The 56,287-nt window shown below is 56.9% G+C and carries 59 protein-coding genes, 1 tRNA gene, 1 riboswitch and 1 other annotated feature (1 of these 62 running past the window's edge); of the genes, 48 read left to right on the top strand and 12 right to left on the bottom strand.

Annotation, left to right across the window (positions count from 1 at the left end):
• Positions 1-235 precede the first annotated feature (235 nt).
• The 22 genes from IEY11_RS07850 (at position 236) to IEY11_RS07745 (ending at position 16,179) form a co-directional block, all read left to right on the top strand.
• A tRNA-Lys gene (locus tag IEY11_RS07850) sits at positions 236-311 on the top strand.
• 197 nt (positions 312-508) lie between these two features.
• Complete coding sequence (locus IEY11_RS07845; protein WP_188886247.1) at positions 509-754, top strand: hypothetical protein; 246 nt, start codon at positions 509-511, stop codon at positions 752-754.
• Between the two features lie 156 nt (positions 755-910).
• Complete coding sequence (locus tag IEY11_RS07840) at positions 911-1,381, top strand: VOC family protein (protein WP_118359680.1); 471 nt, start codon at positions 911-913, stop codon at positions 1,379-1,381.
• Positions 1,382-1,383: 2 nt separating this feature from the next.
• Positions 1,384-2,106, top strand: coding sequence for an alpha/beta fold hydrolase (locus IEY11_RS07835; protein ID WP_188886246.1), 723 nt, complete (start codon positions 1,384-1,386; stop codon positions 2,104-2,106).
• A gap of 5 nt (positions 2,107-2,111) precedes the next feature.
• On the top strand, positions 2,112-3,278 hold the full coding sequence (locus IEY11_RS07830; RefSeq protein WP_188886245.1) for an aminotransferase class I/II-fold pyridoxal phosphate-dependent enzyme: 1,167 nt from the start codon (positions 2,112-2,114) through the stop codon (positions 3,276-3,278).
• 9 nt (positions 3,279-3,287) lie between these two features.
• The gene (locus IEY11_RS07825; RefSeq protein WP_188886244.1) at positions 3,288-3,668 is read left to right on the top strand and encodes a VOC family protein; all 381 of its coding nucleotides are present in this window, start codon (positions 3,288-3,290) and stop codon (positions 3,666-3,668) included.
• 12 nt (positions 3,669-3,680) lie between these two features.
• Complete coding sequence (locus IEY11_RS07820; protein WP_118761512.1) at positions 3,681-4,436, top strand: exodeoxyribonuclease III; 756 nt, start codon at positions 3,681-3,683, stop codon at positions 4,434-4,436.
• The gene (locus tag IEY11_RS07815) at positions 4,429-4,797 is read left to right on the top strand and encodes a CPCC family cysteine-rich protein (RefSeq protein WP_188886243.1); all 369 of its coding nucleotides are present in this window, start codon (positions 4,429-4,431) and stop codon (positions 4,795-4,797) included. Before IEY11_RS07820 ends, IEY11_RS07815 begins: the two co-directional genes overlap by 8 nt.
• 490 nt (positions 4,798-5,287) lie before the next feature.
• A complete protein-coding gene (locus tag IEY11_RS07810) occupies positions 5,288-6,433 on the top strand; it encodes a D-alanyl-D-alanine carboxypeptidase family protein (RefSeq protein ID WP_188886242.1) in 1,146 nt (381 codons plus the stop codon).
• Positions 6,434-6,580: 147 nt separating this feature from the next.
• Positions 6,581-6,991, top strand: a complete 411-nt coding sequence (locus IEY11_RS07805; RefSeq protein ID WP_117490610.1) for a hypothetical protein — start codon at positions 6,581-6,583, stop codon at positions 6,989-6,991.
• 342 nt (positions 6,992-7,333) lie between these two features.
• The gene (locus IEY11_RS07800; RefSeq protein WP_147356543.1) at positions 7,334-7,591 is read left to right on the top strand and encodes an AtpZ/AtpI family protein; all 258 of its coding nucleotides are present in this window, start codon (positions 7,334-7,336) and stop codon (positions 7,589-7,591) included.
• Between the two features lie 4 nt (positions 7,592-7,595).
• Complete coding sequence (locus IEY11_RS07795; protein ID WP_110436662.1) at positions 7,596-7,970, top strand: ATP synthase subunit I; 375 nt, start codon at positions 7,596-7,598, stop codon at positions 7,968-7,970.
• Positions 7,971-7,974: 4 nt separating this feature from the next.
• Complete coding sequence (locus tag IEY11_RS07790; RefSeq protein ID WP_243183975.1) at positions 7,975-8,697, top strand: F0F1 ATP synthase subunit A; 723 nt, start codon at positions 7,975-7,977, stop codon at positions 8,695-8,697.
• A gap of 54 nt (positions 8,698-8,751) precedes the next feature.
• Positions 8,752-9,009: an ATP synthase F0 subunit C gene (atpE, locus tag IEY11_RS07785; RefSeq protein WP_117490611.1), complete on the top strand. Its 258-nt coding sequence runs from the start codon at positions 8,752-8,754 to the stop codon at positions 9,007-9,009.
• Positions 9,010-9,135: 126 nt separating this feature from the next.
• Complete coding sequence (gene atpF / locus IEY11_RS07780) at positions 9,136-9,639, top strand: F0F1 ATP synthase subunit B (RefSeq protein ID WP_118645701.1); 504 nt, start codon at positions 9,136-9,138, stop codon at positions 9,637-9,639.
• A 6-nt stretch (positions 9,640-9,645) separates the two neighbouring features.
• The gene (atpH, locus tag IEY11_RS07775; protein ID WP_110436665.1) at positions 9,646-10,194 is read left to right on the top strand and encodes an ATP synthase F1 subunit delta; all 549 of its coding nucleotides are present in this window, start codon (positions 9,646-9,648) and stop codon (positions 10,192-10,194) included.
• Between the two features lie 5 nt (positions 10,195-10,199).
• The gene (gene atpA, locus IEY11_RS07770; RefSeq protein ID WP_117555006.1) at positions 10,200-11,705 is read left to right on the top strand and encodes a F0F1 ATP synthase subunit alpha; all 1,506 of its coding nucleotides are present in this window, start codon (positions 10,200-10,202) and stop codon (positions 11,703-11,705) included.
• Between the two features lie 21 nt (positions 11,706-11,726).
• Positions 11,727-12,590, top strand: a complete 864-nt coding sequence (gene atpG, locus IEY11_RS07765; protein ID WP_118359610.1) for an ATP synthase F1 subunit gamma — start codon at positions 11,727-11,729, stop codon at positions 12,588-12,590.
• A 111-nt stretch (positions 12,591-12,701) separates the two neighbouring features.
• Positions 12,702-14,099 (top strand): F0F1 ATP synthase subunit beta, encoded by a 1,398-nt coding sequence (gene atpD, locus IEY11_RS07760; RefSeq protein ID WP_117750882.1) that lies wholly within the window; start codon positions 12,702-12,704, stop codon positions 14,097-14,099.
• A gap of 1 nt (position 14,100) precedes the next feature.
• Positions 14,101-14,502 carry an ATP synthase F1 subunit epsilon gene (atpC, locus tag IEY11_RS07755; protein WP_110436669.1) on the top strand — a complete coding sequence of 134 codons (402 nt, stop codon included), beginning with the start codon at positions 14,101-14,103 and terminating at the stop codon, positions 14,500-14,502.
• A gap of 162 nt (positions 14,503-14,664) precedes the next feature.
• A complete protein-coding gene (locus tag IEY11_RS07750) occupies positions 14,665-15,375 on the top strand; it encodes a YoaK family protein (protein WP_188886241.1) in 711 nt (236 codons plus the stop codon).
• A gap of 3 nt (positions 15,376-15,378) precedes the next feature.
• The gene (locus IEY11_RS07745; protein ID WP_118359604.1) at positions 15,379-16,179 is read left to right on the top strand and encodes a Cof-type HAD-IIB family hydrolase; all 801 of its coding nucleotides are present in this window, start codon (positions 15,379-15,381) and stop codon (positions 16,177-16,179) included.
• 135 nt (positions 16,180-16,314) lie between these two features.
• Here IEY11_RS07745 and IEY11_RS07740 read toward each other — a convergent pair whose 3' ends face one another.
• On the bottom strand, positions 16,315-17,331 hold the full coding sequence (locus tag IEY11_RS07740; protein ID WP_116705252.1) for a Gfo/Idh/MocA family oxidoreductase: 1,017 nt from the start codon (positions 17,329-17,331) through the stop codon (positions 16,315-16,317).
• Positions 17,332-17,389: 58 nt separating this feature from the next.
• Positions 17,390-18,289 carry a myo-inosose-2 dehydratase gene (iolE, locus tag IEY11_RS07735; protein ID WP_110436673.1) on the bottom strand — a complete coding sequence of 300 codons (900 nt, stop codon included), beginning with the start codon at positions 18,287-18,289 and terminating at the stop codon, positions 17,390-17,392.
• A 545-nt stretch (positions 18,290-18,834) separates the two neighbouring features.
• Here iolE and IEY11_RS07730 point away from each other — a divergent pair.
• The 6 genes from IEY11_RS07730 to IEY11_RS07705 all read left to right on the top strand — a co-directional run bounded on the left by IEY11_RS07730 (position 18,835) and on the right by IEY11_RS07705 (position 25,370).
• Positions 18,835-19,752 (top strand): helix-turn-helix transcriptional regulator, encoded by a 918-nt coding sequence (locus IEY11_RS07730; RefSeq protein ID WP_188886240.1) that lies wholly within the window; start codon positions 18,835-18,837, stop codon positions 19,750-19,752.
• A gap of 164 nt (positions 19,753-19,916) precedes the next feature.
• On the top strand, positions 19,917-21,476 hold the full coding sequence (locus IEY11_RS07725; RefSeq protein WP_158578339.1) for an oligosaccharide flippase family protein: 1,560 nt from the start codon (positions 19,917-19,919) through the stop codon (positions 21,474-21,476).
• A 379-nt stretch (positions 21,477-21,855) separates the two neighbouring features.
• On the top strand, positions 21,856-22,056 hold the full coding sequence (locus IEY11_RS07720; RefSeq protein WP_110436676.1) for a DUF1858 domain-containing protein: 201 nt from the start codon (positions 21,856-21,858) through the stop codon (positions 22,054-22,056).
• A gap of 63 nt (positions 22,057-22,119) precedes the next feature.
• Positions 22,120-22,806, top strand: coding sequence for a tRNA (adenine(22)-N(1))-methyltransferase (locus IEY11_RS07715; RefSeq protein ID WP_188886239.1), 687 nt, complete (start codon positions 22,120-22,122; stop codon positions 22,804-22,806).
• The gene (locus IEY11_RS07710; protein ID WP_188886238.1) at positions 22,803-23,579 is read left to right on the top strand and encodes a Nif3-like dinuclear metal center hexameric protein; all 777 of its coding nucleotides are present in this window, start codon (positions 22,803-22,805) and stop codon (positions 23,577-23,579) included. The genes IEY11_RS07715 and IEY11_RS07710 overlap by 4 nt, the downstream gene beginning before the upstream one ends.
• A gap of 12 nt (positions 23,580-23,591) precedes the next feature.
• A complete protein-coding gene (locus IEY11_RS07705; protein WP_188886237.1) occupies positions 23,592-25,370 on the top strand; it encodes an Rqc2 family fibronectin-binding protein in 1,779 nt (592 codons plus the stop codon).
• 78 nt (positions 25,371-25,448) lie between these two features.
• Here IEY11_RS07705 and dapB read toward each other — a convergent pair whose 3' ends face one another.
• From dapB to asd, 3 genes are read right to left on the bottom strand one after another with little or no spacing between them, the layout of a single operon-like run.
• Complete coding sequence (dapB, locus tag IEY11_RS07700; protein WP_188886236.1) at positions 25,449-26,213, bottom strand: 4-hydroxy-tetrahydrodipicolinate reductase; 765 nt, start codon at positions 26,211-26,213, stop codon at positions 25,449-25,451.
• Positions 26,214-26,228: 15 nt separating this feature from the next.
• Complete coding sequence (gene dapA, locus IEY11_RS07695; RefSeq protein WP_117750875.1) at positions 26,229-27,119, bottom strand: 4-hydroxy-tetrahydrodipicolinate synthase; 891 nt, start codon at positions 27,117-27,119, stop codon at positions 26,229-26,231.
• A gap of 18 nt (positions 27,120-27,137) precedes the next feature.
• Positions 27,138-28,220: an aspartate-semialdehyde dehydrogenase gene (asd, locus tag IEY11_RS07690; protein WP_117490632.1), complete on the bottom strand. Its 1,083-nt coding sequence runs from the start codon at positions 28,218-28,220 to the stop codon at positions 27,138-27,140.
• Between the two features lie 221 nt (positions 28,221-28,441).
• Positions 28,442-28,624: riboswitch (Lysine riboswitch) on the bottom strand.
• Between the two features lie 93 nt (positions 28,625-28,717).
• On the opposite strand from asd, the gene IEY11_RS07685 reads away from it, so the two are divergent.
• The 4 genes from IEY11_RS07685 (at position 28,718) to brnQ (ending at position 34,213) form a co-directional block, all read left to right on the top strand.
• Entirely contained in the window at positions 28,718-30,418 is a 1,701-nt protein-coding gene (locus IEY11_RS07685) for a SpoIID/LytB domain-containing protein (protein WP_188886235.1), read from the top strand.
• A gap of 244 nt (positions 30,419-30,662) precedes the next feature.
• The gene (gene queA, locus IEY11_RS07680; RefSeq protein WP_161273941.1) at positions 30,663-31,688 is read left to right on the top strand and encodes a tRNA preQ1(34) S-adenosylmethionine ribosyltransferase-isomerase QueA; all 1,026 of its coding nucleotides are present in this window, start codon (positions 30,663-30,665) and stop codon (positions 31,686-31,688) included.
• A gap of 23 nt (positions 31,689-31,711) precedes the next feature.
• On the top strand, positions 31,712-32,854 hold the full coding sequence (gene tgt / locus IEY11_RS07675) for a tRNA guanosine(34) transglycosylase Tgt (protein ID WP_118761531.1): 1,143 nt from the start codon (positions 31,712-31,714) through the stop codon (positions 32,852-32,854).
• 75 nt (positions 32,855-32,929) lie between these two features.
• Positions 32,930-34,213, top strand: a complete 1,284-nt coding sequence (brnQ, locus tag IEY11_RS07670; protein ID WP_188886234.1) for a branched-chain amino acid transport system II carrier protein — start codon at positions 32,930-32,932, stop codon at positions 34,211-34,213.
• A 368-nt stretch (positions 34,214-34,581) separates the two neighbouring features.
• On the opposite strand, the gene IEY11_RS07665 is transcribed toward brnQ, so the two are convergent.
• The 7 genes from IEY11_RS07665 to aroF form a co-directional block, all read right to left on the bottom strand.
• Positions 34,582-37,584: a phosphodiester glycosidase family protein gene (locus IEY11_RS07665; protein WP_188886233.1), complete on the bottom strand. Its 3,003-nt coding sequence runs from the start codon at positions 37,582-37,584 to the stop codon at positions 34,582-34,584.
• A gap of 100 nt (positions 37,585-37,684) precedes the next feature.
• Positions 37,685-39,070 carry a shikimate kinase gene (locus tag IEY11_RS07660; protein WP_188886232.1) on the bottom strand — a complete coding sequence of 462 codons (1,386 nt, stop codon included), beginning with the start codon at positions 39,068-39,070 and terminating at the stop codon, positions 37,685-37,687.
• Positions 39,071-39,073: 3 nt separating this feature from the next.
• Entirely contained in the window at positions 39,074-40,345 is a 1,272-nt protein-coding gene (gene aroA / locus IEY11_RS07655) for a 3-phosphoshikimate 1-carboxyvinyltransferase (protein WP_118729790.1), read from the bottom strand.
• 15 nt (positions 40,346-40,360) lie between these two features.
• Positions 40,361-41,491 carry a prephenate dehydratase gene (pheA, locus tag IEY11_RS07650; RefSeq protein ID WP_118729791.1) on the bottom strand — a complete coding sequence of 377 codons (1,131 nt, stop codon included), beginning with the start codon at positions 41,489-41,491 and terminating at the stop codon, positions 40,361-40,363.
• Positions 41,484-42,578: a chorismate synthase gene (gene aroC / locus IEY11_RS07645; RefSeq protein WP_188886231.1), complete on the bottom strand. Its 1,095-nt coding sequence runs from the start codon at positions 42,576-42,578 to the stop codon at positions 41,484-41,486. Before aroC ends, pheA begins: the two co-directional genes overlap by 8 nt.
• A 12-nt stretch (positions 42,579-42,590) precedes the next feature.
• Entirely contained in the window at positions 42,591-43,634 is a 1,044-nt protein-coding gene (gene aroB / locus IEY11_RS07640) for a 3-dehydroquinate synthase (protein ID WP_188886230.1), read from the bottom strand.
• A 127-nt stretch (positions 43,635-43,761) separates the two neighbouring features.
• Complete coding sequence (gene aroF / locus IEY11_RS07635; protein ID WP_161273846.1) at positions 43,762-44,778, bottom strand: 3-deoxy-7-phosphoheptulonate synthase; 1,017 nt, start codon at positions 44,776-44,778, stop codon at positions 43,762-43,764.
• 77 nt (positions 44,779-44,855) lie between these two features.
• Positions 44,856-45,106, bottom strand: a binding site (T-box leader).
• 290 nt (positions 45,107-45,396) lie between these two features.
• Here aroF and IEY11_RS07630 point away from each other — a divergent pair.
• From IEY11_RS07630 to dxs, 16 genes are all read left to right on the top strand, one after another.
• On the top strand, positions 45,397-46,293 hold the full coding sequence (locus tag IEY11_RS07630) for a stage III sporulation protein AB (RefSeq protein ID WP_188886229.1): 897 nt from the start codon (positions 45,397-45,399) through the stop codon (positions 46,291-46,293).
• A complete protein-coding gene (locus IEY11_RS07625) occupies positions 46,287-46,805 on the top strand; it encodes a stage III sporulation protein AB (RefSeq protein WP_158580295.1) in 519 nt (172 codons plus the stop codon). The genes IEY11_RS07630 and IEY11_RS07625 overlap by 7 nt, the downstream gene beginning before the upstream one ends.
• A 13-nt stretch (positions 46,806-46,818) precedes the next feature.
• Entirely contained in the window at positions 46,819-47,013 is a 195-nt protein-coding gene (gene spoIIIAC / locus IEY11_RS07620; RefSeq protein WP_110436696.1) for a stage III sporulation protein AC, read from the top strand.
• A gap of 14 nt (positions 47,014-47,027) precedes the next feature.
• Positions 47,028-47,402 (top strand): stage III sporulation AC/AD family protein, encoded by a 375-nt coding sequence (locus IEY11_RS07615; protein WP_194461865.1) that lies wholly within the window; start codon positions 47,028-47,030, stop codon positions 47,400-47,402.
• Positions 47,399-48,511 carry a stage III sporulation protein AE gene (locus IEY11_RS07610; protein WP_118729795.1) on the top strand — a complete coding sequence of 371 codons (1,113 nt, stop codon included), beginning with the start codon at positions 47,399-47,401 and terminating at the stop codon, positions 48,509-48,511. Before IEY11_RS07615 ends, IEY11_RS07610 begins: the two co-directional genes overlap by 4 nt.
• Positions 48,508-48,984, top strand: coding sequence for a ubiquitin family protein (locus tag IEY11_RS07605; protein ID WP_117490660.1), 477 nt, complete (start codon positions 48,508-48,510; stop codon positions 48,982-48,984). Before IEY11_RS07610 ends, IEY11_RS07605 begins: the two co-directional genes overlap by 4 nt.
• Positions 48,981-49,526: a hypothetical protein gene (locus IEY11_RS07600; RefSeq protein WP_118729796.1), complete on the top strand. Its 546-nt coding sequence runs from the start codon at positions 48,981-48,983 to the stop codon at positions 49,524-49,526. Before IEY11_RS07605 ends, IEY11_RS07600 begins: the two co-directional genes overlap by 4 nt.
• 30 nt (positions 49,527-49,556) lie before the next feature.
• Positions 49,557-50,087 (top strand): SpoIIIAH-like family protein, encoded by a 531-nt coding sequence (locus IEY11_RS07595; RefSeq protein ID WP_188886227.1) that lies wholly within the window; start codon positions 49,557-49,559, stop codon positions 50,085-50,087.
• A gap of 103 nt (positions 50,088-50,190) precedes the next feature.
• Positions 50,191-50,637, top strand: coding sequence for an Asp23/Gls24 family envelope stress response protein (locus IEY11_RS07590; RefSeq protein WP_188886226.1), 447 nt, complete (start codon positions 50,191-50,193; stop codon positions 50,635-50,637).
• 156 nt (positions 50,638-50,793) lie between these two features.
• Positions 50,794-51,273, top strand: coding sequence for a transcription antitermination factor NusB (nusB, locus tag IEY11_RS07585; RefSeq protein ID WP_188886225.1), 480 nt, complete (start codon positions 50,794-50,796; stop codon positions 51,271-51,273).
• A complete protein-coding gene (locus tag IEY11_RS07580; RefSeq protein ID WP_188886224.1) occupies positions 51,266-52,195 on the top strand; it encodes a tRNA (adenosine(37)-N6)-threonylcarbamoyltransferase complex transferase subunit TsaD in 930 nt (309 codons plus the stop codon). The genes nusB and IEY11_RS07580 overlap by 8 nt, the downstream gene beginning before the upstream one ends.
• Before the next feature lie 84 nt (positions 52,196-52,279).
• Positions 52,280-53,554 (top strand): exodeoxyribonuclease VII large subunit, encoded by a 1,275-nt coding sequence (gene xseA, locus IEY11_RS07575; RefSeq protein WP_188886223.1) that lies wholly within the window; start codon positions 52,280-52,282, stop codon positions 53,552-53,554.
• Between the two features lies 1 nt (position 53,555).
• On the top strand, positions 53,556-53,792 hold the full coding sequence (gene xseB / locus IEY11_RS07570) for an exodeoxyribonuclease VII small subunit (RefSeq protein ID WP_117490672.1): 237 nt from the start codon (positions 53,556-53,558) through the stop codon (positions 53,790-53,792).
• Positions 53,789-54,673 (top strand): polyprenyl synthetase family protein, encoded by an 885-nt coding sequence (locus IEY11_RS07565; RefSeq protein ID WP_118729799.1) that lies wholly within the window; start codon positions 53,789-53,791, stop codon positions 54,671-54,673. Before xseB ends, IEY11_RS07565 begins: the two co-directional genes overlap by 4 nt.
• 838 nt (positions 54,674-55,511) lie before the next feature.
• Positions 55,512-56,096 carry a hypothetical protein gene (locus tag IEY11_RS07560; RefSeq protein ID WP_188886222.1) on the top strand — a complete coding sequence of 195 codons (585 nt, stop codon included), beginning with the start codon at positions 55,512-55,514 and terminating at the stop codon, positions 56,094-56,096.
• A 45-nt stretch (positions 56,097-56,141) separates the two neighbouring features.
• Positions 56,142-56,287: the 5' portion of a 1-deoxy-D-xylulose-5-phosphate synthase gene (gene dxs, locus IEY11_RS07555; RefSeq protein ID WP_188886221.1), read on the top strand. The gene runs 1,732 nt beyond the window's last position; 146 of the gene's 1,878 nt are visible here — the first part of the coding sequence; it begins with the start codon at positions 56,142-56,144; the stop codon falls past the right edge of the window.

The raw sequence follows: 56,287 nt of genomic DNA, 5'->3' as shown, positions 1-56,287 counted from the left end.
GGTTGATAGGTCAGGAGTGGAAGTGCAGTAATGTATGGAGCGGACTGATACTAATAGGCCGAGGGCTTGACCTTAAATGTTAGGTAACCTCGAAAGATAGCTTGTGAGTAAGATTGTTCAGTTTTGAGGGTGTAAAGACCTTCTAAAAGTTTCTGAGAGAGAAAACAGCGAAGAAGTTAGCGCGTGAGCGCAGGTAAAGATTCTTTTGCATACTTTTCTTCTCGAAGAAAAGTATGCACCATTAGCTCAGTTGGTAGAGCAACTGACTCTTAATCAGTGGGTCCACGGTTCGAGCCCGTGATGGTGTACCACGAAACCCGAGTTTTCTAACGAAAACTCGGGTTTTTGTTATGTCTTAATTTAATTTTACGCTTTTGTATCTCTTTTCCTTGTGTTTGTTAAAACTGTAATCCGGCTGCCGCATGACGATTGACAAGCCGCACTCTCTGGGGTATGATAAGCACAAGGCAGGATAATTATTTACGGAATTGCACAGGGAGGGAATGCAATGCTGTTCAAAACAGAGCTTACCGAAGTCTCCACCATGGAGGAGCTGGACAAAATCGTCAAGGCACTCAGCGCGAAAGGCATAGACGCGACCACGAAAACGGTCGATCTGATGAGCGGTGGTCTGTTGGAAAACCGGCGTTCGTCCGGCACGTTCGGCATGAATGCCGAGGTGAGATTCGTTTACAAGATCTACGTTAAACGCGCGGAGCTGGAGCCTGCAAAGAGCGTTCTGGCGACAATCTGATTGCAAGAAGGGAATGAAGTAAAATTCATTCCCTTTTTCCATGCCTACTTTACCGATTCATCAAAATGTGATAAAATAGAAACAAAACAGAAAATTTAGTTTCTATTCCGAGCGGATTTTCCGCTTTGGGTTTGGTTTGATGGAGGCTGCACTATGATAAAGTTCCGAATGCCGCTGCTGGCGGTGCGTGATGTGGAGATTTCAAAAAAATTTTACCATGATCTGTTCGATCAGGAGGTTGTGTTGGATTTAGGCGGAAACGTGACGTTTTCCGGCGGCTTTTCCGTTCAGCAGGATTTTGACAGGCTGACCGGCGTGCCCAAATCCACGATCCTGCACCAGTCGCACAACATGGAGCTTTACTTTGAGGTGGACGACTTTGACGCGTTCACGGAAAAGCTGCGCGGACACCTGGACGTGGAACTGGTGCATCCGCCGATGACGCATGCGTGGCAGCAGCGTGTGGTGCGCCTGTACGACCCGGACTGGCACATGATCGAGGTCGGTGAGTCCATGGAGCACATCGCACTTCGCCTGCTGGACGAGGGCCGTTCCGTGGAGGAAACCGCCGCTCTCATCCATCACCCGACTGATTTTGTGGAGCAATGCAGAAAGGGTTTGAAATAGATATGTTCGGTTATGAACCGGAATTCGTCGTGTGCGGCGATGCCCGGATTGCTTATTACGATGTCGGCAGAGGAAAGCCGCTCGTGCTGCTGCACGGCAACGGCGAGGACAGCTCGTACTGGAACTCCCAGATACCCGAGCTGACCCGCTTTTACCGCGTTATTGCGGTGGACAGCCGCGGGCACGGTGCCTCCGGGAGCGGCGGGCACGGCCTGTCGTTTGAAATGATGGCGGAGGATCTCAAAACCGTGCTGGACACGCTCGGCGTGAAGAAAGCGCGCTTCCTCGGCTTTTCGGACGGCGGCAATCTGGCAATCAAATTCGCACTGACGTACCCGGAATATATAGATAAACTCATCCTCAACGCGGCTAATGTGGAGATGTTCAGCGGCGTTAAACCGCAGGTGCAGCTGCCCATTATGGCAGGCTACGGTGTTGCTGCGGCGCTGAGCCGTTTCAGTAAAAAGGCGGCGCGCCGAAGGGATGTGCTCGGACTAATGGTGCACCCGTATGGGGTGACGATGAACGATTTGGAGCGGCTGACCATGCCGACCCTCATCATCGTCGGTGAGCACGATTCAATACGCGAAAAGCAGACAAAGGAGATGGCCTCGCACATTCCCCACTGTGAAGTGGAGGTTTTCCGCGACGGTGACCACTTTGTTGCAGCAAAGCAGCCGTCCCGCTTCAACCGGACGGTTATAGAATTTTTACTTGGGAGATAATCAGCATGAAATTCATCAAAGCGGGAGAAATCGCAGACAGCAATATTTTCAACAAGCTCGACGAGCGTAAGCAGTCGCTCCTCGAAGGCGGCATGGACGTCATCAATCTGTCCATCGGCACGCCGGATTTTCAGCCGGGAAAGCATGTGATGGAGGCCGTCAGCCGCGCTGCACTCGACCCGGATATGTACAAGTATTCGCTGAATGAAACGCGCGAGCTGCTCGATGCCGTGCAGGACTGGTACAAGCGCCGCTATGACGTCACGCTTGCCGACGATGAGATCATGGCCGTGTGCGGCTCGCAGGAGGGCATTGCACACGTTGGCTTTGCCTTCGCCGGCCCGAACGACCTGATCCTTGCACCGGACCCGGGCTACCCGATCTTCTCGTTTGGCCCGATGATGACCGGCGCAACGGTCGGTCTGTACCCGCTGTACGCCGAGAAAAACTGGCAGCTGGACTTTAACGACATTCCGGAGGACGTGGCAGAGCGTGCAAAGGCGATCGTTGTTTCCTATCCGAACAACCCGACCACCGCCGTTGCCGACCGCAGGTTCTACGAAAAGCTGGTCCTCTGGGCGCGTGAGCACAACATCATTGTTCTGCACGACAACGCGTATTCCGACATTATGCTGAACGGGGAAAAGGGTCTGTCCTTCCTGTCCATTCCGGGTGCGAAGGAGGTCGGCATTGAGTTCAACTCGCTGTCCAAGACCTACAACCTGACCGGCATGCGCGTGTCCTTCGCACTCGGCAACCGCGAGGTCATCAGCCGTTTCCGCGCGTTCCGCTCGCAGATCGACTACGGCATGTTCTACCCGATCATGGCGGGTGCGGCTGCCGCACTGAACGGTCCGCAGGATGTGGTAGAGAGCAACCGCACCGGCTACATGGCGCGCCGCGACGCGCTGTGCGGCGGTCTGCGCTCGATCGGCTGGAACGTGCCGGATGCACAGGGCACCATGTTCGTCTGGGCGAAGATTCCGGAGCGATTTGCGTCCTCGGTGGACTTCGCCATTGAGCTGATGGAAAAGACCGGCGTTATCGTGGTTCCGGGCAGTGCCTTCGGTGAACAGGGGGAAGGCTACGTCCGCATGGCGCTTGTCGTTCCGCCCGAGCGCATGGCAGAGGCGGTTCGCCGCATTGACGAGAGCGGTATTGTAAAGGAGTGAGTTTCTGTTATGCAGATCGACCATATTGCACTGTACACGCGTGATTTAGAGCGTCTGTGTGAATTTTATACCAAATATTTTGACGGTACGGCGGGCAAGCTGTATCAGAATGAGGAGACCGGCACGCAGGCGTGCTTTGTGTCCTTCGCTGACGGCGCACGGCTTGAAATCGTGACCCGTCCGCAGTTTGAGGACGCCGAGCATTCGCGTCTGTGGACCGGCTGGGCGCATACGTCGTTCAAGGCGGGCACTCGCGAGAACGTGGACGCGCTGACCGAGCAGATGCGCTCGGAGGGCTATGAGATCACGGATGGCCCTGTCGTCGGCAAGGATGGCTGCTACGGCAGTTTTGTGCTCGACCCGGACGGCACCGTCCGTATCGTAGCGTGAAGGAGAACGCAAATGAAGCTGATTTCATGGAATGTAAACGGCCTGCGTGCGTGCATGGGCAAGGGTTTCCTTGATTTCGTCGCCGCTGAGCAGCCGGATATGCTGTGCCTGCAGGAGACCAAAATGCAGCCGGGACAGGCTGATGTGCCACTCGAGGGCGGCTACCGCGAATACTGGAACTCGGCAGAGAAGAAGGGATACTCCGGCGTGGCGCTGTTCACCAAAACCGAGCCGCAGAGCGTCACCTATGGTCTTGGCATTGAGGAGCACGACCACGAGGGCCGTGTCATCACCGCCGACTACGGCGAATTCTACCTCGTTACCGTGTATACGCCCAACTCGCAGAATGAACTCAAGCGTCTGGATTACCGCATGACGTGGGAGGATGCCTTCCGCGAGTATCTGGTAAAGCTGGATGCGGAGAAGCCGGTCATCGTGTGCGGCGATATGAATGTCGCGCATGAGGAAATTGACCTCAAGAACCCCAAGACCAACCGCAGGAACGCAGGCTTCACCGACGAGGAGCGCGGCAAGATGACCGAATTGCTCGCCGCAGGCTTTACGGATACGTTCCGCCATTTTAACCCCACGCTCGAGGGCGTGTATTCGTGGTGGAGCTACCGTTTCCACGCCAGAGAGAAGAACGCAGGCTGGCGTATCGACTATTTCCTCGTGTCCAATCGCTTTGCCCAGCGGGTCAAGGACGCGCGTATCCTGACCGACGTGTTCGGTTCGGATCATTGTCCGGTGCTGATCGAAATTGAATAAGGACGAGTATGCCTTTCTGCCGGAGGCGTTTTTCGACGGCGTGCAGGAGCAGGAGGACGAGGAAGAACTTGACCCGTACTTCCGGCCGGATGCCGTATCCGGGGACGAGGAACCCGAGCCGGATATGAACTGGCTGCCGGAAACGCCGACCGAGCCGTGTCCGTGCTGCGGCGCAGAGATCCCCGAGAATCCTTCTTGGGGCTATATCTGCCCGATGTGCGGCTGGGAGATTGATTACGATGTCGAAGGCGAGCCGGATAAGCCGAGCGACCAGAATCATGGGGTGTCGCTTGCCGAGGCCCGGTGGAATTTTCATTCGTTCGGTACGGTCGCACCGTGGAGGATAATTGAGAATGGATAATGGAGAATGAACTCGATGGGAGCGCGTTCTCCATTTTTTTCATTCAGAAATAAATTCACTTTCCGTCAGGTCAGTCAGAAATGCAGAGTGTTCTGCTCTGTTACTCTTTTCTTCTCTGCTCTGGTCTGCTCTACTGTACTGTACTGTTCTCTGCTCTTCTGTACTCTTCTCTGCTCTGTGTACTTTCTCGCCAAGAAATGCCCATTTCTCGCCAAGAAATAGCGATTTCTCGCCAAGAAATCCGGAACACTGGAAGAACAATACAATTCTTTGCAATATGCAGGCGGTTCACACGGCGTGGCACCCCAGGGTGGCCTCTCTTGCCCTTCGGGCAATTCACCTTCTGAGGGCACCACACCCTACGAAAAAACTTTATCGTTATGTGCGCAGCGCGACTGAAGGCTGCGCAAGGATAGCGCAATTCTCCATTTTCAATTACTGCATAATTGCGTTCCGCCGCACATAAGCTATGCTGAAAGGGTGAGTGGATGTGCGGAAATTGATCTGTGCCGCTTTGCTCAGCGGTCTGTTTACGGTGCAGGCGGCGGCGCTGCCCGAAATGGGCGCGCTCTACGCGAAATCTGCGGCGCTGTATGCGGCAAACGGGCAGGAGCTTTACGTCTATAACGCCGATGAGCAGCTGCAGCCTGCGTCGGTGACAAAGATTATGACCATGCTGCTGGCGATGGAGGCGCTCGAGCGCGGCGAGGTGACACTGGACACCATGATAACCGGCAGTGAGTACGCCTGCTCGATGGGCGGCACGCAGATCTGGCTGGAGCCGGGCGAGCAGCTGACACTGGATGAGATGCTCAAGGCGATTGCGGTCGGTTCAGCGAATGACTGTGCGGTTGCGGTAGCGGAGCATCTGGCGGGCACAGAGGCCGCCTTTGTCGAACGGATGAACACGCGCGCACGCGAACTCGGCTGTACGAACACAACGTTCATCAACGCCAACGGACTGGACGGCGAAGGTCAGAAGACGCTGACCTCGGCACGCGACCTTGCGCTTATCTCCTGTGAGCTGCTGCGCCACCCGAAGATACTCGACTATACCGGCATCTGGATGGACACCGTGCGCGGCGGCAAATTCGGTCTGGCGAACACGAACAAGATGCTCAAAAGCTATCAGGGTCTGACCGGACTCAAAACCGGCTACATCCGCGAGGCCGGCTTCTGCATTTCTGCAAGTGCCGAGCGGGACGGACTGAGCCTTGTGGCGGTTGTGATGGCGGCGCCCACCAAGGAGAACCGCACAGCGGATGCGACCGCGCTGCTCAACTACGGCTTTGCCAACTTCACGGCGTACACGCCTGCGGCGGAGGACTTGGAACCCATTCCGGTGACGCTCGGCACCGCGGAGAACGTGCAGCCGGTGCTCGAGGGCAGCGACTCGTTCGTGATTGAAAAGACGAGAGCAGAGGATATGCAGACCACATTCGACCTGCCGGAGACACTTGCCGCGCCGATACAGGCCGGTCAGCGGTTGGGCGAAATGACGGTATCCGCCGGCGGAGAGACGGTTTTGACCGTTCCCATCATCGCCCAAGCCGGTGTGGACGCGCTCGGACTGCCTGAGCTGCTTATTTCCTTTGTGCGCGGCCTTGCAGGAAATGTTGTAAAAGATGCAAAATAACGTCAAAATTCGGCGTTTTCCGAACAAAATTGGAAAGGGTGAGAAATTTACCATACAAAATGACGGAAAGTTTGCAATTCGGACTTGTGATTTTGGCTAAACTATGGTACACTAATAGCAACCTCAAAGGTTGGGAGGATAAAAACTATGGTAAAACTTATTATTGGCGGTACCGGTTCCGGTAAGACCAAGGAGCTTATTGATCAGGTCAACGCTGCAGTAAAAGAAGAAAAGGGCAGTGTAGTTTGCATTTCCCGCGGCAACAAGCTGACTTTCGATATCTCGCATGACGCGCGTCTGATCGACGCAGCGGATTATCCGGTTAGCGACATCGCAAGCCTGCTCGGCTTTGTCGGCGGTCTGCATGCCGGCAACTACGATATCACCCGTGTCTTCATCGACGGTCTGTACAAGATCATCGGCGGCAAGGACGCAGCCAAGGCTGAGGAGTTCCTCACCGCTCTGGACGCATTCTCTTCCAAGCACAGCGTAAACTTCACCGTTTCGCTCAGCGAGGAGCCGGAGTCTGCTACCGAAGACATGAAGCGTTTCCTGTAATCCTTAAACGGAAATACATATCGCAAGCACAAAAAAGCAACGATGAAAGTCGTTGCTTTTTTCTTTTGCCCGCAGCCGTGCTGGTAAGAAAAAACAATGGGGAATGCTGCGTCTTTTTCCCTTTGTGATAAAAAAGACAATCTGGCATTTTGTATATACTTAATAAGAATAATTTATGCAGAATGTATGATACGACACAAAGTCACAAAAAATATTTAGCTTTTCTGAGCAAAAGTATTTTACTTTTTGGGCAAGTTGTTTATAATAAGTAATATAGCGTGCCGAGAGAGCACGCTGCATTTTGTACAATGTTGCTATGGCGTTCATGAAGGGGGAATGCGATTGCAAAGAGGGAAAGAAGGCTTTAGTGTGCTGCGCTACCTGATCTATTTTTCTCAGGTAGGCTTCACAGTGATCACACCGCCGGTGCTTTGCTGCTTCGGAGCGATATGGCTCCGCAACCGGTTCGGTTGGGGCAACGGTGCAGTGATTATCGGAATCCTGCTCGGTATCGCGGTTGCAGCCTGCAGCCTGCGTGACTTTCTGCGATTTACCGAGCGCAAAGCCAGAGAAAGCGCAGAGAAAGAAAAGGAGCTGTGACGGAATGCACATCGTTTATGAGGAAACGAAGCGCATGCTGCGCGGCATGCTCCCGCTGGCGCTGGTGACCTTCGGTGTGTTCGCTCTTTGCGGACAGGGCATCGCTCGGTCCGGCGCAAGCGTTCTGCTCGGTACGGCGTTCGCGTTGCTGCTGTTCTACATGATCGGCAGGAGCACGGTAAGGGCAACCGCCTTTCCACCGGCACAGGGCATTCGCATTACGCGGCGCGGCTATGTAGTTCGCTACATGCTCACGGCGGTGTTCGTGATCGCGGCGATCAAGCTGCCGTATCTGAACGCAGCTGCAGCGGTCATTCCGCTGTTTTTCACCAAGGCGCTGCTTCTCTGGCGCCACGCAGTTCAGCGGAAAGGAGGTTAAACGGTTGAACGTCGAAATAAACGGTCCTAAAATACTGGGTTATTTGTTCGGCAATACCAATCTGCCGATCACGGAGACCATGAGAAACTCATGGATCATCATGGCGTTTATCCTGTTCCTGTGTATCTTTTTAACACACCGCATGCAGAAGATCCCAAAAGGCAAGCAGGTACTGGCCGAAAAGGCGGTGCTGATGATCGACGGTCTGGTCGAAAGCACGATGGGAGAAGGCTGTCAGGCTTTCTCGCCGTACATTATGACGCTGATGATGAGCTCGCTGTTCGGTTCACTGGCCAGCCTGTTCTGGATGCGCTCCACCACGGCAGACCTGAACACCACGCTCGGCTGGGCGCTCATCACGTTCGTGCTGATCACGTTCAATAAGATCAAGTACGGCGGCATCAAGGGCTACCTCAAGGGGTTCCTCGAGCCGATCTTCGTTATGGCGCCGCTTAACGTGCTCAGCGAGATCGCAACGCCGGTCTCCATGTCGTTCCGTCACTTCGGCAACATGGCAGGCGGCCTGGTTATCACCACGCTGATCATGGGCGCACTCAAGGTGCTGTCTAATGCGGTATTGGGTTTCCTGCCCGATAATATCGCGCTGCTGCAGATCGGTCTGCCCGGTGTGCTGTCGCTGTATTTTGACTGCTTCACGGCCTGCATGCAGGCGTTCATCTTCAGTATGCTCACCATGGCTTATGTAGGCGACGCACGCAACAGCTGACGTGAAGAAAAAACAAATTCCAATTTCGTTATCTGAATTAGGAGGAAGAAAAGTATGGATCCCAAAGCATTCGTAGCAGGTATGTCCGCTCTTGGTGCAGGTATGGCAATGATCGCCGGCCTTGGCCCTGGTATCGGCGAGGGTTATGCCGCCGGTCAGGCGTGCTCCGCAATCGGCCGTCAGCCGGAGGCGCAGGGCGATATCACCCGTACCATGATCCTTGGTATCGCAATGGCAGAGTCCACCGGTATTTACGCGCTGGTTATCGCGCTGATCCTGCTGTTTGCCAATCCGTTTGTTAGTCAGTTTTAAGGGAAGCGTCAATATCCCAACTGGGTTTGCCAGTTGAAATATTGCCTCTTTATAGACCGTGCGTATTGAGCGGTCTATGATTGAAAAGACGAAACGGATTCTTCCGTTTGGGAAGGAGGTAAACCAGTGACAGAAGCATTATATGAAGCGTTCGTTAGCATCGGCTGGTGGGAGATCCTCGTGACGATGTGCAACACGCTCATTACGTTCCTGATCATCAAGAAGTTTCTGTACAAGCCGGTGCGCAAGATGCTCGCTGCCCGCAGCGAGGAGGTACAGTCCATGTACGCCACCGCCGAGAAGGCGCAGAGCGAGGCCGAGCAGATGCGCAGCGAATACACCGAGCGTCTGTCCAAGGCGAAGGAGGAGGCTGCCGAGATCGTCGGCTCCGCTACCCGCCGTGCCGCAGAGCGCAGCGATGAGATCCTGCGCGAGTCCTCGCAGCAGGCATCCGCTATGGTCAAGAAGGCCGAGCGCGTGATCGAGCAGGAGCGCATCAAGGCGCACAAGGAACTCAAGGATGAGGTTGCGGATCTGTCCGTGATGATCGCCTCCAAGATCGTGGAGCGCGATGTAAAGCCGGAGGATCACGAACGCTTTATCGAAGACTTTATTGACAAGGTGGGGTGAGCAAACATGGCGGATATGGTAAGCGAGCGCTACGCACTGAGCCTTTACGAGGTCGCGCAGGACGAGAAGCAGGAAAAGCTGTATCTCGATCAGCTGACCGAGGTGTGCGCGGCGTTTGACAGCGAACCGGATTTCCTCAAAATGCTCACAACGCCCTCTATCGCGGCGGAGGACAAGCAAAAGGTCCTCAAAACCGTGTTCGAGGGACGTATCGAGCCTTTTCTGCTCAATTTCCTGATGCTCGTAACGGATAAGGGCCGCATCGGTCTTATCCACGAGATGTGTCAGGCATATAAGGAGCAGTATTATTTTGAAAACGGCATCGTAGAGGTGCTGGCGGTCACGGCGGTGCCGATGAGTGCGGCGCTGACCGACAAGCTGCGCGGCAAGATGGAACAGGTTACGGGCAAAAAGGTAGAGCTGAAATGCTCGGTCGATCCGAGCATCATGGGCGGCATCGTTGTGAAAGTCAACAACGAGCAGTTCGATACCAGCCTGCGCACCCGTCTGGAAGAGCTTGCAGCACGGTTGACCGGTACACAGGAAAGCAGGTGATTTTTATGGAATTGCGCTCCGAAGAGATCAGCAGCATTATCAAGGAGCAGATCACGCATTATCAGAGCCAGATCAAGCTGACCGACGTGGGCACGGTTGTTACCGTCGGTGACGGTATCGCGCATATCCATGGCCTTGAAAACTGCATGGCAGGCGAGCTGCTCGAATTTCCGGGCGGCGTGCAGGGCATGGCGCAGAACCTCGAGGAAGAGCTGGTCGGCGCGGTTATCCTCGGCTCGGATCAGAACATCCGCGAGGGTGACACGGTAAAGCGCACCAAGCGAATCGTAGAGGTCCCGGTCGGTGAAGCGATGCTGGGCCGCGTTGTTGACGCACTCGGCAAGCCGATCGACGGCAAGGGCGCTATCGAGACCAAGGAGAGCCGTCCGATCGAAATGCCCGCACCGGGCATCATCGAGCGCGCACCCGTTAATGTGCCGCTCCAGACCGGTATCAAGGCGATCGACTCCATGATTCCGATCGGCCGTGGTCAGCGTGAGCTGATCATCGGTGACCGTCAGACCGGCAAGACCGCGATCTGTCTGGACACCATCATCAATCAGAAGGGCACCGGCGTTATTTGTATCTATGTGGCAATCGGTCAGAAGCGTTCGACCGTTGCACAGGTTGCCGAAACGCTCGCGGCCAACGGCGCGATGGATTATACCTGCATCGTAGCCGCAACAGCATCCGAGTCTGCACCGCTGCAGTACATTGCACCGTACGCGGGCTGCTCGATCGGTGAATTCTTTATGCACAAGGGCAAGGACGTTCTGGTCATTTACGACGATCTGTCCAAGCACGCGGTAGCTTACCGTGCACTTTCCCTTCTGCTTCACCGTCCGCCAGGACGTGAGGCTTATCCGGGCGACGTATTCTATCTGCACTCCCGTCTGCTCGAGCGTGCAGCGAACATCCAGAACGGCGGCAGCCTGACCGCACTCCCGATCATCGAGACGCAGGCAGGCGACGTTTCGGCGTATATCCCGACCAACGTAATCTCCATTACCGACGGTCAGATCTTCCTCGAGACCGAGCTGTTCAACTCCGGTATCCGTCCGGCGGTAAACCCGGGTATTTCGGTATCCCGCGTCGGCGGCAACGCGCAGATCAAGGCGATGAAGAAGGTTGCCGGTACGCTCAAGCTGGCGTACTCGCAGTTCCGTGAGCTGCAGGCGTTCTCGCAGTTCGGCTCCGACCTTGATGCGGACACCAAGAAGCGACTGGAACAGGGCGCGCGCATCGTAGAGGTGCTCAAGCAGCCGCAGAACAGCCCGATTCCGGTCGAGAAGCAGGTTATCATCATCTATGCCGTTGTTTCGGGCGCACTGCTCGATATTCCGGCAAACCAGATCGGCGAGTTCGAGAAGGAGCTGTTCTCCTTCGTGGACAGCGTTTACAGCGACATTCCGGAGTCCATCCGCACCACCGGCAAGCTGGAGGACGATGTGAAGGAAAAGCTGACAAAGGCAATCGAGGAATGCAAGAGTAAGTTCCTTTCCGAGCACTAACGCGAAAGGGAGGGACTGAAAATGGCTTCCGGAAATATGAAGGACATCAAGCGCCGTATCAAATCGGTGCAGTCCACCATGCAGATCACCAAGGCGATGGAGCTGGTCGCGTCCTCCAAGATGCGCCGCGCAAAGGAGCGTGCCCTCGGGGCCCGTCCGTACTTTAATGCGCTGTATCAGACCATCACCCGCCTTGCGGGCGCGACCCGCGGCAGCGAGTCGGTGTACACCAAGCCGCGTGAGGTCAAGAACAGCCTGTACATCGTCATCGCGGGCGACCGCGGACTGGCAGGCGGCTACAACGCCAACCTGTTCAAGCTCGCCGCTGCCGAGATGCAGGGCAAGCAGGCACAGGTCATCACCATCGGCAAAAAGGCGCAGGAGCATTACGCAAAGCGTCCGGTAACGGTGGCGGCGGACTATCCCGGCATTGCCGAGACCATGCGCATCAGTGATACGCATCCCATCGTGGAAGACATGCTGAAGCTGTTCCGCGAGGGCAGGGTGGACGAGGTTTTCCTGTGCTACACGGAGTTTATCTCCCCTCTGCAGCAGGAGCCGAAGTGCCTCAAGCTGCTGCCCGCGCACTTTGATGCGGCGGACGAGCAGCCGGCAGGCGCCCATGTTCTGACCGAATACGATCCCTCGCCGGAGAGCGTGTTTGATGCAGTCATTCCGGAGTACCTGTACGGCGTGCTGTACGGCGCGGTAGTGGAAAGCTACTGCTCCGAGCAGTCCGCGCGCCGCATGGCAATGGAGGCTGCGTCGGATAACGCGGGCGAGATGATCGAAAATCTGAATCTGTCCTACAACCGTGCGCGTCAGGCAGCGATCACACAGGAAATTACGGAGATCGTGGCCGGCTCGGGCGAGGTAGGAGCTTAAAATAAGTTAGGAGGTAGGAGTGCTGCGGCATGCTTTATTCGCAGCAGACTCGATAAACCAAAGGGAAACTCCACACTCCTAACTCCTCACTGAATTAAGGGAGTTTTGCCAATGAGTGAGCAGAATATTGGCACCGTTGTCCAGATCACCGGACCGGTGCTTGACATTAAATTTGCCGCTGACGCGCTTCCGAAGCTGCTGAATGCTATTACGATCGACAACCACGGTCAGATCATCACGGTCGAGGTTGCGCAGCACATCGGTCAGGATACCGTGCGCTGCATCGCAATGGAATCCACCGACGGCTTGGTGCGCGGCATGAAGGCAGTCGATACCGGCAGCCCGATCACGGTGCCGGTAGGCGACAAGAACCTCGGACGTATCTTCAACCTGCTCGGTCAGCCGGTGGACAACAAGCCGGCGGTCGAGGGCGAGGAGCGCTGGCCGATCCATCGTCCGGCACCGTCCTACGAGGAGCAGCAGTCCACGACCGAGATCCTCGAAACCGGCATCAAGGTCGTTGACCTGATCGCGCCGTTCGCCAAGGGCGGCAAGATCGGTCTGTTCGGCGGCGCAGGCGTCGGCAAGACCGTTATCATCATGGAGCTGATCAACAACATCGCAAAGCAGCACGGCGGTATTTCGGTATTCACCGGTGTCGGCGAGCGTACCCGTGAGGGCAACGACCTGTACAACGAGATGCAGGAATCCGGCGTTATCAACAAGACTGCGCTGGTTTACGGCCAGATGAACGAGCCGCCCGGAGCGCGTATGCGCGTTGCACTTTCCGGTCTGACTATGGCGGAGTATTTCCGCGATGTCGAGGGTCAGGATGTGCTGTTGTTCATCGACAACATCTTCCGCTTCACGCAGGCCGGTTCGGAGGTTTCCGCGTTGCTCGGCCGTATGCCGTCTGCCGTAGGCTATCAGCCGACGCTGGCAACCGAGATGGGCGCGCTGCAGGAGCGAATCACCTCGACGAAGAAGGGCTCGATCACGTCCGTACAGGCTGTTTATGTGCCTGCCGATGACCTGACCGACCCGGCTCCGGCTACCACGTTCTCGCATCTGGATGCAAAGGTCGTTCTGTCGCGTGATATCGCATCCATGGGTATTTACCCGGCGGTTGATCCGCTGGATTCGTCCTCGCGTATCCTGTCGGCGGACGTTGTCGGCAAGGAGCATTACGAGGTTGCCCGTGCGGTGCAGTCCATTCTGCAGAAGTACAAGGATCTGCAGGATATCATCGCCATCCTCGGCATGGATGAGCTGTCCGACGAGGACAAGCTGACCGTTGCCCGTGCCCGTAAGATCCAGAACTTCCTCTCGCAGCCGTTCCATGTTGCAGAGCAGTTCACCGGTATGGCGGGCAAGTATGTGCCGGTCGCTGAGACCATCCGCGGCTTCAAGGAGATTCTTGAGGGCAAGCATGACGATCTGCCTGAGTCGGCGTTCCTGTTTGCCGGCACGATCGACGAGGTAGTGGAGAAGGCTAAGAAGGGGGCATAATATGGCTACCTTTCATCTCAAGGTGCTCACGGTCGATAAGCAGTTTTTCGACGGTGAAGTGGACCGTATCGTGGTTCGCACCTCACAGGGCGATGTCGGCATCCTGCCGAACCATGTGCCGTATGTTGCGGCGCTCGGCGTCGGCGGTCTGACCATTATCCGGAACGGCGAACGCCGTGTAGCGGCGGTTTCGGGCGGTTTTGTGGATGTTTCGGCAGAGCAGACGGTCGTGCTGGCGCGTACCTGCGAGTGGGCTGACGAAATCGACGTTGCCCGTGCCCGTGAGGCCGCAGACCGTGCGAAAGCGATTCTGCAGAAAAAGGCCGGCGACCGTGAAATGGATATCGCACAAGGCAAGCTGAAAAAGGCGGTAAACCGTATTCGCATCGCGGAGAGCAAATGATACAATTTCCGGCAGAGGAATTGTATCAGCATTACTGAATAATTCGGCATATTGACCGAATATAAATCCCTCGATTTGATTGAATCGGGGGATTTTTTGTGCTATAATAGCCGCTGGAAGACAAAGAATAGTTCTCTGCCGAAGTGAAATGGGGGAATTTCCATGAAACGAGCGCACGGGCAGATGTCGGAATCGCTGCTGCTGGGCGCACTGCTGGCTATGGCCGGCGGCTTTTTTGACGCATATACCTATCTTTGCCGCGGCAAGGTGTTTGCTAACGCGCAGACCGGCAATATTGTCCTGTTCGGCGCGAATATTGCCGAGGGCAACTGGCTGCGTGCGGCCGAGTATCTCTTACCGATTCTGGCGTTCGCACTGGGCGTTGTGGCGGCGGAGATTGTCAAGCGGCGGTACAAAAAACGCCAGAGCGACATCAACATTCACTGGAGACAGATTGTCGTGCTGGTCGAGATCGTGCTGCTGGCCGCAGCAGCTTTTATGCCGCAGACGCTGAATACCACGGTCAACATTATGATCTCATTCATCTGCGCGATGCAGGTCGAGTCGTTCCGCAAGGTGCGCGGCAGCGCATTTGCAACCACGATGTGTACAGGCAACCTGCGTTCGGGCACCGAGCAGCTTGTGATCTGGGCACAGACCGGCGACCGGAATGCGATCCGCAAAACGCGCAACTATTACGCAATCATCCTGTTTTTCATCCTCGGCGGTGCGATTGGCGCACTGACGACCGCGAGAATTGGCGAAAAAGCGCTGCTGCTGACCTGTATCCCGCTGAGTCTGGTCTTTGCAGTCATGTTTGTCGAGGAAGAACATACGCTCGAGGCGGAGGAGACCGCCGGAAAGGAACGGTAAACCATGTCGATCAAACTGATCGCCGCAGATATGGACGGCACACTGCTGTCCAGCCGCAAGCAGCTGCCCAAGGGCTTTTTTCCGCTGGTGCGCACACTGAAAAAGATTGGTGTACGCTTCGCACCTGCATCCGGACGGCAGTATTACAACCTGTACGAGCAGTTCGGTGAGATAGCGGACGAGCTGATGTACATCAGCGAAAACGGCGGCATGGTGTGCGACGGACGCAAAATCGTGTCGTTCGAGGCCATGCCGCAGCAGCTGGTGTGCGCGGCTGTGGAGCTGGCGCGCGGTCTGCCGAATGTGCACGCAATCGCGTCTATGCGGGACGGCGCGGCCTACGAGGACGACGATCCGGTGTTCGTGGAGAACATGGCGATGTACTACGCACGTCGCAAAAAGGTGCCTGATCTGCTTGAAGCCGTGCAGCAGGAGCCGGTGTGCAAGGTGGCGCTTTTCTGCAAAAATGCGGCGGAAACCAACGTGCTGCCGTACTATCGGCAGATGTTCGACGATAAGCTGCAGGTAGCGCTCTCCGGCGCGGACTGGGTGGATTTGATGCGTCTGGGGCTGAGCAAGGGCGTGGCCGTGGGCGTGATGTGCGATAATCTGCACATAACACCCGCGCAGTGCATGGCGTTCGGCGATTATCTGAACGATGTGGAGCTTCTGCGCTCGGTGGGCGAGTCCTACGCGATGGCGAATGCACATGAGCGGCTAAAGAAGGTCGCAAAGCATGTTTGTCCGTCCAATGATGAGGACGGCGTGTGCCGCACGATCCGCAGCGTGCTGGCGGTGGAATAAAGAGCGAAACCCGGGAATCAAAGGATTCTCGGGTTTCTTTTTGAATTAGGCTGTATTTGTATTCTGTTTGGAGACTTGAATATAAATAAGAGAGAATAAATTGAATGTGGAATAAGAATGCGGTTTCGAGAACGATTATTCGAGGGTCAGCTTCTTGTCGGTCAGGAAGGACTCCTTGCAGCGGAAGGCGATCTTGGTGGACTGGGTGCCGTCGATAACGCCCGGAGTTGCCTTGCGGCCGGTTGCTACGCAGTCGCAGAATTCCTCAATCTCAGTGATGTATGCATCGTGCCAACGGGTGATGAAGTCCTGATAGCACTCGCGGCATACGCCGTGCTGGCTCATAACCTCTACGAGAGAGTCGGTCGGAACGGATGCGATACGCAGGGTGCCGCGGGTACCAACGATTTCGGTCTCAACATGAGAGCCGTGAGCTGCTGCACGACCGGCAAAGAAGAACGCCATAGCGTCGTTTTCCATCTTCATCAGGCCGGAAACGTTGTCGCCGTCGTCCCAGTCCTTGTACTGCTTGAACTCGTAGCAGCCGCCGGTAGCCCACAGCTCCTTGACTTCGGAGCCGGTCAGCCAGCGAATCAGGTCGAAGTCGTGAATGGACATATCGATGAACTGACCGCCGGAGCGCGGAGCGTACTCCAGGGTGCCCTCGATGATGGAAATCGGGTCCTGCGAGTAGCAGCGAACCAGAATAACATCACCGATGTCGCCGTTCTCCATCTTCTTCTTGGCTACCTGATAGGAGTGGTCATAGCGGCGCATGAAGCCCAGCATAAAGGTCAGCTCCGGGTGAGCGGCGATGATGGCCTCGGCCTCCTTGCACTTTTCAACCGTGTCAGCCAGCGGCTTTTCGCAGAAAACGTGCTTGCCTGCGTCCATCGCAATCTTGATCATCTCAACGTGAGAAGCGGTGTTGGTGATGATGGCAACGGCCTCAACGTTCGGGTCAGCGCACAGATCCTTCGGGTCGTTGTAAACGGCGGTTACGCCCAGTTCTTCAGCGACCTGCTTTGCGCGGTCGAAGTTTGCGTCTGCGATAGCTACCAGCTCCGAACCCGGAACGCGGTTTGCAATGTTGCAGGCGTGCTCGTAACCCAGACGGCCTACACCGATGATACCAATCTTCAGTTTTTTCATAGTAATACCCTCCTTTGTGATCTTTTCTTGCTCTTTTTATTAAAAATAATGGGTTAACTCACAGTCCGGTGTGCTCCTTGACGTAGGCGCGGGCCATGCGGGCGTACTCGAGCGGATTTGCGATAGCCGGATCCTGCTCAGCCTCTACGACCAGCCAGCCCTCGTAGTTGTACTCGTCGAGCAGCTTGAATACGGTCGGGAAGTCTACGCAGCCTTCCGGATCGCCGGGAACGGTGAATACGCCTTCCGGAATCGAACGGAGGAAACTCTTGTTCTCAGCGTAGCACTTGTCCATTGCAGGCTTGCGGACATTTTTGAGATGGACATGGCCGATGCGGTCGTGGTGCTTCTTGAGAATTTCGATCGGGTCCTCGCCGGAGAAGGTGAGATGACCGGTATCGTAAATCATGCTGACGTACTTCGGGTCGGTCATAGCGAGCATACGGTCGATTTCGTCGGTCTTCTGCACGGTAGTCGTCATGTGATGATGGTACACGATCTTCATGCCGCTGTCATAAGCGATCTTGCCGAGGTGATCCAGACCCTTGGTCAGTACCTCCCACTCATCGTCGTTCAGCACCTTCTTGTTGGAAAGCGGAGTGTTCCACTGATGCTGAATGGAGAACGACTGATCGGACGTGTTGATAATCGTAGCGCCGATCGACTTCAGGAAGTTCATGTGGTCAACGAACGCACGCTCGTTCTGCCACATCGGCAGTTCATTTAAGTAGGTGCTGATCCAGCCGGTGATGGCGGAAATACCGCGGCGGCCAAACTCCTTATTCAGAATCGCCGGATCACGCGGGAACTGGCAGCCGATCTCGGTGCCAACATAACCGGTCAGAGCGATTTCACTGATCGTCTGCAGGAAGCTGTTTTCAGCACCCATCTCCGGCATGTCGTCCTCGGTCCATGCAATAGGCGCGATACCGATTTTAACCTTTTTGGGATCTAACATAATGCTTCGTCCTTTCATTCTTGTTGTATCTCACAACTGAGCTGTGAGATTCTTTCTTCTCTTTGTGCTTATAGTTTAGCAGATATGGCGAACGGTTTCTTTTAGATTCTTGGCTTGATTCAAAAAACGGAAACTTTTTTTCGGACACCCGAAAATCCCATATATATAATATATTAGAGGTAAAAGCGGCGGTAAAAATGCACAGTATTTTTTCGGAGCGGGTTTGAGGCTGTGCGCTTGTTTTTATAAATCCTGCTTTTTGCCGGTCGGAGACCGGCGAATCGGCAGGTTTGTGAAAGCTGAAAAACCGCAGAGAAACACACGCAGGATTCTCGGTCGGATATGCTATACTATAAATAAGCGAGAACAAAAAACAAGAATCTGCGAATAGCAAGAATCTATAATTATTCTCAGCCCGACCGCAAAAAAGCACGATATACGGCGGTCTGCAAAAGCAAATATGTGCTAGCGCACAACGGACCCGTGTGCTATACTTTTATAAGAGTAAAATCACCGTCAGAGAAAGAGAGGAGCTGCAAAAAACTATGCCGAAGGCAAGCCTGAACGTACAGTGCTTTGTAGAGAAGGAAGTTAAATCAATTTTTGAGGGGGAGAATCAGCCGAAGCTGCTTTACGTCAGTGAAATCCGACCGGATGCCAGTGCGCATCCGCGTGTCATGCACGCGCATGAGTATTTTGTCGAGCTGATTCTCATTTGCAGCGGTTCAAGTGAATACCTGATTCACGATAAAAAAGTCATCATCAAGCCGGGTGATCTGCTCGTATACAACGCAGGCGTGGTGCACGACGAGGTTTCCGGTCCGGATATGGAGGTCGGCAGCTACTGCATTGCCGTCGGCGGGCTGCATATGCCCGGTCTGCGCGAAAACGCACTCATTCCGGATGATGCGGGCTATGTATTCCCGACCGGCAAGTATTTTGCTGATCTGCACTGCCTGTTTGAAATGATGTTCCGCACCCTGTCGGCAGGCGAGCCGAATGCTGAGTTGTTCTGCAGTTCGCTGATGCACGCGCTGCTGATGTCGGTGCTGACGGTCACCGCCGGTTCTCACGCGGAGTCGGAAAAGCCGCTGGAGGAGCCGCACATTCTCGGCAGACGAATTAAGGAATATATTGACAAGCATTATATGGAGCCGATCACGCTGCAGAGCATGGGTGAGGCGCTGCACATCAGTCCGTATTACTTATCGCATGTTTTCAAGCAGATGAGCGGGTATTCGCCCGTGCAGTATCTGCTGCGCCGCCGCATTGGTGAAGCACAGACGCTGCTGATCACGACCGACCTGTCCATCACGAGTATCGCGGAGAGGGTGGGATATGACACGCAGAGCTATTTCAATCTGCAGTTTACCAAAAACGTCGGCATGCCGCCGAATAAGTTCCGGCAGAATTATATTGTGTCCACCGGCATCGAGGAGAAGCCTAAGCGCAAACGCAAGTAAAAAATCCCTGTACAGAGTGAGAATTCTGTGCAGGGATTTTTTTAATGAGGAAAACTGCGGAAAAGAAGCATTCTCGTGGACAGAGCAGGCGGTTTGCTGCGGGAGTTTTTGTACGCATATTCCATCCGAAATCCGCATAGAATTTCGTGAAATGGGGTCATGCTGTGCGGGTCAGAAAAGGAACGATTTTATACGCGGCAGGTGTGCTCGCGTGCGGAAATGTGCTGCTGCAGGTGCTCGGATTTGTCTATCGCGTGGTGCTCAGCCGCTTTGCGGGTGCGGAAGGTCTGGGCGTGTATCGGCTGGTCAATTCGGTGTATTTAGTATTGAATGCGGGCTGTCTGTCCGGCGTGACAACAGCGTGTTCGCGGCTGAGCGCGGCGTGCGAAGCAAGAGGGGAGAGCCATCGCTTAGGCGCGGTTTTGCGGCTGGCGTTCCGCGCCTTTTTTGCGCTGAGTGCGGCCTGCACAGCGGTGGTGCTGCTGTGCGGCGGCAGTATCGCGGCAAATCTGCTCGGTGACGGACGCTGTGCGCGCGCGTTTCCGTACATGCTGCTGTGTCTCGCACTCACTGGCGTGGAAAATATTTTTAAATCGCTGTTTATCGGACTGGAAAAGGTGCAGTACACGGCCTGCTCCGAGGTCGGGGAGCAGCTTATCCGCATATTCGCGGTCAGCTTTCTGCTGTACGAATATGGCAGCGGCGACTATGGCAGAATCGCCATGCTCATCTTCGCGGGCATGGTTTGCAGCGAAGTGTTCAGCGCACTTTTCCTCACGCGGCTGTTCCGACGAAATATGCGGCATATTCGCTTCACAAGACCGGATAAGGAACTTTACGGTCATTTTTTCGGCATTGCCGCGCCATTATCGGCCTCGGCGCTGATCGGGAATATGCTTGGCTCGGCAGGCTCCGTTTTGCTGCCGCAAAGGCTGATGGCGGCCGGTCTGGACTATGAGCAGGCGCTGTCCGCGCTCGGCGTGATCTCGGGCATGGCCATGCCGCTGCTGCTGTTTCCGGTCGCGTTCGTCAGCTCGGTCTGCACGGCGCTGCTGCCCGCCGTCACGGCAGCGCAGGCAGTCGGTGAGCAGGCACGCGTGCGTGTTTTGACCGGCCGTGCCGTTACGACTGTGGGTCTCATCGGCATACCGGCAACTGCTGTTCTCGTGCCGCTGGCACCGCAGCTGAGCGAGCTGTTTTTTCGCCAGCCGCTCACCGGCGGCTACGCCGCGCTGCTCGGCGCGGCAGCCGTGGCGGCCTACTACCAGATGGCGACCGGCAGCCTGCTCAATGCGCTCGGTCTGCAAAGGTGGAACGTGGCAACCGCCATCTCTGCGGAGCTGTGCCAGCTTGCGCTGCTGTACCGCTGGTGCGCAAGGCCAACGCTCGGCATTTACGGCTACCTGCTTGCCATGTTTTTGACCGGAGCGAGCGCCGCTGCGGTCAACCTTGCCATCCTGCACCGGCGAACAGCGTTCCGCCTGAAACCCTTCCGGCGGTTCGGCGTGCCGCTGCTCTGCGGCACTGCGGTTTACCTGTGGACTCGCTTTTTCGCGCAGACATTTGTCTGCCGGTTTGATAACCCCGTGACCGCCCTCGCGGCAGCACTCGTGTCAGCTATCATACTGTATTTGCTCGTGCTGAGGCTGCTTGGCATCCGTCTCGGGCGGTATCTGGCACATCGCGTGGAAAATCCGGCAGTCCTTCCAGTATTCTTGTGGTAGGAAAATAGAGAAGTGCTATCAGTGTGAAGATTGGAGAAAGGGTAACGGGTTGCCGCTGTGCAGGCGCCGGCTTTTTCGTTGCAGGAATAAAAAATGAAAACAGAGCGCTTCACAGCAGTGAAACGCTCTGTTTTTGTATGGGTATCATCGGATTTGCGTGCTCCGGAGCCTCATGCAGCCATTGCTCGAAAATCCGGATGAAGCAGTTCCGCAGCAGCCGGAGATGATTCGCACAGCGGGAACTTCTCGGTGAATACATGATTTGTCTGCTTTACGCAGTTTTCCGACCGATTTCACAGGGAATACTATTTACTACTTGAATAGTACGGATTTTTGCGGTATACTATAAACAAACAAAAAGCAACAGGAGGTTACTATCATGGCTGCTATTACGAAGAAGTCCACCATTGGTGAGGTTCTGAATATGAACATCGAGACCGCTCGTTTCTTTATGGAAATCGGCATGCACTGCCTCGGCTGCCCGGCATCTCAGGGCGAGAGCATCGAGGAGGCCTGCATGGTACACGGCACCAATGCAGATGAACTGGTTGCCAAGCTCAACGCTTTTCTGGGCGAATAAGTCGAGTGAGTAAGAAAATTAGAGCTGGCATTGTTTGCCGGCTCTGTTTTTTTGGAGTTTTACATGGAAAGTATGATTTTAACACCGCGGCTGGCCTGTATGGCGGCTCTGGTGCCGCAAAATGCTCGATTGGCGGATATCGGAACGGATCACGGCAAGCTGCCGATCTCACTGCTGCTGGATGGGCATATTGCATCGGCTATCGGCTCGGATATCCGTTCAGGACCGCTGGCACATGCGGAGCGCAATGCGAAAGAGCATAACGTATCCCTGTCTCTGCGGCTTGCGCCGGGACTGGAGGCCGTGCGGGCGGAGGAATGCGACACCGTAACGATCGCAGGCATGGGCGGCCAGACCATCTCAGAGATTTTGACTGCCGCACCGTGGACCGCCCAAGGTGACCACCTGCTGCTGCTCCAACCGATGACCATGATTGCCGAGCTGCGCCGGTGGCTGTACGCGCACGGCTACGCCATCGAGCATGAAACGCTGTGCCGCGAGGACAGACGGCGTTACGTCGTTCTCAGCGTACGCGGCGGTGCACCGAAGCGGGAAATACCGCTGAGCGAATGTGCGGTTTCTCCGGCCTTGCTGCGTGCAGAAGGCGCTGCCGATTACCTTGAGCAGCTCTATCTGCGGGAGAAAAAGGCACTGGACGGCATGGAACAGGGTACATCGGAGAACAAGCGTCTCGCGTACCAGCGTGCGCTGGTGCAGTGCATCCAATCTGCAAGGGAGGAACTGAAATGACGACAGTTCAGGATATTTTGACATTTATGGAGGGTCTTGCTCCCTACGAGCTGGCGGAAAGCTGGGACAATGTCGGCCTGCTGTGCGGCGATCGTGTGCAGGAGGTCACGAGCGTGCTTTGTGCGCTCGATGTGACAGAAACGGTCGTGCAGGAAGCGGCTGAGCGTGGTGCGCAGCTTGTTGTTGCACACCATCCGGCGATCTTCACTTCGGTCAGCCGTGTGACATCGGACGATACGACCGGCCGAGTGCTGCGTTACGCAATCAAGCACGATATTTCTATTATCTGCATGCATACTAACGCAGACTGTGCGGAGGGCGGTGTCAATGACGCGCTCGCATCCGCGCTGTTCCTCACCAATGTGGTGAGCATGGAGGCCGGCGAGAACGGCATGCTCGGTCGTGTGGGCGATCTGCCGCGCGAAATGCAGCCGCGCGAATTTGCACTCTATGTCAAGGAATGCCTGCGTGCGGGCGGTGTGCGCTTCTGTGACGGCGGCAAGCCGATCACGCGCGTAGCGGTCGGCGGCGGTGCCTGCGGCAAGCTGATGGACTATGCCGCTGCAGGCGGCGCACAGGCGTTCGTCATCGGCGACTGCAGCTACGATCTCATGCAGCGTGCGCAGGCCATCGGTCTGTCTCTGGTGGATGCAGGACACTTCCCGACCGAAAATCCGGTTGCGGCCGTGTTCGCCGATAAAATCACAGCCGCATTCCCGCAGGTGCTCACCGAGGTTTCCGAGCGGCACGCGGACTGTATCCAATTTGTTTAAGGAAGAATTGATATGCCATTAGATGCGATCTGCCTGCGGGCAGTGACAAATGAACTCAATAACGTACTGGCAGGCTGTCGTGTAGAGAAGGTCTATCAGCCGGACCGCGATGAAATCGTGCTGCAGACACGCGGCGGTCAGGGCGGTCCGCGCCGACTGTTGCTGTCGATCGCGGCAGGTGCGCCGCGCGTGCATTTTATTGACGCGGCTCGAGAGAATCCGGCGGCGCCGCCGATGTTCTGCATGCTGCTGCGCAAGCATGTGCAGGGCGCAAAGATTGCGGCAGTGAGCCAGCCGGCGGTCGAGCGTATGCTCACCATTGAACTGGATACGACGGATGAAATGGGTGTGCCCTGCAAAAAGCACCTCATCTGCGAGCTGATGGGCAAGCACTCCAACGTCATCCTGTGCGGCGAGGACAACCGCATTATTGACGCTCTGCGCCGCGTAGACGGCGACCTGTCCGGCAAGCGACAGGTTCTGCCCGGTCTGTTTTACCGCATGCCGCCCGCACAGGACAAGCACGACCCATTCACGGTTTCCGGCACGGGACTTGCCGCCGCCGTATCGCAGGCCGAGGAAGGGCAGACGCTCGACCGTTGGCTGCTCAGTCAGCTTCTGGGTTTTTCGCCGCTGCTCTGCCGCGAGCTGTCCTTCCGCGCGACCGGTGACGCAGCCAAGCCGATCGCACGCATGACGGACGAGAACCGTCAGCAGCTCGGCAAGGTGTACGACGATTTCATGTCGTATGTCGAGGATGACCGAGCCAAGCCTTTCCTGCTGACCAAGGTCGAGGACGGTGCGGTGTTCGACTTCACCTTTCTGCCGGTGACGCAGTATGAGGGTCTGATGAATGTCACGCAGGCAGACAGCTTCAGCGCGCTGCTTGCAGCCTTCTTTGAGAAAAAGGGCAAGGTTGAGCGTATGCAGCGCCGCACCGGTGATCTGCACAAGACTGTCACAAACGCGCGTGACCGCGTGGCCCGCAAGCTGGCGGCGCAGAAAAAGGAACTCGCGGCTACGCACAACCGTGAGCAGTACAAGCGCACCGGTGAACTCATCACCGCGAACCTGTATCAGCTGGAAAAGGGCATGAACAAGGCGAAAGTGGTCGATTACTACGCTGAAAGCTGTCCAGAGGTTGAAATTACGTTAGATGTGCGGCTGACGCCGCAGCAGAACGCACAAAAGTATTTCAAGCTGTACAACAAGGCCAAGACCGCTGAGGAAGTGCTCACACAGCAGATCGAGCAGGGCACAGCCGAGCTGGATTATCTGGAAAGTGTCCTCGCTGCTCTCAGCGAAGCCGAAAACGAGCGTGATCTTGCACAGCTGCGCGAGGAGCTCACGCAGTCCGGTGTGCTCTCTGCCAAGCAGACGCGCAACAAGAAGCTGCGCGGCAAGCCGGCGCAGGCCAAGCCGTTCCATTACCGTACGAGCGACGGATTTGACGTGTTCGCGGGAAAAAACAACCTGCAGAACGATCTCTTGACACTCAAAACCGCGTTCAAGAGCGATATCTGGTTCCACACGCAGAAGATTCACGGCTCACACGTTATCCTCGTGACGGATGGCAGGGAGCCGACTGATGAGGCAATGACCGAGGCCGCTATGATCGCGGCGTATCATTCGCGCGGACGCTCGTCTTCTCTGGTGCCGGTGGACTACACGCCGGTTCGCCAGGTGAAAAAGCCTGCGGGCGCGAAGCCGGGCATGGTCATCTACCATGTGTACCAGACCGCGTATGTCACGCCGGACGAAGCCGAAGTAGAAAAGCTCCGCGTAGAATAAAAATAAACCGCTCTCGAACTTTCGAGAGCGATTTTTGTATAAAAAAGGGATTCTGCCGAAAACAGAATCCCTTTTGTTTTACTTGTGGGATGCGATAACATCGCCCATGTCGTACATGCCCGGCTGGGTGCGCTCGGCCATGAAAGCGGCTGCATCAACCGCACCGACCGCGAAAACCTCGCGGGACAGGGCGGTGTGCTTAATCTCGATGATCTCATCGCGGCCGCAGAACAGCACGCTGTGTTCACCGACGATGGTGCCGCCGCGGATGGCGGAGATACCGATCTCGTGTGCCGGACGCTTTTCGCGGCGCTCGTGACGGTCGTAAACGTACTCCGCGTCATAGGGGAGTGCGCTCGCAACTGCGTCAGCCAGCATGAGAGCCGTGCCCGAAGGAGCATCCAGCTTCTGGTTGTGGTGCTTCTCGATGATCTCCACGTCGTACTTGTCGCCCAGAACAGCGGCGGACTGCTTGAGCAGCTCGCTCATCAGGTTGATGCCGAGCGACATGTTGCCCGAACGGAATACTGCGATTTTTGCAGAAGCCGCACGAATACGGTCCAGCTGCGCCGCAGAGTGACCCGTGGTGCAGATAACGACCGGCGTGCCGTGCTGCTCGCAGTAATCGAGCAGGCGCTCGGTAGAAGCGGCGTTGGAGAAGTCGATGATTACATCGCATTCGCCGGTAAACTCAAACGGATCGGCAAAAATCGGGAAATCTGCATACTGCACCGTATTGATATCAAATCCCGCAACGATCTCCATACCTTCTCTGCCGCTGACAATGTCGTTGATGACATGGCCCATACGGCCGCAGCAGCCGGAAAGTGCAATTTTCAACATCTTTTTATAGCTCCTTTAGATCTTGCAGCCGGCGTTTTCCAGCTCGCGCTTGATGTACGCGATGTGCTCCTCGCTCGGCTCAACCAGCGGCAGACGCAGACCGCCGACCTTCCAGCCGAGCAGCTCCATAGCCTTCTTGACCGGAATCGGGTTGACTTCGCAGAACAGTGCATCGATCAGATCGTGATACTGCAGCTGCAGCTTAGCAGCTTCCGGATAACGGTTGTCAAAGCACAGCTGAGTAATGTCGTGTGCAACCTGCGGTGCTACGTTGGACAGCACCGAGATAACGCCCTTGCCGCCGAGAGACATCAGCGGAACGATCTGGTCGTCGTTGCCGGACCAGACATTCAGGTTGTCACCGCACTTAGCCATGGCCTCAGCCAGCAGGCTGAAATTGCCGGATGCGGCCTTGAGACCATTGATGTTCGGATGCTTGGACAGCTCATACAGGGTATCGGCGGTAAAGCATACACCGGTGCGGCTCGGTACGTTGTACAGAATGACAGGCAGATCGCAGCAGTCTGCGATTGCGGTGTAGTGTGCGATCAGACCGCGCTGCGTAGTCTTGTTATAGTACGGCGTAACCGACAGACCGGCATCTGCGCCGCATTCAGCGGCAAACTTGGTCAGCTCAATGGCGTATGCGGTGTCGTTGGAACCCGTGCCGGCAACGACCGGTACACGGTGATTGACATACTCACAGCACCAGGCAATGGCTTCGCGATGCTCCTTATCGTGCAGGGCAGATGCCTCACCGGTGGTGCCGCAGACAACGATGGCATCCGTGCCATGTGCAATCTGGTGGTCGATAATCTTGCCGAATTCCTCGTAATCGACCTCACCGGTGGACTTGAACGGCGTGATAATAGCAACCGCAGCACCGGTAAAAACAGGCTTCTTCATAATAAAACGGTGACCTCCTTAACGGTCCATGTAGCCCTCGGCGCAAAGCAGCTCTGCCATCAGAACAGCGCCGCCTGCTGCGCCGCGCAGAGTGTTGTGCGACAGGCTGACAAACTTGTAATCAAAGATGGTATCTTCACGCAGACGGCCGATGGAAACACCCATACCATTCTCAAGGTTGCGGTCCAGCTTGGTCTGCGGACGGTTATCCTCTTCAAAGTAAGTAAGGTAGTGCTCCGGAGCGGACGGCAGGTTCAGTTCCTGTGCGCGGCCCTTGAAGTTGTTCCAGCGCTCGATCATAACTTCCTTGCTCGGCTTGTTCTTAAACTTGACCGAAGCGGCAGCCATGTGGCCGTCAGAGCATGCAACGCGCAGGCACTGTGCGGAGATAACCGGAGTGGTCGCAGACTCGATGTGGTCGCCCTCGATGTGGCCCCAGATCTTCATCGGCTCCTTCTCGCTCTTCTCTTCCTCGCCGCCGATGTACGGAATAACGTTGTCTACCATCTCGGGCCAGGTCTCGAAGGTCTTGCCGGCACCGGAGATCGCCTGATAGGTGCAGACGGAAACCTCGGTCGGCTCAAAGTCCATCAGAGCGGACAGCGCCGGAACGTAGGACTGGATCGAGCAGTTGGACTTAACGGCGATAAAGCCGCGCTTGGTGCCCAGGCGCTTGCGCTGTGCCGGAATGATCTCGGCATGGTCAGCGTTGATCTCCGGAATGATCATCGGAACATCCGGGGTACCGCGGTGAGCGGAGTTGTTGGAGCAAACCGGGCACTCGAGCTTTGCGTACTTCTCCTCAAGGGCGCGGATCTCATCCTTCTTCATATCTACCGCGCAGAAGATGAAATCAACCTTGGAGGCGATCTCCTCTGCATCAGCAGTTGCATCATACATTACCATGTCCTTGTACTTGTCGGGCATCGGAACGGTCATCTTCCAGCGGCCCTCGCAAGCCTCGGCATAGGTCTTGCCCTTGTTTCGGCCGGATGCAGCGAGTGCTACGACATCGAACCACGGGTGGTTTTCCAGCAGCAGGGTGAAGCGCTGACCTACCATACCGGTCGCGCCGACAATGCCTACTTTGTACTGCTTCATGTTTATCAAATCCTTCCAAAAGGTATTCTAACAAAGAAATTATGTGATGAAAAACATACAGAAAGAACATTCAGAGGTGACTTCGGATGATTCGGCAAGAGCAATTTTTCGCAAAGTGCCGCAGACAAATCGTGTGGAGTTACCTCAAAAGAAAAATACCGGTTGAAAAACCGGTATGATCTATACTATAATAGAAGGAGCGGAACAAACCGCAAACCTCTAAACAGAATAGCTCTCCACCGGCGTTTCCGCTGATGACAGACGCTGGGATATTTTCCGACGGCGTCCAGCACGGTCTTTCCGCAACAAGCACCGGCTTCGGCGGAGGTCCCTTTCCCGGGTGATTATCGGGTCTGCGGACCCTTCCAACCGGTACTGATGAAAACCGCACCTCTATCTGTATGGATACTTTCGTTTTTTATTTTAGAATATACCCTTGAGTTTGTCAATAAGAACAAGGCGAAACAAGGATAAAAAATAAAACAGGAGTTGATAAAATGAAAAAGCTGTTATCCATGCTGCTTTGCGCTGTGATGACGGTCACCTGCATCGGTGCTGTTCCGGCACATGCAGCAAACAGCGATACACGCCTGCGTGTCGGTCTGACAATCAGCGGCGCTTCCGCCTTTGCGGCACCGCAACTCGAGAACGTTAGCGGCTGCAAAACCGGCTACACGGTCGGCACCGTCAGCGGCACCGCGTTTTCCGGCAGCAAGTCGATCACGAGCAGTGCGCTGACCGTCAAGCTGGTGAACGATGCCTTTCAGGTCAGCGATACCGACAGCGGCTCGGTGCTGTATACGTCCGCAGCGGGTGCAGACCATATCGCCATCCGTCCGAACAGCGCGCTGACGTGGTTCAAGGGCTACAAGTGGCACGGTGATTTTGTGTACCGCCGCGCATCGAACGGCAGCATCACTGTTATAAACTATGTGGGTGTGGAGGATTATGTGAAGGGTGTTCTGCCGTACGAGATCGACCCGGACTGGCCTGCCGAAGCACAGAAGGCGCAGGCAGTCTGTGCTCGTTCGTTCGCACTGGGCACACACAAGCACGGCAGTGATTACGAGCTGTGCAACACCACGAACTGTCAGGTGTATCTGGGCGCCAACCGTGCAACCGAGGCCTCTGATGCAGCAGTAGATGCGACCAAGGGTGAAACGCTGTCGTACAACGGCAGCTCGGTCATCGGTTACTTTTATTCGTCGGACGGCGGCGCAACCGAGGACGCAGCGAACGTCTGGGGCGGCGATTACGCGTACCTCAAGGGCAAGGCTGACCCGTATGAGGACCCGAGCAAGGACAGATGGACGGTGACGCTCACCGCCGATGAGATTCAGCAGAAGGTGAATGCCGCAGGCTATTCCATCGGCAAGGTGGCAAATGTGCAGGTCACCAAGCGCACCGCAACCGATAACGTAAACGAAGTGACGGTGACGGATACGAGCGGCAAGTCTGTTACGATTTCCAAGAGCAGCGTCCGCACAGTGTTCGGTCTCAAGAGCATTCGCTACACGATCACGCCGGTCGGCGGCTCGGGCAACAAGACAAGTCTGCAGGTCAAGGCTTCGACGCATAACGTCAAGGTCAACGGCAAAACCGTATCTCCGCAGGGATATTACATTGTAAACGGCACGCAGTATGGCAACAATTATTTCAAGCTGCGCGATATTGCATATCTGCTGAGCGGCACCAAAGGCCAGTTCAACGTCCGTTGGGATAAGGAGAATGAACGCATTCTCCTGACCTCCGGCACGGCGTATGAGACCGTTGGCGGTGAGCTTGCGGATTCGTCCACGGCGGTGGAGAAAATCGGCAAATCCACCTCGACGATTGTGCTCGACGGCGAGGAGATCACACTGGACGGCTACATCATCAACGGCAACAACTACTACAAGCTGCGCGATATAGGCAAGGCGATCGGCTTCGACGTTGATTTTGAGGATAACACCGTGCTCGTCAAAACCACAAGCGACTATTCCGGCGATGACGAGGACACAAACAGCGGTAATTCGGGCAATATCGGCTCGAATACCACGCCGACCGTTACCAATCCGACCAGTTATACGTTCAGCGGCTCCGGCTGGGGACACAGCGTCGGCATGAGTCAGTGGGGCGCTTACGCAATGGCGCAGAAGGGCTTCACCTATGACCAGATTCTGAAATTCTACTTTACCGGCATTGAGATTGCCGAGTAATCTGTAAAATCAACACGCAAGGGAGGAAAAACGGCAGGGGCGCTTAGGCGATATTGTCTTAAGGCAATACCGCATAATTAGACAAGAGCGATTTGCGAGCAAATTTTGTGCTCTGATAAGGCGCGGTTTTGCAGCAATACTTTCGTATTGCAAAAAATCGCAACGCAATCAGAGCGAAAAATTTCCGCAAAGCGCCGCAGCTTTAATTGGGCGGTGTTGCCTTAAAAGCGTCCTTGCCTTTGTGATGAAGAAAAGCGATTTTTATTTTGACTTGCCCGAACGCCTGATTGCCCAGCATCCGCTGGAGCAGCGCGACGCGTCCCGTTTGATGGTGCTCGACCGCAGGGACGGCTCGGTGACACACCGCCATTTCCGCGATCTGCTGGAGTATGTTCAGCCAGGCGACTGCATGGTGTTCAACAATTCCCGCGTCATTCCGGCGCGGCTGATGGGCCACGCTGTTGGCCATGTTACGCCAATCGAGGTGCTGCTGCTGACCGACAAGGGCGACGGCCTGTGGGAATGCCTGACGCGTCCGGGTAAAAAGACCCGCACCGGCGTAGAGCTGACCTTCGGTGACGGTCTGCTGACCGCAACCGTTGAGGCGGTTCAGCCGGACGGCAACCGCCTGATCCGTTTCCACTATGAGGGCATTTTCCTGGAAATCCTCGACAAGCTCGGCACCATGCCGCTGCCGCCGTATATCAAGGAAAAGCTGGATGATCCCGAACGCTACCAGACGGTTTACTCCAAAACACCGGGCTCTGCAGCCGCACCGACCGCCGGCCTGCACTTCACGACCGAGCTGCTTGACGCGCTGAAAGCCAAGGGAGTAAAACTGGCGTTCGTGACGCTGCATGTCGGTCTGGGTACGTTCCGCCCGGTCAAGGAGGATGAGATCACCGACCACATCATGCACTCCGAGTATTATATCATGGATGAAGAGACCGCGGGGATCATCAACGACACCCGTGCTGCTGGCGGTAAAATCTGGGCGGTCGGCACAACAGCCAGCCGCACGCTGGAGACCATCGCAGCTGACGACGGCACTGTGCGCGCACAGTCCGGCTGGACGGATATTTTCATCTATCCGGGCTATAAATTCAAGGCAGTCGATCATCTCGTGACCAACTTCCATCTGCCGGAGAGCACGCTGATGATGCTGATTTCGGCATTTGCGACACGAGAAATGGTCATGAATGCGTATCAGGAAGCCATTAAGGAAGAATATCGTTTCTTCTCGTTCGGTGATTCGATGCTTTTGTACTAATAAAAACAGGATAAGAGGGAATTATGGAAATCGGAAAATTTAACCTAATCAAAACCGAGGGCCGCGCCCGTCGCGGCGAGTTCTGCACGGCACATGGCGTGGTACAGACACCGGTATTCCAGAATGTCGGCACAGCGGGTGCCATCAAGGGTGCGGTTGACGCGTTCGATCTCAAGGAACTTGGCTGCCAGATTGAGCTGTCCAACACCTATCATCTGCACGTCCGTCCGGGCGACCAGATCGTCAAGCAGATGGGCGGTCTGCACAAATTCATGCGTTGGGACGGTCCGATGCTGACCGACTCCGGCGGATTTCAGGTGTTTTCGCTGGCGACCCTGCGCAAAATCAAGGAGGAAGGCGTAACCTTCCACTCGCACGTTGACGGCCGCAAGATTTTCATGGGACCGGAGGAGAGCATGCGCATCCAGTCCAACCTCGGCTCGGACATTGCGATGGCGTTCGACGAGTGTATCGAGAACCCCGCGCCGCGTGAGTATGTAAAAAACTCCATTGACCGTACCACGCGCTGGCTCAAACGCTGTAAAACCGAGCTTGACCGTCTGAACACGCTTCCGGATACGGTAAACCCGCACCAGCTGCTGTTCGGTATCAATCAGGGCGGCACTTATGATGACCTGCGTATCGAGCACATGGAAGCGATTGCGGAGCTGGATCTGCCGGGTTATGCCATCGGCGGTCTTGCCGTCGGTGAAAGCACCGAGGTCATGTACCATATTCTCGATGTTGTTCTGCCGCATGCGCCTGAGCATAAGCCGCGCTACCTGATGGGTGTCGGCACACCGAGCAACATTATTGAAGGTGTCGCTCGCGGCATTGATTTCTTCGACTGCGTTATGCCGACCCGCAACGCGCGCCACGGTCATCTGTTCACGCATAACGGCATCCTGAACATTATGAATGCCAAGTACCAGACCGATGACCGCCCGATTGAAGAAGGCTGTCAGTGCCCGACCTGTCAGCGGTTCAGCCGCGCTTATCTGCGCCACCTGCTCAAGAGCGGTGAAATGCTGTCTCAGCGGCTGCTCGTTATGCACAATCTGTGGTTCTACAACCACCTCATGCAGGAAATCCGCGACGCACTCGATAACGGCACATTCGAGGCTTACCGCGCAGAATACAGCGAAAAAATGAGCAAACGCATCTGACCCGGATGCAAACCCAAGCGCCATTGTTCCGCGATGATGGCGCTTTCACTATTCATAAGGAAGAGGAGAACTGCTATGCAAAAGTTAAACCGAAGAAGCCTGCTTCTGGTAGGTTTTACGCTGTTTTCTATGTTTTTCGGCGCCGGAAACCTGATTTTTCCGCCGTATCTCGGTGCACAGGCGGGCACTGTCGCGTGGCTGGCCTTTGTCGGCTTTGCGGTCAGCGCGATCGGTCTGCCGGTTATTGGCGTGATTGCGGTCGCGCGTGCAGGCGGACTGTCCGAGCTGGCCGGGCGTGTGCATCCGCGATTTGCGCAAGTATTCGCGCTGCTGGTTTACCTGTCGATTGGTCCGTGTCTGGCCATCCCGCGCACGGCGAGTACGTCGTTCCAAATGCTCACGCCGCTCGTAGGCGGAGATGCAATGCGGCAGCTGATTTACTCTATTGTGTTCTTTGCGGCAGCGTTTTTCGTTGCACTGCACCCGGAAAAGCTGACAAGCTGGCTCGGACGCATTCTATGTCCGACGCTGATCGTACTGATTTTCGTGCTGTTTTTCGGCTGCCTGTTTCATCCGGTGGCAGAGCATTACGGCGTGCCGACCGCAGACTACGCTTCGCTGCCGAGCCTGACGGGCATTCTGGATGGCTACCAGACAATGGATACGCTGGCGGCACTCAATTTCGGCGCGGTTATCGCGCTGAATATTCGGGATTACGGTATCGAGGACGAACAGCAGGTGCGCCGCAGCACCATCCGTGCAGGCTGGATTGCAGGCGCAATGCTGCTTCTGATTTACGCGATGCTGACGCACGTTGGCGCACTGTCCGGCGCGGCATGGCCGGGCGGCTCGACTGGCGCGGATACGCTGAGCAATATTGCCAGCGGTCTGTTTGGCCCGGTCGGGCAGGTGCTGCTTGCCGCAATTTTCGTCATTGCATGCTTCAATACCTGTGTCGGCCTGATTGCCTGCGTCGGTCAGTATTTCCATGAGCTGCTGCCGCGTATTCCGTATCCGGCCATTGCGGCGTTTTTTGCTGCGGCCAGCATGATTATTTCGAATATCGGTCTGGCGGGTATTATCCGTCTGTCCACGCCGGTGCTGAACGCGATTTATCCGGTCGCTATCGTGCTGATCGCGCTGTCGTTCCTCCCGAAGCCGGAGAAACACGGTGCGGTTTACCGCCTCTGCATTGCCTTTACTGCGGTGCAGAGCATTGCCGCGGCATTCCCGATTCCGGTCGTGTCGCCGCTGCTGCGGGCACTGCCACTGAACGCACTCGGCTTCGGCTGGCTGATACCGGCTGCGGTCGGTCTGTTGATTGGCTTGCTGGTTCCGAAGAAAGCTGAAAAGGCATAAGAAAACACCCGTCAAGATGCTTCTTGACGGGTGTTGAGGCTGTCGAAAAACTAACGTTTTTCGAGCAGCCTCTCGATCGAAACCACGCTTTCGATCGAATTCCGAAGAAAAACCGCGCCTTGCAGGCACATTTTTTCTTCCCTTGTATAAATTCCGAGATACACAAGGTGAATTGCCGCATAGCGGCAAGAGAGGGTGGTCTGGACCATGCTCTCGGAATTTATGAATTTGCTCCGCAAATTCTATTTTATGCGTGCTGCCGCACGAAGTACGAGAGTCGAAATGCTGCTTTTTTGACAGACTGAACACCCGTCAAGATTCTTCTTGACGGGTGTTTTTGTTGTAAAACTGCGGTTTCGCGACAGCTATCAGAACAGAGCCAGAATTTTCGCAATCTCACCGCGGGTGATATTGCCGTTCGGTCGGATGGTACCATCCGAGTAACCGCCGATGACACCGGCGGAAACGCAGGTCTTGACTTGCTCGGTCGCCCACGATGGAATTACGGACGCGTCCGTGTAATTCAGGCTGACCGCCGCATAGCCGCGCGGCAGGCAGCGGCCGATGACCGTCATAACCTCAGTACGCGTCATGGTGGCCTGCGGGTTGAAGTATAGCTTACCATTGCTGCTCGAGCCGTTCATAATGTTCGCACGCGAAACTGCGGCAACTGCGCCGCGCGCCCAGCTCGGAATACTGTCCTCATCGGCGAAGCCGAGCGTGCCGGAGGTGCTGGAGGTATCCAGATTCAGCAGACGCGCCATCGTCACCGCGAACTCCTGACGGGTCAGGTTGCGGTTCGGGCGGAAATAGGTGCTGCCGTTCGCGGTTTCGCCCTTCATGATGCCGCGTGTGCTCAGCAGGGAAGCATAGCCGTTCGCCCAGTGCGACGCGGTGTCCGCGAACACGTTGGATGCCGAACCGGCGGCTACGGTCGCACAAACGCGCGTGCGGTTGCCTGCATCATCGGACACGTCGGCAGTCACGGTATGCGTACCGGCAGACAGCGTGCCGGTTGTAATGGTCATGGTCGAGCCGCTCATCACAGCTGCACCGGAAACGGCTTTGCCGTCCACCTTGACCGAAATATTGCTTGCGCGGACCGGATATTTGCCGTTTTCCATGGTGGCAGTGCCGGAAAGCGCAGCATTTGTGCCGATGCTGACCGTTGCCGAGGTCGTATTCAGCTTGACCGACGGCGCATCCGTATTCGTTACAGCATGATCTGCGCTCAGTACGATCTGGTCGAGGTACAGCGCCGAGCCGCCGGATCCTGCGCCGGATTTGTCAAACCGCAGGCCGGTGAACTGCTGTGCGCCGTCCGGCACGCCTGCCGTCAGCTGTTTCCAGCTGTTGCCGGTTGCAGCGGACAGGGGAGCGGTCAGCTCATTGCCTTCCGCGTCGGCAAACACCGCCGTGAGCGTGCCTGCCGTGTTCCTGCTGTGCGCCCACAGTGTCAGGTGCTTCATGCTCGAAGCATCGGCCGCCGGAACGGAAATCGTAAAGCCGTCCGTACCGGTGCCGTTCCACATCGCCTGGAGCGAACCGGTGCCGCGCGCCACCGAGGTGTAATCCGTCACCCGCGAGAGCGTCACGCCGTCCGATGCGGTCAGATTGTTCAGACCGCTTTCAAAATCCGCAACGGTATGAGCGCTCTGCGCGTCGCCCATGCCGACATTGACCGAAATGGACTTGCTTACGCTGCCATACGAGCAGGTGAGCGTGCCGGAGGCCATCCGGCTGCCCGCAGTGAACACGCCATCTGCGTTGACCGCACCGACATCGCCGGACACGCTCCACTTGAAGCAGGAATCCGCAGCTCCCATTATATGACCGAGGTGGTACGCGAGCGCATCCACGTTGACGGTCTGGTTCGGCTTGACCGAGATAGAGCTGAGCGCTTTGCCGCCGCTCTGTAGTGCGATCGAGTCCACACCGGTGGTGATGCACACGTTCATCGAGCCGGAAACCGTGCCGTTTGAGCCGGTAATGGTCGCGCGACTGGACTTGCTGCCCGCGGTGAACGTCTGGCCGGAGACCGTGCCCAGCTCATCATTCACCGTGTAGCTGAGGTCGGTCGGTGCGTCCGCCGAGGCGTAAGACGCATCTACACACTTGACCGAGAACCAGGTACTTCCGCCCGGGAGCACATAGCGGTGGCTGGGCGTGAGCACAGCATGAGCCGTCACGCCGTCCGACGCGATGTTGTTGACAAAGAAAATGTAGTTGGCGCACGCGCGCTGCGAGCCGTCCGACGGCTGGGAGATCAAAGCTGCGGTGCTCTCGCCGGGATTGCGGACCGCCATTGCGGAGGAGCCGCCGCCATCCAGACAGATGGCGCGGACACAGCCAAGCTCCTTCAGCTCCTGACCGAGTTCTGCCGCCGTCAGGCCGATGCTGTACGAGGACTGGTTGCCGTCGATTTCGTACAGAACAACCGTGCCGTCCGCCTTCACGCCGACTGCGCTGCGTGCTCTGCGGGTCGAGCCTGCGTCGATGCCGTCGGTCGTAATCGTGCTGTTGTCCATCAGCAGCTTGCCGCCGACCGCATACTGCACGTCGCTCCAGCTGCTGTCGTTCGCTGCGATGGACAGCGTGACTTCCTCGCCAACCTCGAAATCCACCCATGAGGGCACATTTGCGCCGTCCGACTTGGTAAGCACCATCTGGTTTTTGGTGATCGTAATGGGACTGCTGCCCGTGCCCTTATTCACGACTTTGAGCTTGACCGAGCCGTTGACCTTGACCGGTGTATCATCCACGCGCTCGAGGATAATGCTCGTGCCCTTGGCTGCAAAGTGCGTCGAGTCATCGTAGTTGTGATCGAGCAGGTACGCGCCAGCCGTCGTGCGCGTCTTGTTGAAGTAAGATACGTTGACCGTGCCGCTCTTGCCGCTCACGCGGATGCCCATAGTCGGGCGGCCGAGGACAGCTGTGCCGTCCTGCTTGAAGCCGACCGCATACTGCCAGGCATCGGACGAAATGAGCTCGCCGCTGTCGATGACCAGACCGATCGGAATGCCGGTAGACATAACGAAAAAGTCTGCATTCATGCCGCCAAGCACGGTTTTTCCCTGGTTCTGCAGATATTTCACCGCATTTGTGATGGTGGCCTTGCTGCCGTACAGCTGCTCATCGGCGTAGACCATGATGGGCGTTACACCGGTGTTCGGCGAGTATGTCAGCACGTTCGCGCGTTGCAGACCGGCACTGTTTTTGCCCTCGGTGCGACTGTACTGCAGACCGCTGCCGAGGGAGTAGGTGTAGCTGAAGCTGTTGTCGAAAACGGCTCCGGCAGCGCCTGCGCATAGCTGCAGAGCGGCAAGCGCGGCTGCAATCAAGCGATAGGGACGTTTGACTGATGTTCTCATAATCCTTTGAGTTCCTCCTTTTATTGCGGGTGTGAAAAAAGGGACATACTTTTCAGTATGTCCCTAATTGTAAACGCATCTGGTGGATTTGTCCAGTACCTTACACGTTTTTTACTACTTTTTCCAGAACCTCGGACAGCTTGGGACTGCGCACCGCGATATCGGCCACTCGATGGTAGAGCGCCTTGCGCGCATTGTACAGGCGGTGTGTTTCCGCCTGCTTGTCCGGCTTATTGAGCAGCGGGCGATTTGTGGAATAGGAAAGGTTCTTCATAATGCGGTAGAACGGTGTGTCGAGCAAGATGAGCAGGCCGGTCTCCTTGACAGCCGCCACATTCTCCGGACGGAGGACAGAGCCGCCGCCGAGCGCAAGTACGATGCCGTCTCTCTGCGCCAGCTCTTTAATGTACGCGGTCTCGCGGTCGCGGAAATAGGCTTCGCCCTTTTCAGCGAAAATCTCGGAGATTTTCTTGCCTTCCTTCGCCTCAAGGTAGATGTCCGCGTCAATAAATTCCAGTCCGGTCAGACGCGCCAGCTTACGGCCGATGGTGGTCTTGCCGCTGCCCATAAAGCCGCACAGCACCAGATTTTTCTTGCCATGCTTCTCGTGCAGACGCTTGACCGCCATTTTACCGTAGGTGCGGCGCAGAATGGTTTCGCATGCCTGCGGCTTGAAGGTCACGCCGGTCCAGATGGTCTGCGCATGCGCCGCCTGCATGACCAGCATGAACAGTCCGTCGCGTGTTTTGGTCTTGCGCGGATTGGCGAGCTTCATGGTCGAGGTCACCGGAGGATTGTAGATTGCATCGAACACATACTCGGTCTTGTGCGGCAGATAATGCAGCGGAGCCGCGTTTTCCTTTGGGTACATGCCCACCGGCGTGGAATTGAGCACGATATGAATATCGCGCGGAATGTGTCGGCGGCTGAACACGGAAATGCGTGCACCCGGAACGGCATCGGTCAGCTGCTTCTGCAGCGCTTCGGCCTTCTCGAGGTTGCGTCCCGTGATGATTAGGTACGCGCCCTGCGTCACGCAGTGGTATGCCATCACGGAAGCCGCGCCGCCGTAGCCGAGCAGCAGCACCTTTTTACCCTGGAGCGATACGCCATCACGGTTCAGCGACTCCGCAAAGCCGAGGATATCCGTGTTGAAGCCGGTCGCCTTGCCGTCCGCAAAGCGGACTGTGTTGACCGAGTGCAGGTCGCGGGCAGCGGTGTCAATCTCATCGAGCAGGGGGATGACAGCCTTTTTGTGCGGAATCGTGCAGTTGATGCCGCCGAGCTTGCGCTTGGCCAGCTCGAACGCTTCCGGTAAATCCTCGGGCGGCACGGCAACGCCGATGTAGTCCGCGTCCTGACCGGAGGCCTCGAACAGCTGCGCGTGCAGCTCCGGGCTCATCGTGTGGCCGAGCGGCCAGCCAAACAGGGCATAGGTGGTCTTTTTCGGCTCGAAAGCGCGAAATTCGTCCATGGAAAGCAGCATAACTCAGTCCCCCAGACGTTCGAGGGTGTTGAAGAAATCGGGGTAGGAGATGGCAACGACCTCCGGCTTGTCAATGCGGCTTGCGCCCTCGGCTGCCAGACCGAGCACGGCAAGGCTCATCGCAATGCGGTGGTCCTTATAGGTCTCGAAGGATGCGCCGTGCGGTTTGGCACCGCCGTGAACGATCATGCCGTCGTCGGTCTCCTCAACGTCCACGCCTGCCTTGGTCAGCTCGGTGACCATAGCGGCAATGCGGTTGGACTCCTTGACCTTGAGCTCCTGCGCGTCGCGGATAACGGTCTCGCCCTCAGCGAATGCAGCGGCTACCGCGATAACCGGCAGCTCGTCGATCAGGCGCGGGATGATAGCGCCGCCGATTTCTACGCCGTGCAGCTTGCTGTATTTGACGGTCAGGTCGCACACCGGCTCAGCCTCATCGCGGAAGTTCGACTCGGTGATGTCCGCGCCCATATCGCGCAGAACGTCCAGAACGCCCGTGCGGGTCGGATTGACGCCTACGTTTTTAATCGTCAGCTCACTGCCCGGAATGATCGCACCGGCAACGAGGAAGAACGCCGCGGACGAAATATCGCCCGGGACGGCAATATCGACCGCATGGAGGTCCTCCGGCGGGTCGAGCGTGATGGTGCTGCCGCTGGTTTCGATCTCAACGCCGAGTGCGCGGAACATGCGCTCGGTGTGGTCGCGGGAGGGAGCCGGCTCGATAACGGTCGTCTGACCCTCGGCGTACAGACCTGCCAGCAGGATGGCGCTCTTCAGCTGAGCGGATGCTACCGGCAGACGGTATTCAATACCGTGCAGCTCGCTCGGGAACAGGGTCAGCGGGCAGAAATTGTCGTTCTTGCCCTCGATGGACGCGCCCATTTCACGCAGCGGCTTCATCACGCGGCCCATCGGGCGCTTCTGGATGGACGGGTCGCCGCTCATGGTAACGGTGAACGGCTGACCGGCCAGAATGCCGCACAGCAGGCGGGTGGTCGTGCCGGAGTTGCCGGTGTACAGCGCTTCTGACGGCGCTTCGAGACCGTGCAGACCAACGCCTTCCACGATAACCTCGTCGTCGGTGATATTGATCTCGACACCCATCTTGCGGAAGCAGTCAATGGTGGACAGGCAATCCTCACCCATCAGAAAGCCGGTGATGTGGGTGGTGCCGTTGGCAAGTGCGCCGAGCATAACGGCACGGTGCGAGATGGATTTGTCGCCCGGCACGGTAATTTCACCGCGCAAAGGGCCGCAGGGTTGAATTTGCATGGGTTTGTACTCCTTTTATTCGTTAGGCACGCAATAGCTGCCGATTACTTTGATATAGGGAAGCTCCTCATGAAGCTGATACAGCAGGGACTGCACCGCATGGTCGCGCATGTTGCCGGTGAAATCGACATAGAACACATAGCACCACGGGCTGTCCTTGAGCGGACGCGAGTGGATTTCGGTCATGTCGATGCCGTAGTGCGCGATGGTGTCCAGCACGGTGATGAGCGTACCGGACGCGTTCGGGATGTGGAACGCGATCTCGATACGGTTGTCCTCCGGCTGACAGGTCAGCGTTTTGCTTACCGCGATAAAGCGCGTTTCGTTGTGCTGCATGTCGTTGATGCCCTCGGCGAGGATATCGAGACCGTAGCGCACAGCCGCCTCCTGCGAGCAGATGGCAGCAAGGCTCTTGTCGCCCTTTTTCTGCACGTTCTGGGCCGCAATGGCGGTGTTTGCCACCTCGATGGCCTCCAGATCGTGCTCGGAAATGAAGCTGTGGCACTGCGGCAGCGCATGGGGATGCGAGCAGACGCGCTTGACGTCCTCGAGCTTTGTGCCGGGCACCGCCGCCAGACAGTGCGAGATTTTCTTGATGTACGAGCGGTTGATGTACAGGTCGTAGTCGAGCAGGAGGTCATAGACTTCGCTGACCGTGCCTGCGGTTGTGTTCTCGACCGGCACAACGCCGATATCGGCCTTGCCGTCGCGGACGGACTGGAAAACCTGCTCCCAGGTGGGTACGTTCTGCGGTTCGCAGCTCGGGAACAGCGCACGCGCGGCCAGCTCCTGATACGCACCCGGAACCCCCTGATAGAACACGGTTTTCGGCTTTGCAAGCGTTTCTGCGGGATAGAACGGGAACTTTTCCGGCGTCTGACGCAGAATCTCACTGTACTGATACTCACGGCTCGCGCGGATCATGCTCTGCAGAAGGGAAACATACTTGAGCTGCAGCTCCTCCTCCATACCGGCGGAGCGCTTCTCAACGATTTCCGCCTCGCGGTCGGGCTTGTAGATTTTATCATCCGACTGCGCCTTGGTCTTGGCGACCTCAAGCGCGAGCGACATACGGAGCAGAAACAGCTCTCGGATAGCGGAGTCAACGCGGTTGATGTCCTGCCGGATTTCGGAAAGTTCACGCATGATAACCCTTCGCCTCCCTCAGAAGATCTGCCAGTGCAACGGCGCAGGCGGCCTCGACCACCGGCGCGGCACGGGTGACGATGCACGGGTCGTGCCGTCCGTGGATGGACAGCGGCTCGACCTTGCCGGTGCGGATATTGAGCGTATCCTGCACCATGCCGATGGACGGCGTAGGCTTGATGCACGCGCGGACAATGAGCGGCATGCCGCTCGTAATGCCGCCAAGGATACCGCCGTTGTTGTTGGTTTCGGTCTTGACAACCCCGTTTTCCTCATAAAACGGGTCGTTTGCGTGTGAGCCGCGCAGCGCAGCGAAGGCAAAGCCTGCGCCGAACTCCACGCCCTTGACGGCGGGCACGCCGAACAGGATAGAGGACAGGCGGCTCTCCACGCTGTCGAGCATCGGGCTGCCGATACCGGCCGGCAGGCCGACGGCTGCGCACTCGATGACGCCGCCGACCGAATCCTGTTCCTCACGCGCTTCCTCGATAGCGGCCAGCATGGCTTCGAGCGCACGCGGATTGTTCACCGGGTATTCGGCGTTCCGCAGCGCATCCAGCTGCTCGGCGGTAACTTCCACATCGTCGAACGGCATATCCTGAATCTGCGCGATGGACTGGATGTGCGCGCCGACCGTCACGCCCTGTTCCTTGAGCCACAGCTTGCACAGCGCACCGGCAAACACCAGCGGAGCCGTCAGTCGGCCGGAGAAATGGCCGCCGCCTCGCGGGTCGTTGCAGGAATCGTAGCGCAGCATACCCGTGTAGTCCGCGTGACCGGGACGCGGCTGCGCCGCCAGCTCGGCGTAGTCGTTCGAGCGCTGATTGGTGTTGCGGATGACGGCACAGATGGGCGTGCCGGTCGTTTTGCCGTTGTAGATGCCGGACTGCACCTCCGGCCTGTCCGGCTCCTTGCGTGCGGTGGATTGCTTGTTGCGGCCCGGTGCGCGGCGCTCCATCTCGCGCAGGACAAACGCCTCGTCATATGCCACACCGGACGGGAATCCGTCTATCACAACGCCGATGCCCGTGCCATGCGATTCACCGAAAATGGAAATTTTAATTGCATTGCCCCAGGTAGAACCCATGCTGCTCCCTCCTTACAGCTTCAGAACGTATTCGTGCAGCTTTTCTGCATCGATCGGCGTAATTTCCGCCCGACCGGCTTCGCGCACGAGGATAAAGTTGACCGTTGCACCGAATTTCTTTTTGTCCGACAGCAGAGCATTAAAGATGGACTCGCGGTCGTATTCCAGCTCGGTCGGCAGACCGATGTGCTTCAACAGGTCGATGAGCGGCGCTGTCAAATCCTCGTTGCCCAGCAGAGCGGACAGCCGCATCGCTGCCACCATGCCGATCGCCACTGCCTGACCGTGGGTGAGGTCGGTGTAATTGCCCAGCTTCTCCGCTGCGTGGCCGATGGTGTGTCCAAAGTTCAGTATCATGCGCAGACCGGTGTCGTGCTCGTCAATGGCAACTACATCGCGCTTGATCTTTACGCACTCGTAAATGATATTTTCAATATTCGTCTTGTAGTCCGACCGAGAAACCATCGTCAGGATTTCCCGGTTGGAAATGTAGCCGTACTTGACGACCTCGGCCATGCCGTCCGCAAAGGTGCTGTCCGGCAGGGAAGCGAGCACGTTCGGGTCGATGAGGACGAGCCGCGGCTGATAGAACGCGCCGACGAGGTTTTTACCCTCGGGCAGATCAACGCCGGTCTTGCCTCCAACCGAGGAATCCACCTGCGCGAGCAGCGTGGTCGGGATCTGACACAGCGATACGCCGCGCAGGAAGGTCGCCGCCGCAAAGCCGGTGATGTCGCCGACAACACCGCCGCCGAGCGCGATGATGAGGTCCTTGCGGGTCATGCCGGCGGTCAGCAGATCATGGTAAATACCTTCAACCGTGGAAAGCTGCTTGTGCTCCTCACCGGCGGGAATGACCGTGTGCGTCACCGGCAGGGAGAACTGCTTTTCCAGCTTCTCGAGATACAGCGGCGCTACCGTTGAATCCGATACAATATGCACGCGGCTGGGCGAAAAGGTTTCGAGGATTACCGCGCCTGCATGGTCCAGCAATCCGGTTTCGATATGAATTTCGGACACGCCGTTCGCGCCCGTCAGACTCAGCGTTTCTGCCATTTTTACAACACCCTTTTGGTTGAATTAGTAATTAGGAATGGGGAATTAGTAATTGCCGTTATCCTTTATATTTGCGAAGGAGGTCGGTGGAACACCGACCTCCGGCTATCTTACATTATAATGCGTATCAGATTTCTCTGTCAACTGCCGCTGCAACAGCGCGCAGTGCGTTCATGGTGTGGTGGAACGAATCGTAGGTCAGCGACTGTGCACCGTCGGACAGAGCATGTGCAGGATCGTTGTGAACCTCGATCATCAGACCGTCTGCGCCGGCTGCAACAGCAGCCTTTGCCAGCGGCTCGACCATCCAGTAAATGCCGCCTGCATGGGACGGATCAACGACGACCGGCAGATGGCTCATGCGCTTGAGCACCGGAACGGCGGAAATATCAAGCGTGTTGCGGGTGTACTTCTCGTAGGTGCGGATGCCGCGCTCGCAGAGGATAACGTTCTCGTTGCCGCCCGCCATGATGTACTCGGCGCTCATCAGGAACTCCTCCATGGTGTTTGCGAAGCCGCGCTTGAGCAGGATCGGCTTGCGGGTCTGGCCGAGTTCTTTCAGTAGCTCGAAGTTCTGCATATTGCGTGCGCCGACCTGGAAGCAGTCGCACTTGTCCATGAAGATGTCAATGTGCGCCGGATTGGTGATCTCGGTGACAACCGGCAGACCGGTTGCCTCATGCGCCTTGTGCAGCAGCTCCAGACCCTCAGCCTTCAGACCCTGGAAGGAGTACGGGGAAGAACGCGGCTTCCACGCACCGCCGCGGAGAACGGTAGCGCCGTCTGCCTGCACATGCTTCGCCACGTCGATGATCTGCTCCTCGCTTTCAACAGAGCACGGACCTGCCATAACGACCAGCTTCTTGCCGCCGACAACAACGCCCGGTGCAATCTCAACGACAGAGTTGTCCGGATGGAACTTGCGGTTTGCCAGCTTGAACGGCTCCTGCACCTTGATGATGTTCTCAACCTGCGGGTCAAGCATGAGTGCGTCCTTGTCAACAGCGCCGGTGTCGCCGACCAGACCGATAACGATGGTGCCCTCGCCGTAGATCGGATTTGCCTTTACGTTCCAGCGCTCGATATGCTGGGACAGCTCCTCAACGTGTTCGTGGGTCGTGCCCTGCTTCATAATGATGATCATGTTGTGTATCTCCTTTATATAGGTGGTATTTGCTGTCTGTCACGGCGGAATGGGTATAAAAAAGCCCTTCATCCACAAAGAGGGACGAAAGACAAACGGTTCCGCGGTACCACCCACATTCGGCATAACAATGCCGCACTTTTTCGGATACAAATATATCCTATCCCTGTAACGGAGGAAATCCGTCAGCGCCTAATTCGATAGGGTTCAGCGCCGCAGCTCAGGAGGGAACTTCATCGTACCGGCGTCTGCGTCCGTTTCCAGTCATGCCGGACACTCCCTGAAAGCCGCACGTGGAACGATTACTTTCCTCTGTCATCGCTTTGTGCAATATTTGTGTTTATTATATCGCTGGCCGGGCGAGTTGTCAATGACTGATTTGACATGGTTCGATGAAAAAATACATAAATTTTCATGTATTCTGACAAGTCCCTGACCTTCCGCACGTCAAGCGGATGCGCAATGAGCCACCGCAGGGCGGGATGAGGTCATCCTGCCCTGCAATACAGATTGGCAATGAAGGATAATGGTCAATCACAACATTCATTTTCCATCCTCAATTCTCAAGTTACTCTTCTACTTTAGTAATCTGCGGCATAGTCTATAGTGGTGATGAAAATGGACAAACGAAAAGCGGCCTTCCGGCAGGCGATTTCGTGCCTGCCGCCGATACGGCGGGCGCAGATGGAGCGGCTGGACAGGCCGGAGGACATCGAGGAATTACGCTTTCGCGCGGGACAGCCGCCTGCGGCGAAAACAGCCGTCGGAGAGCGGCCGCTCCCGCTTGAGGCGGTCACATCGGCGGAGCTGCGCGAGATGCTCAGCCGCGCAGCACAGTATTCCGTACATAGTTATACAGACAGTCTGCGGCACGGCTTTCTGACGTTATCCGGCGGGCATCGGCTGGGCATCTGCGGCACAGCCGCCGAAGAGGACGGCCGCGTTCTCGGGGTACGCGGCCTGAGTTCAATCAACCTGCGCATTGCACATCAAGCCGAGGATTTACAGGCGCAGATTGCCCGCTGGATAGGAACGGACGAGCCGCAGTCTGCCTTGCTCCTGTCACCGCCGGGATATGGCAAAACGACCTTGCTGAGAGAGTGGGTGCGCTACTTCTCCGACCGTGGTTTCACTGCCGCGATTGCGGACGAGCGCAGCGAGATTGCCGCTCTTGCGGACGGTGTACCGCAGCTTGCGGTCGGGCGCTGCACGGATGTGATGGAAGGCTGCTCGAAATGGCAGGCGGCGGTCATGCTGCTCAAAACCATGTCGCCTGCCCTGCTCGCTCTTGATGAAATTACTGCGCCTGAGGACGCAAAGGCGGTATCGCTTTGCACGCACTGCGGAACGGCAGTGATTGCGTGTGCACACGCGGCCGGACTGGATGATCTGCGGCAGCGGCCGATCTACCGTGAGTTGCTCGCACTCGGCGCATTTCATCAGGCGGTTATTATCGAAAAACGGGACGGACAGCGGGTCTACCGCATGGAACGATGGGAGGAGACGAAATGTTAAAGCTGATCGGTTCGGTGATGGTGTTCGGCTCATGTGCGGCGCTCGGACTGTCCGCGCGGCAAAATCTGCGGCGCAGAGTGGCGGCGGCAGACGCGATGCTGCTTGCGCTCGGTCTTATCCGCAGCGAGATTTCCGGAAGACGGACACCTATGCCGGAAATTGTCGGTCTGCTGGCGGAAAACGAGCAGCCGATTATCCGCAAAGTCTTTCGCACGCTGCAGCGCCGCCTGCGGGAGCAGAACGGTCTGTCGCTCGGATACCTGTGGCGCAGCACCTTGCGGGACTGCCGCGCACAGGTCGGACTTGGCGCGCAGGAGTGCGATATTCTGTGCGACGCCGCAAACTACTTAGGCCGCTACGATGCGGACGAGCAGCTGACCGGTCTTACGCAGGTGGAGCGGCGGCTGGCGGCCTCGCGGGAGGCGGCGCAGGAGGATTTGGCAAATCGGGGAAATCTGTACCGGACCTGCGGCATTGCGCTCGGTCTGCTGGTGATTCTGGTGCTGATCTAAGCGGAGGAAAACGATGGATGTTGATCTGATTTTCCGCATTGCGGCGGTAGGAATTTTAGTGGCGGTGCTCGGACAGCTCCTGTCCCGCTCGGGCCGGGAGGAGCAGGCGCTGATGACGACACTCGCGGGTTTAATTGTCGTTTTGATGCTGATTGTTCAGGAAATCGACCGCCTGTTCACCATGATGAAAAATGTATTTGGGTTTTGAAGATGGAATTAGGCTTGATTTGCGGTATTGTCCTTGCGGCGCTCACGCTGTCGCTGGTGCTGAAAAAGGATGCGCCCGCTATCGCGTTTCTGCTGGTGCTGACGGCAGGCGTGATCCTGCTTTTGCGGGTGTTCAGCGCAGCCGGAAGCGCGGCGCAGCGGTTTTCCGGTCTGCTCTCGCAGTGCGGCTTGGATTCCGCGCTGTATCTGCCGGTGTGCAAGGCAGTCGGTGTGGCGGTCGTGGTGCGGATCGCAGCCGCGCTTTGCCGGGACGCCGGTCAGTCCGCGCTTGCCGCCAAGATGGAGATTGCAGGCGCTGTCCTGACGCTTTCCGTGTGCCTGCCGCTTTTCGAGCAGGTGTTCGACCTTATTACGGAGTGGGCAGTATGAGCAAATGCAAACTGGCGCTGAATGCTATTCTCGTGCTCCTGCTGTTCCTGCCGTTCGCGCATGCGGCCGTGAGTGAGGAACAGGTGCAGTCAGTCGGCGGCAGCAGTCTGACTGACGCTATGCCGAACAGTGCGCGGCAATACCTTGACGGCGTATCGCCGGAAAACGCGGACACGCTGTCGGATTCGGTCTCCCGCGTGCTGGAAAACATGACCTCGGACAGCCAAAGTGCGATTCGGACTGCACTTGGCGGACTGTTGCGCGTAGCCGTGATTGTGCTGCTGGCCTCGGTGGCGCGCGGCTTTTCTGCGGCGGCGGGCGGCGAGGCCAACGACTGGATCGACATGGCGGCGGCACTTGGCTGTGCGGCAGTGCTCCTGCGGGATTTCACGGGTGTGCTGTCGCTCTGCCGCGACACGCTCGACCAGATCGGCGTGTTTTCGGGCACACTTCAGCCGGTGCTCGCCACCGTACTTGCGACCGGCGGCAACACGGCGACCGCAACGGTTTTACAGGCGGCGACCATGGTGGTGTTTGATCTTGTGATACGGCTGGTGAACGCCCTGCTTGTTCCGGCGGCGTGCGCGTATCTTGCTATCACGGCGGTGGATGCTGCGGCAGGAAACGGCATGCTGCGCGGCATCGCGGACGGCATAAAATCCCTGACCTCGGGTGTACTTAAACTCATTTTAACACTGTTCACCGCATATCTTGCGATAGCGGGCGGTGTTTCCGGCAACGTGGACCGCATGACGCTAAAGACCGCGAAACTTGCGGTGTCCGGTGCGGTTCCGGTGGTCGGCGGTGTGATTTCGGACGCGACCGAAACCATGTTGTCCGGTGCAGCTCTGCTGCGCGGCTCGATCGGCATTTTCGGGATGCTGTGTATAGCGGCTATCTGCTTTGTGCCGTTCGTTCGGGCGGGAGCAAGCTATTTGTGCTACAAGGCGGGTGCAGCCGTGCTCTCGCCGCTGTGCTCGGACGGCATGAAGCGGTTCCTCGAAAACGTAGGCACCGGCTTCGGTCTGCTGCTCGGCATGCTGAGCACCTGCTGTATGATTTTATTCCTCGAACTCGTGTATATGGTGGCGATGGTGAAACCAATATGACTGAATTACTGCAAACGATATTACTGCGCGTGACGATCGCGGGAGCCGTGTCCGCGGTGGCGCTCAAGCTGGCAGGCGGCGGAGCCTTAAAAGAGGTTGTGCGGACAGCTGCCGGTCTGCTCATGCTGCTGGCGCTCCTACAGCCGCTGGCGGGACTGCACTTGCTGTCGTGGAACTGGCAGAGCAGCGTCTCGCAGAGCGACTTAGACGAAATGCAGGCGCGCAACATGCAGACCACGATGAGCACGGTCGCGGCGAGCATTGCGAAGGCGGTGCAGCAGCGTGCAGAGGAAGCCGGTATTCCGTGCACGGTGAATGTGGAGATGGCAAATGACGCGGACGGACTGCTGCAGGTCGATAAAGTAACCGTGTACTACGACAGTACAGCGGCGAATCGCCTGTCCGAGCTGCAAAGTCTGCTGACCAAGGAATGCGGCGTACCCGCAGAACGACAGGAGCTGATTGCAAGATGAAACTGCCGGATAACGAAAACTTAACTGCCGTCAAGGAGAAAATCCTGCCGGTTTTGAAGAAATACCGGGCCGTGCTGGCGGTATTGCTCGCGGGCGTGCTGCTGCTCACCTCGGGGCACAGCGGAAACACGGAGCAGGTGCAGACCACAAGTGCGGATACAACGGTTTCGCAGTCGTTCGACCTGAACGACTTCCAGCAGGAGCTGCAGGCGCGGCTTGCCGCAATTTCCGGCGCCGGACGTGTGGAGCTCATGCTGTCGCTCGACCAGACCGAGGAATCGGTCTACGCGGTCAACACCCGCCAGACAAGCGGGAGTGACAGCCGCAGCCGGGAAAGCGATGTGAGCGTGGTCTCGAACGGCAGCTGCGGCGAAACGCCCGTGACGGTCAAGCGCGTTCTGCCGGTATTCCGCGGTGCGGTCGTGCTGTGCGATGGCGCGGATGACGCATCCGTTCGGCTGTCCGTCACACAGGCGGTGAGCACGGTGTGCGGCATCGGCGCAGACAAAGTTACGGTTCTGAAAATGCAATCCGATACATAAGGTATAGCAATTCGTTAGGAGGGCAGGCAGATGAAGAAGATCAAAAAACGCGGAGCGGTCTACGGTGTGATCGCGCTGCTGCTGTGCGCAGCGGCTTATCTGAACTGGAGCTACGTTGACACGCCGGAGGACCTTCTTGCGGCGCAGCAGACCGACGCGCAGGCGGATACGCAGACCGATGCCTCGGCGGACAGCACCGCCGGTGAGGGCGATTATTTTGCATCCTCACGGCTGACGCGCACGCAGGCGAGAGACGAAGCGGTGAGCACACTCAAGGAGCTCAGTGAGAGCGACACCGCAGACCAGAGTGCAAAAGACGATGCGGCGGCACAGATTTCCGCACTGGCAGACGACACGGTGGCCGAAGCCAATATCGAGAGCCTGATTCGCGCCAAAGGCTATGAGGACGCAGTTGTGATGCTCGGTGACGGCAGCGCGAATATCGTGGTAGCGCCGCCGGACGGCGGTCTGCAGGCCGAGGACGTGGCTGTTATCCGCGATATCGTTATCTCGGAGACCGGCATGACGGCAGGGCAGATCAAAATCGTGGAAGCATCTTAATAGACAGCGTGTATTTTTACTTTGCTTTTTGCACAAACTGTGCTATAATGCTCTTAGACAATGCCGGATGATGGGATTGTCTCAAAAAAGGAGAGTGAGCACTATGGCAGATCACAAGGAGTACTGGTCCACCGAAAGCGATCAGGGCTCTATCCGTATCTCTGAGGATGTTGTTGCGTCTATCGCAGCACTGTCGGCCTCGGAAACCAAGGGTGTCAGCGGTTTGTATTCCAGCCTGACGAGCGACATTGTCGGCTTTATCAGTAAAAAGAATTTGTCCAAGGGCGTCCGTATCGAACTCGGCGATGATGATACCGTTAAGGTGGAGATCGGCTTCCTCGCACTGTTCGGCTACAACATTTGTGATGTGGCAAAGGAAGTGCAGGAGAACGTCAAGTCCTCGATCGAGTCCATGACCGGTCTGCGCGTTGTCGAGATCAACGTGCATGTCGGCGGCGTGACCTTCAAGCCGTCCGCTTCGGCTGAGGAAAAGGCCGAGCCGGCACCGTCCGAGATCGAAACTCCGGCGGAGACGGCAGACGCTGAGTAACATGAGCAAAACAGGCATGGCTGCGGCTGTGCCTGTTTTTCTGTTGCCCGGTTTTATGAAATATGGAATACCGCCTTGCGTTTTGCCCGAAAATAGGATAAAATAGTTATACTGAATAGTAGGCGAAATTTGCGTAAATATAGGAGGTCCTGCTGCATGAGTGTGATGAGCAGAACAAAAGCAAGAGAAATTGCGCTGCACCTGATCTTTGAGATGGGGTTCCAGCAGTTTGAAGAAGAAAACCTGAACGAGCGACTGGATGAGGAAATCATGAAGTCCATCAGCGGAGATATCGCACTGTATGCGGGCAAGCTGAGCGAGGAACAGACCGCGTATATCCGCACGGTGGTAAAGGGCGTGGCAAACGACCTGCCGGTGCTCGATACCATTATCGAGGCCAATTCCAAGGGCTGGTCGCTCAACCGTCTGTCCCACATGACCATCGCGGTACTGCGTCTGGCGCTCTTTGAGATGCGCGATGTAGACGACGTTCCGGTCGGCGTAGCCATCAACGAGGCCGTTGAGCTGGCGAAGAAGTACGACACCGAGGATGCCGCTTCCTTTATCAACGGCGTGCTCGGCTCTGCCGCCCGTGCAGAGTTCCCGCAGGAAAAGCAGGAGAGCACCAATGCCTGAGCGCTTTCTGGGAATTGATACGTCCAACTATCGCACGTCAGCGGCGATTTACAACGCCGAGACCGGTGAGTGGGTCAACCGCGGCGGATTGCTGACCGTGCCGGAAGGCGCGATCGGTCTGCGCCAGTCGGATGCGCTGTTCCAGCATACCGTGCGTCTGCATGAAAAAATCGAGGCTCTGCCGCAGGGAGAGGTGCGCGCCATCGGCGTCAGCACCCGTCCCCGCGCGGTGGAAGGCTCGTATATGCCGTGTTTTCTGGCAGGAGAGAGCGTCGCGCGGAGCGCGGCGCATTTGCTTTCCGTGCCGCTTTTTACCGTGTCTCATCAGCAGGGACATATCGCGGCAGCAGCGCTGTCGGCTGGCAAGCTGGATTTGCTTGACGGCGAATTCCTGGCGTGGCACCTGTCCGGCGGCACGAGTGAGCTGCTGCATGTGAAGTGCGGTGCAGACGGCCTGCCGGACTGCACCTGCATCGGCGGTACGACCGACCTTGCAGCCGGTCAGCTGCTCGATCGCGCGGGAAATCTGCTCGGTCTGCCGTTCCCGTCCGGCGGCGCACTGGACGCGCTGGCGCTCACCGCCGAGCCGGAAAAGGGTTTCAAACCCAAGGTAAACGAGTGTAAATTCTCGCTCTCCGGTATGCAGAATCAGGTAGAGAATAAATTCAAGAGCGCCGAGCCAAAGCAGATGGCGCGTTTTGCGCTCGAGACCGTGGTAAATGCCGTTATCAAAGCCACCGAGCAGGCACGCGAGCAGTATCATTGCCCGATTTTGTGCGCAGGCGGCGTCATGGCCAGCCAGATCATCCGTGCCCGCATGAATAAACGGTTCGGCGGGGAGATCTCCTTCGCGGAGCCGACACTTTCGGGAGATAATGCTGTGGGCGTGGCAGTGCTGGCGGCAAAACTCTGTAACAGATAGGAGGTAGGAGTTAGGTGGTAGGGATGGAAAATTGAAAATGAACCAAACTCATCACTCCTTCCTCCTCACTCCTAACTTGTTGGAATGGCAACGATCTACACAGTATCTCAATTAAACAATGAAATAAAGGACTTGCTCGATGCGGTTCCCGGCTACCGCGGGTTAATGGTGCAGGGCGAAATCTCGAACTACAAGGCGCATTCATCCGGGCACCACTACATGACGCTCAAGGACGAAAACGCGGCCATCAATGCGGTCATGTTCCGCTCGGATGCGATGCGGCTGAAATTCCGTCTGCAGAACGGCATGAAGGTCATCGTCAAGGCGCGTGTCAGCTCGTTCCCGCGCACAGGCGCGGTGCAGCTGTATGTGTCCGAGATCATCCCGGACGGCGCGGGTGCGCTCAACCTTGCGTTCGAGCAGCTCAAGGCGAAATTACAGGCTGAGGGCTTGTTCTCCGAGCGGTACAAGAAGCCCATCCCGTCCTGTCCGGACAGTATCGCGCTCGTAACCTCGCCGACCGGCGCGGCGGTGCGTGACATGATACGCATTCTCGGCCGCCGCTGGCCGCTGGCAAAGGTCGTACTGTATCCGGCGCAGGTGCAGGGACAGGGCGCGGCGGAGAGCATTGCACGCGCGATCGCTCTGGCGAACGCCATCGGCGAAGCAGATGTCATTCTGTGCGGCCGAGGCGGCGGCTCGATGGAGGATTTGTGGGCATTCAATGAGGAAGTGACTGCCCGGGCGATTTTTGCCTCCGAGATTCCGGTGATTTCCGCGGTCGGCCACGAGCCGGATTTCACGATTGCGGACTTTGTTGCCGATCTTCGTGCGCCTACGCCGTCCGGTGCGGCGGAGCTTGCCGTGCCTGACAGAGCCGAGTGCGCGCTGAACTTACGCACACTGAATGCACGTCTGTACACGGCGGCGCACCGCAGGGCAGAGCAGCAGAGAAAGCTGTTGGACGGTCTGCAGGAGCGGCTGTCGAACCGCACACCGATGAAATACATCGAGGAAAAACGCCTGCTGCTGACACAGACCGAGGAACGCCTGCTTTCGGCGGTTCCGGCGCGGCTGGAGACCGAGCACAACCGACTGAACGGACTGCGGCAGCGCCTGCTCACGGCAGGACAAAGCGGTCTGCACCGCTGTAAACTACGGTTCGCACAGACTGTGGCGACACTCGACGCAATGAGCCCGCTGCGCGTTCTGGGCCGCGGCTACGCGGTAGCGACCAAGGGCGCCAAGCATACGGTCGTAACCGATGCAGCGGCACTCAAGCAGGGAGACACCCTGCATATTCAATTTGCAAAAGGTGCGGCAGACTGCCGCGTGACCGATATCGAGGAGGACAAGTAACATGGCGGAAAGAACATTTGAAAGCCAGATGGCACGTCTGGAAGAGATCGTGCGGCTGCTCGAGCGCGGTGAAGCACCGCTGAACGAAAGCATGAAGCTGTTCGAGGAGGGCACCAGACTGTCCGCGTCCCTCGGCAAGCTGCTGGACAAGGCCGAGCAGAAGGTCACCGTCATGCAGGAGAACATGCAGGGTGAACTCACAGAGCAGCCGTTTGCGGCAGAGGAGGAAGCAAAATGACGTTTTCCGAGCAGTTAAAGGCAGATATTGCGCTCATTGAACCTGCACTGGAGAAATACCTCTCGCGGGAGACCGGCGAGGGTTACGACCGCATTTTCGAGGCTGCAAAGTACTCCGCGATGGCAGGCGGCAAGCGCCTGCGCCCGGTGATCGTGCTGGAATTCTGCCGCCTGTGCGGCGGCGATATCGAGAAGGCGCTGCCGTTCGCGTGTGCGCTTGAGATGATCCATACCTACTCACTCATCCATGATGACCTTCCGTGCATGGACAACGACGACTTGCGCCGCGGCAGACCGACCTGCCACAAGGCTTTCGATGAAGCGACGGCGGTCCTCGCGGGTGACGGACTGCTGACGGCGGCTTTTGAGACGGCTTCGGCGGCAAAGGATGTTCCGGCGGAGACCATCGTGCGCTGCATTCGTATTCTGGGCGAAAACGCGGGCATGAATGGCATGATCGGCGGTCAGGTGCTCGATATGGGCGCCGAGCACCGCAAAATCTCGCTCGACGAGCTGCGTCTGCTGCAGAAGCTGAAGACCGGGTGCCTGCTCCGTGCGGCGTGTGAACTCGGCTGTGCGGCTGCCGGTGCGACTGACGAGGACACCCTCACTCGGGCACGCGCTTACGGCGAAAAGCTGGGTCTGGCGTTCCAGATTGAGGACGATATCCTTGATATCGAGGGAGATGCCGCAACACTCGGAAAATCCATCGGCAAGGACGCGGCCAGTGAGAAATCCACATTTCCGTCTTTGCTCGGTCTGGAGGAATGCCGAGAGCTTGCGGCAAAGCTGACCGAGGAAGCAGTGAACGCGGTAAAACCGCTGAACGGTCATGCATTCCTTGTCGAACTGGCACGCAGTCTGACCGGCCGCACCAGGTAAGACGCATATTCACATAAAATTTACACACATTTCTTGAATATTTATGCGTTCTGTGTTAATATAACAGATAAGTGACGTAGTATCCTAGTCAGTTCATGCGATTCCCAAGACGGGCCTAAAAATCCGTAGACGGGCATATCGATGAAGTCTCTGGTGTTTGCTTCTTACGCCCAGTTTGGGGTGGATGCTGGAGGTTAAGGCTTGAGGGCGCGCTTCAATGGCATGAAGTACCGACCCTCTTGCCGTGGAGACCCGTGACTGTCGGATGCCTATAGCATTTCATAAGAGATTGATGGACGTCCAACGGCACGGGATGAAACCTGCAATGCGGTGCAGCGGAAGTTACAAAGGATTGATCACCGACGTAAGGACCAAAGTGCTGTGTGCAGTGTAGCCTGCCTTGAGTGGCCATGGTGAATAAGGTATCCGCCTGCGGTTTCCCGGCCAGGAATGCCGCGGGAATTGACTTTTGAAACCATGTCTGCAAAAGAGGCTAAGAATCGTTTTGACTGTAGTGGAAATCACCTAGGCTATTCTAACGAGGCAGACCGTGGATTGCAGTGCGGACTCAGTGGCAATTCGGTCCCGAACATGGTAACATCTCGGCACGGACTTTAATGGGAAACCCCCTTGACGGCGACGCGAGGCAGTCCGCGGGGAAAACCAACCGAACCTCAAGCCGCAAGATTTACTCGGTCTGCCGTCACTTACCCTATAAAAGAAAAGCCGTCTTTGCGGCTTATGATAGACGCTCCGGCGGCGGAATTTGCGGTTTGCCGCAATTTTCTGCTATTATGGAATAAATCCGGGGCAAAAATCGGTGAAGGAGTTATCTTCAGTGGATACGACCGACAAACAAAAGAAAAAACCGCCGCAAAAGCCCAAGGCTGTTAATACCGCATGGGTCGGCTTGATCACCGTCATCAGCTTTGCGCTGAGCGTTGTCATGTCCTATATCTCGAACGAAGCATTGGCCAGTGCGGGCACGATTCTGTCCTTTGCTGTGCTGCTGCTCTTCATTGCGCTCGGCATTGTGTTTGACATGATCGGCGTAGCATCCACCTCGGCGACCGAGAAGGAATTTCACTCGATGGCGGCCCACCGTGTGCGCGGCGCGCGCGAGGCGGTCTGGATGGTGCGAAACGCAGAGAAGGTTTCCAGCATCTGCAACGATGTGGTGGGCGATATCTGCGGCATTATCTCCGGTGCGACCGGAGCACTCATTGTTGCACATATCACCTCGGGCGTGAGTGCGGGACTCAAGGTTGCGGTATCTCTGCTGATTACCGGTCTGATTTCGGCACTGACCATCGGCGGCAAGGCAGCCGGCAAGGGAATCGCGGTGATGTGCAGCAGCAAGGTGCTGGCGCTCTGCGGACGCGTGCTGTCCGTTCTGCCGCTCAAGCTGGATAACCGAAAGTAACGATATAAATACAGATAAACTGCCTTTCCAAAGGTGGGGATATTGATGAAGCAAAAACGATACGGAATTTTAGACAATATAAGCAGTCCTGCCGATTTGCGCGGACTGTCGTACGACACACTCGGCGTGCTGTGCGCTGCGCTGCGCGAGTTCATTGTGGACTCGGTGTCGCAGACCGGCGGTCATTTGGC

Origin of the sequence: Butyricicoccus faecihominis, assembly GCF_014648015.1 — a bacterium.
Lineage (GTDB): Bacteria > Bacillota > Clostridia > Oscillospirales > Butyricicoccaceae > Agathobaculum > Agathobaculum butyriciproducens.
This window is presented reverse-complemented; position numbering and strand designations above follow the sequence as displayed.

Excerpts from the sequence above, each read along its gene's own strand:
- IEY11_RS07730 (WP_188886240.1), top strand. The coding sequence starts at position 18,835 with ATGCCGAAGGCAAGCCTGAACGTACAGTGCTTTGTAGAGAAGGAAGTT.
- atpC (WP_110436669.1), top strand. The coding sequence starts at position 14,101 with ATGGCTACCTTTCATCTCAAGGTGCTCACGGTCGATAAGCAGTTTTTC.
- dapA (WP_117750875.1), bottom strand. The coding sequence starts at position 27,119 with ATGAAGAAGCCTGTTTTTACCGGTGCTGCGGTTGCTATTATCACGCCG.
- IEY11_RS07830 (WP_188886245.1), top strand. The coding sequence starts at position 2,112 with ATGAAATTCATCAAAGCGGGAGAAATCGCAGACAGCAATATTTTCAAC.
- IEY11_RS07625 (WP_158580295.1), top strand. The coding sequence starts at position 46,287 with ATGTTAAAGCTGATCGGTTCGGTGATGGTGTTCGGCTCATGTGCGGCG.
- atpA (WP_117555006.1), top strand. The coding sequence starts at position 10,200 with ATGGAATTGCGCTCCGAAGAGATCAGCAGCATTATCAAGGAGCAGATC.
- aroA (WP_118729790.1), bottom strand. The coding sequence starts at position 40,345 with ATGCAAATTCAACCCTGCGGCCCTTTGCGCGGTGAAATTACCGTGCCG.
- IEY11_RS07590 (WP_188886226.1), top strand. The coding sequence starts at position 50,191 with ATGGCAGATCACAAGGAGTACTGGTCCACCGAAAGCGATCAGGGCTCT.
- atpD (WP_117750882.1), top strand. The coding sequence starts at position 12,702 with ATGAGTGAGCAGAATATTGGCACCGTTGTCCAGATCACCGGACCGGTG.
- brnQ (WP_188886234.1), top strand. The coding sequence starts at position 32,930 with ATGCAAAAGTTAAACCGAAGAAGCCTGCTTCTGGTAGGTTTTACGCTG.
- IEY11_RS07835 (WP_188886246.1), top strand. The coding sequence starts at position 1,384 with ATGTTCGGTTATGAACCGGAATTCGTCGTGTGCGGCGATGCCCGGATT.
- asd (WP_117490632.1), bottom strand. The coding sequence starts at position 28,220 with ATGAAGCAGTACAAAGTAGGCATTGTCGGCGCGACCGGTATGGTAGGT.
- aroC (WP_188886231.1), bottom strand. The coding sequence starts at position 42,578 with ATGGGTTCTACCTGGGGCAATGCAATTAAAATTTCCATTTTCGGTGAA.
- IEY11_RS07705 (WP_188886237.1), top strand. The coding sequence starts at position 23,592 with ATGCCATTAGATGCGATCTGCCTGCGGGCAGTGACAAATGAACTCAAT.
- IEY11_RS07630 (WP_188886229.1), top strand. The coding sequence starts at position 45,397 with ATGGACAAACGAAAAGCGGCCTTCCGGCAGGCGATTTCGTGCCTGCCG.
- nusB (WP_188886225.1), top strand. The coding sequence starts at position 50,794 with ATGAGTGTGATGAGCAGAACAAAAGCAAGAGAAATTGCGCTGCACCTG.
- IEY11_RS07685 (WP_188886235.1), top strand. The coding sequence starts at position 28,718 with ATGAAAAAGCTGTTATCCATGCTGCTTTGCGCTGTGATGACGGTCACC.
- spoIIIAC (WP_110436696.1), top strand. The coding sequence starts at position 46,819 with ATGGATGTTGATCTGATTTTCCGCATTGCGGCGGTAGGAATTTTAGTG.
- aroB (WP_188886230.1), bottom strand. The coding sequence starts at position 43,634 with ATGGCAGAAACGCTGAGTCTGACGGGCGCGAACGGCGTGTCCGAAATT.
- IEY11_RS07795 (WP_110436662.1), top strand. The coding sequence starts at position 7,596 with ATGCACATCGTTTATGAGGAAACGAAGCGCATGCTGCGCGGCATGCTC.
- IEY11_RS07845 (WP_188886247.1), top strand. The coding sequence starts at position 509 with ATGCTGTTCAAAACAGAGCTTACCGAAGTCTCCACCATGGAGGAGCTG.
- IEY11_RS07580 (WP_188886224.1), top strand. The coding sequence starts at position 51,266 with ATGCCTGAGCGCTTTCTGGGAATTGATACGTCCAACTATCGCACGTCA.
- atpE (WP_117490611.1), top strand. The coding sequence starts at position 8,752 with ATGGATCCCAAAGCATTCGTAGCAGGTATGTCCGCTCTTGGTGCAGGT.
- iolE (WP_110436673.1), bottom strand. The coding sequence starts at position 18,289 with ATGTTAGATCCCAAAAAGGTTAAAATCGGTATCGCGCCTATTGCATGG.
- IEY11_RS07750 (WP_188886241.1), top strand. The coding sequence starts at position 14,665 with ATGAAACGAGCGCACGGGCAGATGTCGGAATCGCTGCTGCTGGGCGCA.
- IEY11_RS07660 (WP_188886232.1), bottom strand. The coding sequence starts at position 39,070 with ATGCTGCTTTCCATGGACGAATTTCGCGCTTTCGAGCCGAAAAAGACC.
- queA (WP_161273941.1), top strand. The coding sequence starts at position 30,663 with ATGAAGAAAAGCGATTTTTATTTTGACTTGCCCGAACGCCTGATTGCC.
- IEY11_RS07825 (WP_188886244.1), top strand. The coding sequence starts at position 3,288 with ATGCAGATCGACCATATTGCACTGTACACGCGTGATTTAGAGCGTCTG.
- atpG (WP_118359610.1), top strand. The coding sequence starts at position 11,727 with ATGGCTTCCGGAAATATGAAGGACATCAAGCGCCGTATCAAATCGGTG.
- IEY11_RS07710 (WP_188886238.1), top strand. The coding sequence starts at position 22,803 with ATGACGACAGTTCAGGATATTTTGACATTTATGGAGGGTCTTGCTCCC.
- dapB (WP_188886236.1), bottom strand. The coding sequence starts at position 26,213 with ATGTTGAAAATTGCACTTTCCGGCTGCTGCGGCCGTATGGGCCATGTC.
- IEY11_RS07745 (WP_118359604.1), top strand. The coding sequence starts at position 15,379 with ATGTCGATCAAACTGATCGCCGCAGATATGGACGGCACACTGCTGTCC.
- IEY11_RS07740 (WP_116705252.1), bottom strand. The coding sequence starts at position 17,331 with ATGAAAAAACTGAAGATTGGTATCATCGGTGTAGGCCGTCTGGGTTAC.
- IEY11_RS07610 (WP_118729795.1), top strand. The coding sequence starts at position 47,399 with ATGAGCAAATGCAAACTGGCGCTGAATGCTATTCTCGTGCTCCTGCTG.
- IEY11_RS07805 (WP_117490610.1), top strand. The coding sequence starts at position 6,581 with ATGGTAAAACTTATTATTGGCGGTACCGGTTCCGGTAAGACCAAGGAG.
- IEY11_RS07715 (WP_188886239.1), top strand. The coding sequence starts at position 22,120 with ATGGAAAGTATGATTTTAACACCGCGGCTGGCCTGTATGGCGGCTCTG.
- IEY11_RS07605 (WP_117490660.1), top strand. The coding sequence starts at position 48,508 with ATGACTGAATTACTGCAAACGATATTACTGCGCGTGACGATCGCGGGA.
- pheA (WP_118729791.1), bottom strand. The coding sequence starts at position 41,491 with ATGCGTGAACTTTCCGAAATCCGGCAGGACATCAACCGCGTTGACTCC.
- IEY11_RS07600 (WP_118729796.1), top strand. The coding sequence starts at position 48,981 with ATGAAACTGCCGGATAACGAAAACTTAACTGCCGTCAAGGAGAAAATC.
- IEY11_RS07565 (WP_118729799.1), top strand. The coding sequence starts at position 53,789 with ATGACGTTTTCCGAGCAGTTAAAGGCAGATATTGCGCTCATTGAACCT.
- IEY11_RS07595 (WP_188886227.1), top strand. The coding sequence starts at position 49,557 with ATGAAGAAGATCAAAAAACGCGGAGCGGTCTACGGTGTGATCGCGCTG.
- atpH (WP_110436665.1), top strand. The coding sequence starts at position 9,646 with ATGGCGGATATGGTAAGCGAGCGCTACGCACTGAGCCTTTACGAGGTC.
- IEY11_RS07820 (WP_118761512.1), top strand. The coding sequence starts at position 3,681 with ATGAAGCTGATTTCATGGAATGTAAACGGCCTGCGTGCGTGCATGGGC.
- tgt (WP_118761531.1), top strand. The coding sequence starts at position 31,712 with ATGGAAATCGGAAAATTTAACCTAATCAAAACCGAGGGCCGCGCCCGT.
- xseB (WP_117490672.1), top strand. The coding sequence starts at position 53,556 with ATGGCGGAAAGAACATTTGAAAGCCAGATGGCACGTCTGGAAGAGATC.
- IEY11_RS07665 (WP_188886233.1), bottom strand. The coding sequence starts at position 37,584 with ATGAGAACATCAGTCAAACGTCCCTATCGCTTGATTGCAGCCGCGCTT.
- aroF (WP_161273846.1), bottom strand. The coding sequence starts at position 44,778 with ATGATCATCATTATGAAGCAGGGCACGACCCACGAACACGTTGAGGAG.
- IEY11_RS07720 (WP_110436676.1), top strand. The coding sequence starts at position 21,856 with ATGGCTGCTATTACGAAGAAGTCCACCATTGGTGAGGTTCTGAATATG.
- xseA (WP_188886223.1), top strand. The coding sequence starts at position 52,280 with ATGGCAACGATCTACACAGTATCTCAATTAAACAATGAAATAAAGGAC.